The organism is Streptomyces sp. NPDC015032, from assembly GCF_043080425.1.
Taxonomy (GTDB): domain Bacteria; phylum Actinomycetota; class Actinomycetes; order Streptomycetales; family Streptomycetaceae; genus Streptomyces.
Window position 1 is genome coordinate 115,343 of sequence record NZ_JBIBVN010000016.1, and the last position, 47,017, is coordinate 162,359.

At 71.0% G+C, this 47,017-nt stretch carries 38 protein-coding genes and 5 pseudogenes (1 of these 43 only partly in view); 9 read left to right on the plus strand and 34 right to left on the minus strand.

Translation table 11 applies throughout. The features are described from left to right. The 8 genes from ACF08M_RS22905 to ACF08M_RS22940 form a co-directional block, all read right to left on the minus strand. On the minus strand, window positions 1-1,036 hold the 5' portion of the coding sequence (locus tag ACF08M_RS22905) for a cytochrome bc complex cytochrome b subunit (RefSeq protein WP_392187112.1). It extends 626 nt beyond the left edge of the window; the window shows 1,036 of its 1,662 coding nt (coding positions 1-1,036); it begins with the start codon at window positions 1,034-1,036; its stop codon lies beyond the left edge, outside the window. Between the two features lie 231 nt (window positions 1,037-1,267). Continuing rightward, complete coding sequence (locus ACF08M_RS22910) at window positions 1,268-2,110, minus strand: hypothetical protein (protein WP_392187113.1); 843 nt, start codon at window positions 2,108-2,110, stop codon at window positions 1,268-1,270. A gap of 105 nt (window positions 2,111-2,215) precedes the next feature. After that, complete coding sequence (gene mnhG / locus ACF08M_RS22915) at window positions 2,216-2,569, minus strand: monovalent cation/H(+) antiporter subunit G (RefSeq protein WP_392187114.1); 354 nt, start codon at window positions 2,567-2,569, stop codon at window positions 2,216-2,218. Next, on the minus strand, window positions 2,566-2,928 hold the full coding sequence (locus tag ACF08M_RS22920) for a monovalent cation/H+ antiporter complex subunit F (RefSeq protein WP_392187115.1): 363 nt from the start codon (window positions 2,926-2,928) through the stop codon (window positions 2,566-2,568). Before ACF08M_RS22920 ends, mnhG begins: the two co-directional genes overlap by 4 nt. Continuing rightward, a complete protein-coding gene (locus ACF08M_RS22925; protein WP_392187116.1) occupies window positions 2,925-3,548 on the minus strand; it encodes a Na+/H+ antiporter subunit E in 624 nt (207 codons plus the stop codon). The genes ACF08M_RS22920 and ACF08M_RS22925 overlap by 4 nt, the downstream gene beginning before the upstream one ends. Beyond that, window positions 3,545-5,200, minus strand: a complete 1,656-nt coding sequence (locus tag ACF08M_RS22930) for a Na+/H+ antiporter subunit D (RefSeq protein ID WP_392187117.1) — start codon at window positions 5,198-5,200, stop codon at window positions 3,545-3,547. The genes ACF08M_RS22925 and ACF08M_RS22930 overlap by 4 nt, the downstream gene beginning before the upstream one ends. Next, window positions 5,197-5,883, minus strand: coding sequence for a Na(+)/H(+) antiporter subunit C (locus ACF08M_RS22935; protein WP_392187118.1), 687 nt, complete (start codon window positions 5,881-5,883; stop codon window positions 5,197-5,199). The genes ACF08M_RS22930 and ACF08M_RS22935 overlap by 4 nt, the downstream gene beginning before the upstream one ends. Next, the gene (locus ACF08M_RS22940; protein ID WP_392187119.1) at window positions 5,880-8,807 is read right to left on the minus strand and encodes a Na+/H+ antiporter subunit A; all 2,928 of its coding nucleotides are present in this window, start codon (window positions 8,805-8,807) and stop codon (window positions 5,880-5,882) included. Before ACF08M_RS22940 ends, ACF08M_RS22935 begins: the two co-directional genes overlap by 4 nt. 483 nt (window positions 8,808-9,290) lie before the next feature. Between ACF08M_RS22940 and ACF08M_RS22945 the strand changes: the two genes are divergently transcribed. Genes ACF08M_RS22945 through ACF08M_RS22960 form a run of 4 tightly spaced genes read left to right on the plus strand, consistent with a single transcriptional unit; the run spans window position 9,291 to window position 13,578 of the window. Beyond that, entirely contained in the window at window positions 9,291-12,167 is a 2,877-nt protein-coding gene (locus ACF08M_RS22945; RefSeq protein WP_392187120.1) for a nitrate- and nitrite sensing domain-containing protein, read from the plus strand. Further along, window positions 12,164-12,601: a roadblock/LC7 domain-containing protein gene (locus ACF08M_RS22950; protein WP_392187121.1), complete on the plus strand. Its 438-nt coding sequence runs from the start codon at window positions 12,164-12,166 to the stop codon at window positions 12,599-12,601. The genes ACF08M_RS22945 and ACF08M_RS22950 overlap by 4 nt, the downstream gene beginning before the upstream one ends. Further along, window positions 12,598-13,002 (plus strand): DUF742 domain-containing protein, encoded by a 405-nt coding sequence (locus ACF08M_RS22955; RefSeq protein WP_392187122.1) that lies wholly within the window; start codon window positions 12,598-12,600, stop codon window positions 13,000-13,002. The genes ACF08M_RS22950 and ACF08M_RS22955 overlap by 4 nt, the downstream gene beginning before the upstream one ends. Before the next feature lie 6 nt (window positions 13,003-13,008). Beyond that, complete coding sequence (locus tag ACF08M_RS22960; protein ID WP_392187123.1) at window positions 13,009-13,578, plus strand: ATP/GTP-binding protein; 570 nt, start codon at window positions 13,009-13,011, stop codon at window positions 13,576-13,578. A 251-nt stretch (window positions 13,579-13,829) separates the two neighbouring features. Here the strand turns inward: ACF08M_RS22960 and ACF08M_RS22965 are convergent, their stop codons facing one another. Together ACF08M_RS22965 and ACF08M_RS22970 are read right to left on the minus strand one after the other, a co-directional pair. After that, on the minus strand, window positions 13,830-14,231 hold the full coding sequence (locus tag ACF08M_RS22965) for a RidA family protein (protein ID WP_392187124.1): 402 nt from the start codon (window positions 14,229-14,231) through the stop codon (window positions 13,830-13,832). Continuing rightward, window positions 14,228-15,355: an acyl-CoA dehydrogenase family protein gene (locus tag ACF08M_RS22970; RefSeq protein ID WP_392187125.1), complete on the minus strand. Its 1,128-nt coding sequence runs from the start codon at window positions 15,353-15,355 to the stop codon at window positions 14,228-14,230. The genes ACF08M_RS22965 and ACF08M_RS22970 overlap by 4 nt, the downstream gene beginning before the upstream one ends. A gap of 96 nt (window positions 15,356-15,451) precedes the next feature. Here ACF08M_RS22970 and ACF08M_RS22975 point away from each other — a divergent pair, with 96 nt between their 5' ends. Together ACF08M_RS22975 and ACF08M_RS22980 are read left to right on the plus strand one after the other, a co-directional pair. Further along, a complete protein-coding gene (locus tag ACF08M_RS22975; RefSeq protein WP_392187126.1) occupies window positions 15,452-17,053 on the plus strand; it encodes an AMP-binding protein in 1,602 nt (533 codons plus the stop codon). A 78-nt stretch (window positions 17,054-17,131) separates the two neighbouring features. Further along, entirely contained in the window at window positions 17,132-17,962 is an 831-nt protein-coding gene (locus tag ACF08M_RS22980) for a GNAT family N-acetyltransferase (RefSeq protein WP_392187127.1), read from the plus strand. A 190-nt stretch (window positions 17,963-18,152) separates the two neighbouring features. On the opposite strand, the gene ACF08M_RS22985 is transcribed toward ACF08M_RS22980, so the two are convergent. Both ACF08M_RS22985 and ACF08M_RS22990 read right to left on the minus strand, forming a co-directional pair. Beyond that, on the minus strand, window positions 18,153-20,546 hold the full coding sequence (locus ACF08M_RS22985; protein WP_392187128.1) for a bifunctional salicylyl-CoA 5-hydroxylase/oxidoreductase: 2,394 nt from the start codon (window positions 20,544-20,546) through the stop codon (window positions 18,153-18,155). A 4-nt stretch (window positions 20,547-20,550) separates the two neighbouring features. Further along, on the minus strand, window positions 20,551-21,378 hold the full coding sequence (locus ACF08M_RS22990; RefSeq protein WP_392187129.1) for an enoyl-CoA hydratase family protein: 828 nt from the start codon (window positions 21,376-21,378) through the stop codon (window positions 20,551-20,553). A gap of 97 nt (window positions 21,379-21,475) precedes the next feature. On the opposite strand from ACF08M_RS22990, the pseudogene ACF08M_RS22995 reads away from it, so the two are divergent. Continuing rightward, a pseudogene (locus ACF08M_RS22995) lies at window positions 21,476-21,784 on the plus strand (ATP-binding protein); the annotation flags it as partial. Between the two features lie 33 nt (window positions 21,785-21,817). Here the strand turns inward: ACF08M_RS22995 and ACF08M_RS23000 are convergent. The 16 genes and pseudogenes from ACF08M_RS23000 to ACF08M_RS23075 all read right to left on the minus strand — a co-directional run bounded on the left by ACF08M_RS23000 (window position 21,818) and on the right by ACF08M_RS23075 (window position 40,481). Further along, window positions 21,818-23,257 (minus strand): amino acid permease, encoded by a 1,440-nt coding sequence (locus ACF08M_RS23000; protein ID WP_392187130.1) that lies wholly within the window; start codon window positions 23,255-23,257, stop codon window positions 21,818-21,820. A gap of 189 nt (window positions 23,258-23,446) precedes the next feature. Next, entirely contained in the window at window positions 23,447-24,481 is a 1,035-nt protein-coding gene (argF, locus tag ACF08M_RS23005; protein WP_392187131.1) for an ornithine carbamoyltransferase, read from the minus strand. A 159-nt stretch (window positions 24,482-24,640) separates the two neighbouring features. After that, window positions 24,641-25,879 (minus strand): arginine deiminase, encoded by a 1,239-nt coding sequence (locus tag ACF08M_RS23010; protein ID WP_392187132.1) that lies wholly within the window; start codon window positions 25,877-25,879, stop codon window positions 24,641-24,643. Between the two features lie 105 nt (window positions 25,880-25,984). Further along, window positions 25,985-28,558: a polynucleotide kinase-phosphatase gene (locus ACF08M_RS23015; RefSeq protein ID WP_392187133.1), complete on the minus strand. Its 2,574-nt coding sequence runs from the start codon at window positions 28,556-28,558 to the stop codon at window positions 25,985-25,987. Then, window positions 28,555-30,084 (minus strand): 3' terminal RNA ribose 2'-O-methyltransferase Hen1, encoded by a 1,530-nt coding sequence (locus ACF08M_RS23020; RefSeq protein ID WP_392187134.1) that lies wholly within the window; start codon window positions 30,082-30,084, stop codon window positions 28,555-28,557. Before ACF08M_RS23020 ends, ACF08M_RS23015 begins: the two co-directional genes overlap by 4 nt. A gap of 80 nt (window positions 30,085-30,164) precedes the next feature. Then, window positions 30,165-31,172, minus strand: a complete 1,008-nt coding sequence (mmuM, locus tag ACF08M_RS23025; RefSeq protein WP_392187135.1) for a homocysteine S-methyltransferase — start codon at window positions 31,170-31,172, stop codon at window positions 30,165-30,167. Between the two features lie 123 nt (window positions 31,173-31,295). Further along, window positions 31,296-32,219: pseudogene (locus tag ACF08M_RS23030) on the minus strand (LLM class F420-dependent oxidoreductase). 94 nt (window positions 32,220-32,313) lie between these two features. Further along, window positions 32,314-32,850 carry a DUF6099 family protein gene (locus ACF08M_RS23035; protein ID WP_392187154.1) on the minus strand — a complete coding sequence of 179 codons (537 nt, stop codon included), beginning with the start codon at window positions 32,848-32,850 and terminating at the stop codon, window positions 32,314-32,316. Between the two features lie 124 nt (window positions 32,851-32,974). Further along, window positions 32,975-33,343: a nucleotide pyrophosphohydrolase gene (locus ACF08M_RS23040; RefSeq protein WP_392187136.1), complete on the minus strand. Its 369-nt coding sequence runs from the start codon at window positions 33,341-33,343 to the stop codon at window positions 32,975-32,977. Continuing rightward, window positions 33,340-34,593, minus strand: coding sequence for an AAA family ATPase (locus ACF08M_RS23045; RefSeq protein ID WP_392187137.1), 1,254 nt, complete (start codon window positions 34,591-34,593; stop codon window positions 33,340-33,342). Before ACF08M_RS23045 ends, ACF08M_RS23040 begins: the two co-directional genes overlap by 4 nt. Window positions 34,594-34,755: 162 nt before the next feature. Next, on the minus strand, window positions 34,756-35,154 hold the full coding sequence (locus tag ACF08M_RS23050) for a cell division protein SepF (RefSeq protein WP_392187138.1): 399 nt from the start codon (window positions 35,152-35,154) through the stop codon (window positions 34,756-34,758). Between the two features lie 104 nt (window positions 35,155-35,258). Beyond that, a pseudogene (locus ACF08M_RS23055) lies at window positions 35,259-36,440 on the minus strand (cytochrome P450); the annotation flags it as partial. 23 nt (window positions 36,441-36,463) lie between these two features. After that, window positions 36,464-37,465, minus strand: a complete 1,002-nt coding sequence (locus tag ACF08M_RS23060; protein WP_392187139.1) for an MBL fold metallo-hydrolase — start codon at window positions 37,463-37,465, stop codon at window positions 36,464-36,466. Window positions 37,466-37,889: 424 nt separating this feature from the next. Beyond that, the gene (locus tag ACF08M_RS23065) at window positions 37,890-39,062 is read right to left on the minus strand and encodes a Gfo/Idh/MocA family protein (RefSeq protein ID WP_392187140.1); all 1,173 of its coding nucleotides are present in this window, start codon (window positions 39,060-39,062) and stop codon (window positions 37,890-37,892) included. Window positions 39,063-39,124: 62 nt separating this feature from the next. Next, complete coding sequence (locus ACF08M_RS23070; RefSeq protein WP_392187141.1) at window positions 39,125-39,391, minus strand: hypothetical protein; 267 nt, start codon at window positions 39,389-39,391, stop codon at window positions 39,125-39,127. 289 nt (window positions 39,392-39,680) lie between these two features. Then, window positions 39,681-40,481 carry a DeoR/GlpR family DNA-binding transcription regulator gene (locus ACF08M_RS23075; protein WP_392187142.1) on the minus strand — a complete coding sequence of 267 codons (801 nt, stop codon included), beginning with the start codon at window positions 40,479-40,481 and terminating at the stop codon, window positions 39,681-39,683. Between the two features lie 185 nt (window positions 40,482-40,666). Between ACF08M_RS23075 and ACF08M_RS23080 the strand changes: the two genes are divergently transcribed. Continuing rightward, window positions 40,667-41,551, plus strand: coding sequence for an SIS domain-containing protein (locus tag ACF08M_RS23080; RefSeq protein WP_392187143.1), 885 nt, complete (start codon window positions 40,667-40,669; stop codon window positions 41,549-41,551). Further along, a complete protein-coding gene (locus ACF08M_RS23085; protein WP_392187144.1) occupies window positions 41,538-42,464 on the plus strand; it encodes an acyl-CoA thioester hydrolase/BAAT C-terminal domain-containing protein in 927 nt (308 codons plus the stop codon). Before ACF08M_RS23080 ends, ACF08M_RS23085 begins: the two co-directional genes overlap by 14 nt. Window positions 42,465-42,596: 132 nt before the next feature. Here the strand turns inward: ACF08M_RS23085 and ACF08M_RS23090 are convergent, their stop codons facing one another. The 6 genes and pseudogenes from ACF08M_RS23090 to ACF08M_RS23115 form a co-directional block, all read right to left on the minus strand. Further along, entirely contained in the window at window positions 42,597-43,181 is a 585-nt protein-coding gene (locus ACF08M_RS23090; protein WP_392187145.1) for a hypothetical protein, read from the minus strand. A gap of 88 nt (window positions 43,182-43,269) precedes the next feature. Next, complete coding sequence (locus ACF08M_RS23095) at window positions 43,270-44,391, minus strand: P1 family peptidase (RefSeq protein ID WP_392187155.1); 1,122 nt, start codon at window positions 44,389-44,391, stop codon at window positions 43,270-43,272. Between the two features lie 93 nt (window positions 44,392-44,484). Beyond that, window positions 44,485-45,174 (minus strand): 4'-phosphopantetheinyl transferase, encoded by a 690-nt coding sequence (locus ACF08M_RS23100; protein WP_392187146.1) that lies wholly within the window; start codon window positions 45,172-45,174, stop codon window positions 44,485-44,487. A gap of 168 nt (window positions 45,175-45,342) precedes the next feature. After that, window positions 45,343-45,795: pseudogene (locus tag ACF08M_RS23105) on the minus strand (MFS transporter); the annotation flags it as partial. Continuing rightward, the gene (locus ACF08M_RS23110; protein WP_392187147.1) at window positions 45,756-46,655 is read right to left on the minus strand and encodes a transposase domain-containing protein; all 900 of its coding nucleotides are present in this window, start codon (window positions 46,653-46,655) and stop codon (window positions 45,756-45,758) included. The gene ACF08M_RS23110 and the pseudogene ACF08M_RS23105, both read right to left, overlap by 40 nt. Window positions 46,656-46,787: 132 nt before the next feature. Then, window positions 46,788-47,017 (minus strand): annotated as a pseudogene (locus ACF08M_RS23115) (group II intron reverse transcriptase/maturase); the annotation flags it as partial.

A 47,017-nucleotide genomic window follows, 5' to 3' on the forward strand; every position in this document is an offset into this window, starting at 1 on the left:
GCACCACTGCGGGCAGGAGGACATTCCACATGACGGTGTGCCCGGCCGCTGTGGTCTCCCAGGGCGGCATCACCCGCAGCGCGCCCTCGAGGAAGCCCACGTACCAGTCCGGCTGCGAGCCGGTGGAGACCTGGTCGGTCCGGTAGGGGCCGTAGTTCCAGACGGGGTTGATCTGAACGGTGGCCCCCAGCCAGGAAATGACACCGGCGACCATCAGGCTCAGGCCCGCTGACTTCGCGGTGAAATGCGGGAACATCGGCTGCCCGACGGCATTCCGATTGGTCTTTCCCCGGGACGACCACTGTGTGTGCTTGAGGTAGACGACCAGCAGCAGATGGACGACCACCAGGGCGATCAGAACGCCGGGCACGAACAACACGTGAACGATGTAGAGCCGCGGGATGATGACATCGCCTGGAAAACTTCCGCCCCACAGAAAGAAACCCAGGTAGGTCCCGACCACGGGAATCGCGGTCACAATCGTGTAGGCGGTGCGCAGCCCGGTACCCGACAAGAGGTCGTCCGGCAGGGAATATCCGGCGAATCCCTCCACCAGAGCAAGCATGAACAGTGTGACGCCGACCATCCAGTTGATCTCGCGAGGCCTGCGGAACGCGCCGGTGAAGAAGACCCGGAGCAGGTGCACACCCAGCGCGGCGACGAAGATGAGGGCCGCCCAGTGATGCATCTGCCGGATCAGCAGCCCGCCCCGCACGTCGAAGCTGATGTCCAGCGTCGTCGCGTACGCCTGTGAGACCAGAACCCCTTGCAGAGGGCCGTGCGAGCCTTCGTAGGGTTCCTGCTCCATGCCCGGGTCGAAGAAGAGGGTGAGGTAGCTGCCCGTCAGCACGAGAGCAATGAGGCTGTACAGGGCGAGCTCACCCAGCAGAAAAGACCAGTGGTCGGGAAATGCCTTGCGCAGGAGCGCTCCGCCCACCTCGGAAACCGGCGCCCGGCGGTCCACCGCAGCGTATCCGGCAACGGCTGCCCGACGGACCTTCCGTTCGATCCTCTGCCTTCGTCTACGGAACAGCATTTCCGTCAGCTCCTTTCCTCCTGCGAGCCGTGTGGGGCAGCGGCAGCGCCCGGGGCACGGACGGATATCGGCACTATGCGCGGTCGGAAGAGCGCCGTTCCCGCATTACGCAGAACATGGGCACGGCCTTCCTGCCGTATCGGCACGGGCCGCGCGCCCCGAATTTCTCCCGGGGCCGCCCGGCCGGTGGGCCGGTGGGCCGGTGGGCCGGAGCCACCGGGTGCGTCTGTTTCAGCGGGGTGCCGGACGTTCCGGCCGGCGCTGGTGGCCCACATCGCGGACCAGGTCCAGGCCGAGGACCCGGTCGAGGTGGGCGAAGGTCTCGAACTTGGCACCGGACGGCACATCGGAGCGTCCCGCCACATCGGCGAGCAGATCCAGTACGGCGGCGACATCGAGATCGTCGGCGAGCGCGGCGTGCGAGTCCCGCAGCAGATCGGCGGGGATCGGCCGGGACGGCTCCTGCGCCCAGTCGGCGACCTGCTGACGCCATTGCCGCAGCGTCCGCCGGGCCTCGGCCAGCGCCGCACCGGTGACCGTGACCGGCGTGGCGTAGGGGTGGTGGAGCAGCAGGAGGCGCACAGCCAGTGGATCGGCGGTCTCGGGCACGAGTACGTCCGGCCGGTCCGGGGAGAGGAGATGACCGGGGTCGGGGACCCCCTCCTCCAGCAGGACCGTGCTGACCGGGCCCACCTCGATCCGGCCCCCGCCCGTGACGTCGCCGGTATCGGCGCCCTGGGCGATCACGTGCACGTCGGCGGGGCCGCCGAGTGCCGCGTCCGGGTGGTGGGTTCCGACGACGACGGGGGGATGGATGCCGAGCACCGCCATGACCCGGTCGAGCGCCCTGGTCCGGTCGGGGGTCAGGTCCGCAGTGGTGAGGACCGTGACGACCTGCAGGCCGTTCAGCTCCGCGGTGCGTGCCAGTACGTCACCGACCAGCGGCACACGCAGGTGCACCGGTCCGATCCCGGTATCGATGACCGGCAAATGGATACAACTGCGCAGCAGGCGGCGGGGCGCGGCGGGGACTTCGACGAGATGACCGGTGCGGGTGTCGGCGATACGCAGCATGATCGGAGGCTAAGGGCTGTCCCGTACTCCCTGGTGGATCAGCGCGCGGCGTCGGATGCGGTGCATCGCCGGGCGCGGCGCGGCGCGGCGCGCCCGGCGGCGGTCTCAGCGCTCCTCGGTCAGTTGCTCGTCCAGTTCGTCGAGGAGCAGCTCGCTGTGGTCGATCTGGCCGGTCCGGTAGGCGGATCGGGCCACCAGGTGCGCGGCGACCGGACCGGTCATCAGCTGGAAGAAGCCGATCAGCGCGAGGGTGGCGAGATCCATGCCGCTGCGCAGCCGCAGGGCCACTCCGGCGAGGACCAGGAGCATGCCGAGGGTCTGCGGCTTGGTGGCGGCATGGCTGCGGGACAGCACGTCCGGCAGCCGCAGCATTCCGATCACACCGAGCAGGCAGATCGCCGCGCCGATGAACACCAACGCCGCACCGGCCGTGTCGAGGATCCGGAGCCAGAGGGTCATCGTGCGTCCTCCTCGGTCCCGTCCGTACCGTCGCGTCCGTCGCCGGGTTCGGTTCCGGCCGTGTCCCGCCGCAGCGCCGGCCGGTCGCGCACGGCGATGAAGCGTGCGATGCCGACCGATCCCGTGAAGCCGAGGAAGGCCAGCACCAGCATGACCGGGAAGTAGAACGGGTCGCGCGCGAAGGCGGACTTGGCGCCCAGCCCCGCGATGATGAGGGCGGCGCACACGTCCAGCGAGATGGCCCGGTCCAGCATGGAAGGGCCTCGCCAGATCCGGGTGAGGAGACCCGCGCCGGCGATGACGATCACGACGACGGCCGCCGTGAGCAGCACCCGGTCGACGGACTCCGGCGCACTCACCCGGCATCCCCCCTGCCGGGTCCGGCCGGTGGAGGCGGTTCGGCTACGCGGGCGATCTCGTCGGCCGTGCCGAAGGCCCGTACGGTCAGCTCCTCGATCCGCCATACGGAGCGACGCGCCGCGTCGAGTACTGCGGGCCTGTCCGCGTCGAGGACGTGCAGGAAGACGGTGGCGGTGGCGCGGCGTACCTCGACGATCGATCCGCCGGGCACATTCGACACCGCGACGGCGGTGGCCGCGAGCATCAGGTCCGAGCGGCACCTCAGCGGTACGGCGATGACGGCGGCCCGGTGCGGGTGGTCGACGAAGATCTGCCGGGTGACCCGTACACCGGAGGTGTACATGTCGTAGAGCAGGTAGCCGGCGAGCCGGATGATGCCCCACGGGTGCAGGCGGAGCCCGAGATCGACCCGGGGCAGCGGGAACGCCAGGCAGACGGCGACCGCGACGACCGCACCGATCAGCACGTTGGCCCAGTTCAGACCGGACCAGAGCAGCACCCAGATGAGGGTGAGCCAGGCGATCAGCGGGAGGTCCAGAACGCGTCCCCGACTGCCGAACTCACAGCTGAGGGGCGGCAGGTTCTTGTTCCGGAAGGACAGCTTGATGAGGCGTTTCACGGGCCGAGCACCGCCTCCACGTAAGGGGTGCGTGCGATGAGTTCGGCGGCCGCGCGGTCGGTGTAGGAGGTCAGCGGTCCGGCGAACACGGTGAACGCGAGTCCGAGGGCGACGGCTGCCGCGGTGGCCGCGGTCATCGGACGCGGCAGTTTCGTCGTGGTGGTGACGGCGTGTCCGTGCAGGGTGGCCGCGACCGCGAGCCCGGCGGGCTGGTGGCGGTGGCGGACCGGCTCGTCGCCGCTGCCGCGGATGTGGTCGGGGCCCGCGTCGGCGTCGTTGTCCTCCTCGTCGGAGTCGGACTCCAGAACGGTGCCGGCCACGGCCTGTCCCGGGGGCGCCGCCCGCCAGAAGGCCAGGTTCCAGACCTTGGCCATCACGTACAGCGTGAGGAGGCTGGTCACCGCCGACCCGATGACGAGGAGCCACGCCCAGGCGCTGCCGTCGGCGACTCCGGCCCGCATCAGCCCGAGCTTGCCGATGAACCCGGACAGCGGTGGCATACCGGCCAGGTTCATGGCGGGTACGAAGAAGAGGACGGCGAGCAGCGGGGAGGCCTTGGCCAGTCCGCCGATCCGGGTGAGTTCGTTGGTGCCGCCCTGGCGTTCGATGAGCCCGGCCACCAGGAAGAGTGTGGTCTGGACGGTGATGTGGTGGGCGACGTAGACGATCGCACCGCCGTACCCGTCCCGGGTGGCGAGGCCGATGCCGAAGACCATGTAGCCGATGTGGCTGATGAGGGTGAAGGAGAGCAGCCGCTTCAGATCGGTCTGGGCGACGGCTCCGAGGATGCCGACGACCATCGAGGCGAGTGCGGCCGCCATCAGCAGGTCGCCGAGCCGGTTGCCGGGGAAGAGCAGGGTTTCGGTGCGCAGCATGCTGTACACACCGACCTTGGTGAGCAGACCGGCGAAGACCGCGGTGACGGGGGCGGGTGCGGTCGGATAGGAGTCGGGGAGCCAGGCGGCGAGCGGGAAGACGGCGGCCTTGATGGCGAAGACGGTGAGCAGCATCGCCTGGATCAGGGTCTGCACCCCGAGCGGGAGTGCGGCGAGCCGGCCGGCCAGTTGCGCGAAGTTGGCGGTGCCGGTAGCCGCGTAGGTCATGGCGATGGCGGTGAGGAACAGCATCGACGAGAACAGCGAGATGATCACGTAGGTGGAGCCCGCGCGGATGCGGGATCCGGTGCCGCCGAGGGTGAGCAGGACGAAGCTGGCGACCAGCATGATCTCGAAGCCGACGTAGAGGTTGACGAGGTCACCGGCGAGGAAGGTGCAGGAGACCCCGGCGACCAGGATCAGATACGCGGGGTGGAAGACCGCCACCGGTGTTTCCTCGTCCCGGTCGGCCATGCCCTGGCCCAGGGAGTAGACCAGCACGCAGAGCGTGATGGCGGAGGAGACGGTGAGCATCAGCCCGGACAGCCGGTCGGCGACCAGGCTGATGCCGAGCGGCGGCGCGAAGTCCCCGAGGTGGACGGAGAGCGGGCCTTGGGTGTCGGCGGCGATCATCAGCGTGAGGGAGAGCCCGAGCACGGCGGTGAGCACGGCGACGCTGACGAGGCGTTGGATCTTCTTGAGCCGGGTGCCGACGGCGAGGCTCAGGCCGGTGGCACAGAGCGGCAGCAGCACCGGCAGGGGGACGAGTGCGTTCATCCGGTGTCTCCCGGGTCGGCGTCGGGGCGGGACGGTTTCTGTGCAGGGCCCTCGGCGCCGGAGCGGGACCGGTCCTGCGCATGGCTCTCGGGGGCCGCGCCGGGGCGGGACCGGTCCCGGTTCTGTGCGTAGTCCTCGGGGTCCGCGCCCAGTACGTCGTGCCAGAGGTCGCCGGTGGCGTACCGGCCGCGGGCCTGGAGTGCGCGGTCGGCGCGCAGCCTGGCCCGCAGACGGCGGCGCTCCTCGTGGTAACGGGCGCGTTCCTCGGCCGTGACGTCGGGGGCGGACCGGTACCGCTCGCGCAGTTCGTCCCGCTCCCCCAGCACCTCGGCCCGCAGGACGATGCGCCGGTCCTCCAGATCGTCGTGGACCTCGTCCGTGCCGGTCAGCTGGTGGCTGCGGTAGGCCATGGCGAGGAGGAACGCCGTGGTGGCGAGGGTGATGACGATCGCGGTGAGCGCGATGGCCTGCGGCAGGGGGTCGGTGACCTTCCACAGCGGGACTCCGTAGAGGAGCGGTTCCCGGCCCGCCGATCCGGTCGCGGCGAGGATGAGCAGATTGATGCCGTTGCCCGCGATCACCGCACCGAGCAGGATGCGGGTGAGGGGCCGGGTGAGCATGAGGATGCCGCCGACCGCGCACAGCACCGCGGCGGTGGCCAGGAGCGAGAAGCTCACCGTCATCCGGTGGTGCCTCCCGTCCCGGGTGCGGGTCCCGGTGGGGTACCGGTCCTCGCGGCGGCTGCCTTCTCGAACGCCGCTCGCTCGATCTGCCGGTCGATCTTGGCGCCCAGCGCGCGCACGATGTCCAGCACCACGCCCAGGACCAGCAGGTAGACCCCGAAGTCGAAGAGGACCGGGGTGCCCAGGTGGTAGGCGCCGATCAGGGGCAGTCGGCCGTGGTGCGTCCAGGCGTGCAGGACCGTTCCTTCGACGAGGCCGAGCAGGGCGACGCCGGTGGAGATGAACAGCCCGAGGCCGGTGAAGAGTCCGGGCTGCAGCGGCGCGGCCTCGGCGAGTTCGAAGCGGCCGCCCGCCAGGTAGCGGGTGATCAGGGCGAGTCCGGCGACGAGTCCGCCGACGAAGCCGCCGCCCGGCATGTTCTCGGCGCAGAACAGCAGGTACAACGAGAGCACCAGGACCGGGTGGAACAGCAGCCGGGTCACGACCTCGAAGACGATCGAGCGGTGTTCGGGGGCGAGCGTGGCGCCGGCCGCGAGCCAGCCGCGCTCCGGTGCCCCTTCGTCGCCGTGCGGAAGGCCCGTCATCTCGGGTGCGGTCAGCGACCAGGCGGTACGTCCCCGCATCTCCTCCCGCGGTGACGGTCCCTCGGCGCGGCGGTGCAGATAGATCAGGCTCGTCACCCCGATCGCCGCCGCGGCGAGCACGGCGGACTCCCCCATCGTGTCCCAGGCGCGCAGGTCGACCAGGATGGTGGCCACGACGTCCTTGAGGCCGTGGTGGGCGGTCTCCTCCACCATGGCCGCGCCCGCCGGCCGTGCCGTGCGGGCGGCCGCCGCGACCCAGACCACCACGCCGAGCGTCGCCGCCGCGGCCAGCGCCACCGGAATGCGTGCGGTGCGCCGCCAGGTGCTGACCGATTCCTGGAAGTGCACCGGCATCCGCCGCAGCACCAGCACGAACACGATCATCGACACGGTCTCGACGCAGAACTGGGTGAGCGCAAGGTCCGGAGCGCCCTGCACGACGAACAGCAGCGCCGCGCCGTATCCGGTCAGCCCGGCCAGGACCACGGCCTTCATCCGCCGGCTCACGGTGAGGCAGAGGAGAGCGGCCGCGCAGGTCAGCACGGCGAAGGCGCCCTGCAGCGGGACGTCCCAGGCCCTCGGAAGGACCGCGCCGTGCCAGGGCCGGTCCACGCCGAGGACGGTGAGCTGGCCGGCCAGCATCACGAGCAGGGTGGTGGCGAGGTACACGGAGAGCGAGCCGCGCTGGACGAAGCCGGTGAGCTGGAGGGAGAGCCGCTCCAGGCCGAGCAGCAGATGCCCGAAGACGCTGTCGGCGGTCGGCCAGGCGATCCGCCGGGAGAGCCTGGTCACGGTGGTTCGGGCCATGAAGAGCACCACGCCACCCGCCATGGCGACGGCCGAGAGCAGCAGGGACGTGCCGAATCCGTGCCAGAGCGAGAGATGGTAGGGGTGCGCGGTCGGGGGGAACGTGTCCGCGTACGCGCCGAGCAGCCGGCCGGTCCATCCGACACCCGGCCCGAGCACCAGCCCGGCGGCCGCGAGCAGGGCGGGCGGTGCGAGGAACATCCCGCCGACCCGGTGCACCGGGGTGTCCGCGACCCCGGGTTTACGGGCGAAGGCACCCCAGATGAACCGCACGGTGTACGCGACGGTCAGCGCCGAGCCGGCGACCGTCGCGCCCAGCGCCCATCGGTCGGCGGTGTCTCCGTGCAGCAGCGCGTCGAACGCGGCCTCCTTCGCGGCGAAGCCGAGCAGCGGGGGCAGGGCGGCCATGGACGCGGCGGCGAGTACCGCGACCGTGCAGACGTGCGGCAGCGCCCGGCCGACGCCGGAGAGCTTGCGCAGATCGCGGGTGCCGGCCGCGTGGTCGACGATGCCGGTGACGAGGAACAGCGGGGCCTTGAACAGGGCATGACCCAGGATCATGACGGCGGCGGCCAGGGCCGTGTCCCGGTTGCCGGCCCCGGCGAGCAGGGTGAGGAAGCCGAGCTGGCTGACGGTGCCGTAGGCGAGCACGAGCTTGAGGTCGTTCAGGCGCAGTGCCCGCCAGCCGCCGAGCAGCATGGTCGCGGCGCCGAGGACGATCACGACGGGCCGCCAGACCGGCACGTCGGCGAAGCCGGGGGCGAGCCGGGCGACCAGATAGACACCGGCCTTCACCATCGCGGCGGCGTGCAGATAGGCGCTGACGGGGGTGGGCGCGGCCATGGCGTTCGGCAGCCACAGGCTGAACGGCCAGATCGCCGACTTCGACAGGGCACCGCACAGGATCAGCGCGATCGCGACCGAGACGGCGAGGCTCGCGCCGGGCGGGTCGGCGAGGATGGCGGAGATCCGGTAGGTGCCCGCCGACTGACCGATGATCAGAAAGCCGACGAACATCGCGAGGCCGCCGAGCGTGGTCACGGTGAGTGCCTGGAGCGCGGAGCGGCGGCTGTGCTTCTGCTCGCTGTCGTACCCGATCAGCAGGTACGAGAAGACCGTGGTCAGTTCCCAGAACACATAGAGCGAGATCAGGTCGTCGGCGAGGACCAGGGCGAGCATGGCGCCCGCGAACGCGAGGAGGTTCCCGGCGAAGCCGGCCAGTTGCGGGCTTCCGTCGGTGAAGTACGAGGCGCAGTAGAGCAGGACGAGCGTGCCGATTCCGGCCGCGAGCAGCACCATGAGCTCGGCGAGCGCGTCGAGCCGCAGGTCGACGGTGACGTTGTACGCCGGCATCCACCGCCACGACCAGGTGACCGAGCCGCCGGACGCGGCGGTGCTCCACTGCGTGGCCGCCCACACGGTGGCGGCGGCCGGTGGCAGCGCGAGCACGACGAAGGCACGCCTCCCCAGCAGTCGCACCAGCGGGCGCGCACAGCCGGCGAGGACGAAGTGACAGACGATGAGCGCGGTCATACGGCCCCGGAAGGCGCCCCGCACCCGCGCTCGCCGGAGATCCGGAAACCGAACGATGCATCAAGGACAAAAGCCACTCAATACAGATATATCTCCGACCGCATCTCACCCCTACGGCGCGCCGCGCCCGTCCCGGCGCACCGCGTCCGTCGCCGACGCCCGGACCTCTCGCCCGGCTCCCCATCCGGACCCTTGGCGCGCCCCGTCGTGATGCGGCGGCATGACGCGCGGGCGCCTCGCGCGTCCGCATGGACGGCACGGTCCCCCTACTCGAACCGACACGGAACGGGCGCTTCCGGGCGTTGTGGCGGCACTGGGCGTGATCAGTGATGCGTTCGTGGCCGCTTTCTTTTCTTTTTTGGCGATGTTGCGACTATCTTCCTGTCGAAGTTCTCAACGGATTTGGCCAGTCCTGAAACTGGCACCATCGTCTAGGAGCACGTCCTGCGCACGCGCGTCTCACGGCGGACCAAATCGACCACCATGTCGCTGCGGACAGCCCTTCTTGTACTGGCCATCGTTCCGGGAGTCGCGCTGACCGTCCTCTGGGCCGTCACCAGTGGTCAGACCCTGACGGACCTCCAGCGGCAGGTGGCCCAGGGCCAGTCGGCCGAGAAAGCCGGTCAGCCGTCCACCGTCGTGTACTACAACGTCCAGGAGGAGCGTCGGCTCAGCGCCGACGTACTGGGCGGGCACAAGGGCGCCGAGGACGCGTTGCGACGGCAGCGTGTGCTGACCGACGACGCCATCAAGAGCTTCCAGGCACTCTCCGACGTGGTGGCCGACGACGACCGGTCCGAGGTCCGGGACGCCGTTCGTACGGCACACACCGCGATCGACCAGCTCCCCGCCCAGCGCACCCTGGTCGACAAGGGCGGGGCCGAGCAGCAGCAGGCCGTGTACACCTACTACTCGGACCTGATCGCGGCGGACCTCGAGCTCTTCGGGGCGCTCAGCCACGTCGACGACGGCCGGGTCAGCAAGCTCTCCCAGCCGCTCGTCGACCTCTTCTGGGTCAAGGAGATGGTCTCCCGCTCGGACGCCCTGCTGGCGCGCGGCTGGTCCGACGGGAAGCTCGACGTCAAGGAGTTCGCCGACGTCGAGGAAGCCGTCGTGGGCCAGCCGCTCCTTTACACCACCCAGGTCGTCCCCTATCTGTCGGCGGACGAGAGGGCCACGTGGGAGAAGCTCGTCCACAGCCCGGCCTGGAAGACCAAGACGCGGCTGGAGAACCGGATGCTGCGTCCCACACACGTCGACGGCTCCGGCGCCGTCGCCCTCGACGCCGATGAGAAGACCTGGCGCGGCGCGATGGACGGAGTGAACGCCCAGCTCAAGGACCTGCTGGAGCAGCGCATCGCCTCCGTGGTCGAGGAGGGCGACAACAGTGTGCGGTCCCTGCTGCTCACGGTGGCGCTGACCACGGCGGTCGGGCTGCTCGCCGTGATCGCGGTCATCTGGACCACCTGGCGTCTGACCCGCAACCTCCGTCTCCGTATCGGCGGCCTCCAGGAACGGGCCGAGGAACTGGAGAAGGCACTGCCCGACGTGGTCGAGCGGCTGGCCCTGGGCGAGCGCATCGACGTCGAGGCCGAGGCCCACGCCATCGAGCACGACGCCGGGAACAGCGACGGCGACGAGCTGACCCGGCTCGGCGACGCGCTCAACCTGGCGCGCACCAGTGCGCTGACCGCGGCCGTCAAGCAGGCCGACCAGCACCGCGGGTTCGAGCGGCTCCTGCAGCGGATCGCCCGCCGCACCCAGCAGTTGATCGGCCAGCAGCTGAGGAAGCTGGACGACCTGGAGCGCAAGTACGAGGACCCCGAGATCCTGGAGGGTCTCTTCGACCTCGACCACCTCACCGCGCGTCTGCGCCGGTACGAGGAGAATCTCGTGATCCTCGCGGGCGGCACCCCGCACCGGCGCTGGCGCAAGCCGGTTCCGCTGCTGGACGTGATGCGCTCCGCACAGGGCGAGGTGCAGGACTACCGGCGTGTGGCGCTCGACCTGAACGACAGCCCCTGGCTGTCGGAACGGGCCGTCGGCCCGGTCACGCACGTGCTGGCCGAGCTCATCGAGAACGCGCTCAGCTTCTCCCGGCCGCCGAACCCGGTCGAGGTCCGTGCGGCCAAGGTGAGCCGCGGTCTGGCCATCGAGGTCGAGGACCGGGGCCTGGGGATGGACGAGAAGCAGCTGGCCGCGGCCAACGAGCTGATGGCCCGGCCGCCCCGGATGGACGTGCTGGCCCACTCCGAGGACATCCGGCTCGGCCTGTACGTGATCGCACGGCTCGCGAACCAGCACGGGCTGCGGGTGGAGTTCCGCTCCTCGGCGTACGGCGGCACCCGCGTGGTCCTGCTCGTCCCCGACGAACTCACCGTCCCCGGACCGAACTCCGGCCCGGTGGTTGTGGCGTCCCCGGCCGCCGCGCCCACACCCGCGCCGGCGCCCGCATCCGCGCCGGCCCCGTCTCCGGCACCGGAGACGGTCGACAGCCAGCCGCTGCCCACCCGCGTCCAGGGCCGCGCCCTGGCCGACGTCACCGCGATCAACACGGCGAGCGCCCCCTACGCCCAGCAGCCGCACCAGACCGCCGAAGAGCCCCAGCAGCCGCACCAGACCGCCGAACAGTCCCAGCAGCCGTTCCAGACCGCCGAACAGTCCCAGCAGCCGTTCCAGACCGACGAGCAGCCCCAGCAGCCGTCCGGGACCACGTACCCCGCCGCTCAGGAGCACCCCTACGCGGCGACGGAGAACGAACAGCCCTATATGACGGCCGCCGGGCAGTACCCGGTGGACCCGCCGCCGTCCTACACCGCCCCCGCGGGGGCGTACCAGGGGCCGGAACAGCCCTGCCCCGCCCCGTACTCCGCCGGTGCCGAGTCCGGTCACCCGTCTCTCGCCGGGCCCGCAGATCTCATGGGCCCCGTGGACACCGTCGGTCTCCCGGTACCCGGCTCCCACCGGTCCGGACCGGATGACAACCGCCCGGCGCGGCTGCCGGTGTCCGAGCCGGACCACCCGGCACCGCCGGACCCGGAAGCCGTCCGCGCGGAGAACGGCTCCGGCCGGCCCGCGCCGGGCACCCTGCCCGCGCCCGGTGCGGAACCACCGCTGCCGCGCCGCGTCCGGCAGGCCAGCCTGGTGGACGAGCTGCGGGTCACCCGGGCCGCCTGGAACACCGTGCCCCAACCGCCGGGCCCGGAAGAGAACCCGCAGGCGCGACCGGCCCCGCACCGGGCCGGCGCGGCGATCGGCGCCTTCCAGCGCCGGTCGCGCGCGGCCCGCGCGACCTCGGAGACGACACCGCGGCCCGCGCCGCCCGCCACCCCGCATCACACGAGAGAAGAACGGTCATGACACGCACAACCGCCACACACCAGGACCTCGACTGGCTGCTCGACGGCCTGGTGGATTCGGTGGCCGAAACCCGGAACGCCGTCCTGCTCTCCGACGACGGTCTCGTGGTGAGCCACTCACGCAGCATCGAGCGCGCCGACGCCGAGCGGCTGGCCGCCATCTGCACCGGTCAGCAGAGCCTGGCCCGCGGCGTCGGCCAGCTCTTCGACGGCGGCGTCGTCCACCAGGTGATCGTGGAACTCGCGGACCTGTGGCTGTTCATCACCTCGGCCGGACAGGGCACCCACCTGGCCGTGATCGCCTCCCAGGAGGTGGACGCCGAGATCATGTCCCTCGCCATGCACAACCTCGTCCAGCAGGTTGGCCAGAAGCTCTCCACCCCGGCCCGCGGCGAGTTCGACGCTTTCGGTGCCGGGGACGGGCAGCGCGCGTGACCCGGTACTGGGATGAGGACGCCGGGGAGGACGGGGCGGGCACGATGGTGCGCCCGTACACGATCACCCGGGGCCGGACCGCTCCCGAGCGCGACGACTTCAGCCTCATCACCGTGCTGACGACCACGCAGGACCCCAGGGACGAGCACGGTGCGCCGATCCTGCCGGGGCGGCTCCAGCCGGAACACCGGCTGATCCTGGAGCGCTGCCGTCGGCCGTCCGCGGTCGCCGAGGTCTCGTCCGACCTCGGCCTCCCGGTGTCGGTGACCAAGATCCTGCTGGCCGACCTCGTCGGCCAGGGCCTGCTGACGGCCCGCGCGCCGCTCTCGGTGGCGCGGGCGGCCGGCGGCGCCGACATGGGCCTGCTGGCCGCCGTTCGTGACGGACTCCGGAGACTCTGAACCAACATGACAAGCAGTCAGGCGGCCCCCGCCGCCGTCAAAATCCTCATCGCCGGAGGCTTCGGCGTCGGCAAGACCACCATGGTCGGTGCCGTCAGCGAGGTCACCCCGCTGAGCACGGAGGAGTATCTGACCCAGGCCAGCGTCGGTGTCGACGACCTGGCCGGCGTCGACCAGAAGGACACCACCACCGTGGCCCTGGACTTCGGCCGGATCACGGTCAGTGACGAGCTGGTGGTCTACCTCTTCGGCACCCCCGGCCAGGAACGCTTCTGGTTCATGTGGAACGACCTGGTCAATGGGGCGCTGGGTGGTGTGGTGATCGCCGACACCCGCAGGCTGGAGACGAGTTTCGCCTCGATCGACTTCTACGAGAGCCGGAACATCCCGTTCGTCGTGGCGATCAACTGCTTCCACGGCCACAACACCCGTACACCGGACGAGATCAGGGCCGCGTTGGACCTCGATCCGCAGGTGCCGCTGATGATCGGCGATGTCCGCGAGCGGCCGTTCTCCCGGGACGTGCTGCTGGCGCTGGTGGACCATCTGATGAGTCTGCCCGCTGCGGTCGGCTGACGCCCCGCACGGCCGCACTCCCTCCGAGTTCCGGCCCACCTGTCCCCCCTTCTCCCCTTCTCCCCTTCTCCCCCTTCTCTCCTTTCCCCCCTCCTCCTTTCCCCGTCCCTGACTCCTCCGTGTTCCGCGCTTCCCCGTTCCGGAAAGATCTGAGAAGGCATCACCCCTGCGCGTCCTGATGCACGGCGGCGGCATCGGCCGGCGCGGCACCGGAGGGGCCGGGCCCGGTGGGTCCGGCCCCTCCGGCCCGTTCACGGCAGCACCGCCACCCCGTCGATCTCGACCAGTGCCTGTTCGTCCCAGAGCCTCGCCACACCGATGACCGCCATCGCCGGATAGTCACGGCCCGCCAACCGCCGCCAGATCCGGCCCAGTTCCCCGGCGTGGGCGCGGTAGTCGGCCACATCGGTGGCATACACGGTGACCCGGGCCAGGTCCGCCGGGGCGCCGCCCGCAGCGCGCAGTGCGGTGAGCAGATTGGTGAGCGCCGTCGCGAACTGCTCGGGCAGGCCCGCGCCGACGACCTTGCCGTCCTGGTCGAGGGCGGTCTGCCCGGCCAGGAAGACCAGTTGGCCGCCGGTGACCGTGACGGCGTGCGAGAAGCCCGCGGGCGGCGACAGCTCGGCGGGGTTGATCCGGTGGACCGGACTCATGCGGACGCCTCCCGGTTCGCGTACAGCTCCTTGGCGATGATCGTGCGCTGGACCTCGCTGGCGCCCTCGTAGATCCGTGGGGCGCGGACCTCCCGGTAGAGGTGTTCGAGGAGGTGACCGCGGCGCAGGGCGCGGGCTCCGTGCAGTTGGACGGCGGTGTCGACGACGTACTGCGCGGTCTCGGTGGCGTACAGCTTCGCCATGGCCGCGCGACGCGGTACGCCTGCCTCGCCCGCGTCGTACGCCGCGGCGGCCGCGTACACCAGGAGCCGGGCGGCTTCGGTACGGGTGGCCATCTCGGCCACCTGGTGGGAGACGGCCTGAAGGTCCTTCAGCGGGCCGCCGAAGGCCGTGCGCCGGGCGGTGTGCGTCACCGTGGCGTCGAGGGCGGCGCGGGACATGCCGACGGCGAACGCTCCGACGCTGGGGCGGAACAGGTTGAGGGTGTCCATGGCGACCCGGAAGCCGCGGTCCGGTTCGCCCAGTACATCGTCGGGGGTGACCGGGACGCCGTCGAAGACCAGCGCCCCGATGGGGTGCGGGGAGAGCATGTCGAGGGCCGTACCGGTCAGTCCGGGCCGGTCGGCGGGGACCAGGAACGCGGTGACGCCACGGGATCCGGCGCCCTGGGCCGTACGGGCGAAGACGGTGTAGAAGTCGGCCTCGGGCGCATTGGAGATCCAGCACTTCTCACCGGTCAGCCGCCAGCCGCCGGGGGCCTGTTCGGCGTTCAGGGCGAGGGCCGCCGCGTCGGAGCCCGCGCCCGGCTCGCTCAGCGCGAAGGCGGCGACGGCGCGGCCCGCGCGTACTTCGGGCAGCCAGCGCTCGCGGTGCGCCGGGGTTCCCGCCCGGACCACGGGGTGGGTGCCGAGGCCCTGGAGGGCCAGTGCGGTCTCGGCCTCCGTGCAGCCGCGGGCCAGGGACTCGCGGAGCAGGCAGAGGTCGAGGGCGCCGGAGCTCAGCAGCCGGTCGAGGAGGCCCGACTCACCGAGCGCGGCGATCAGGGGGCGGTTGACATGGCCGGGGTCGCCCTTTTCGGCGAGGGGGCGCAATTGCTGTTCGGCAAGGACTCTCAGCTCCTCACACCAGGCGGTTTGTGCCGGATCGAGCGAGAATGCCGTCATACCGGCGCCTCTCTTGTCGCTTCTCGTCTTATCGCGGACCGTTGACTACCGTCACCCAAACGATACGCTCCAGGGGCGACAAGGGGGCGATCCGTCATGGACCCGAAGACCTCAGCGCACCTCGACACGTTCGCCAGGGAGCATCTGCCACCCCCCGGCCAGTGGCCGGAGCTGCTCTTCGACCTTCCCGAACTGCGGTATCCGGCCCGCCTCAACTGCGCGGCGGAACTGCTGGACCGCACGGCCGACCGCTTCGGCCCCGACCGCCCCGCCTTCCGTACCCCGGACGGCGGAGTCTGGAGCTATGGGGAGTTGCGGGACCGGGTGGACCGGATCGCCCATGTCCTCACGTCCGGTCTGGGGGTCGTCCCCGGCAACCGCGTCCTGCTGCGCGGCCCCACCACGCCCCATCTGGCCGCCTGCTGGCTCGCGGTGCTGAAGGCGGGCGCGATCGCCGTCACGGTGCTGGCCCAGCAGCGGTCCGCCGAACTCGCCACCATCTGCTCGATCGCCCGGGTGCGCCACGCACTGTGCGACATCCGGTCGCTCGACGACCTGGTGAAGGCTCAGGTGCCGGGACTGCGGATCACAGCGTACGGAGGGGACGCCCCGGACGATCTGCTCCGGCTGGCCGAGACCGCGCCGGGGCCGTACCGGCCGGTGGACACGGCAGCGGACGATGTCGCGCTGATCGCGTTCACCTCGGGCACCACCGGACGTCCCAAGGGCTGCATGCACTTCCACCGGGACGTGCTCGCCGTCGCCGACACGTTCTCGCGCCATGTGCTGCGTCCCACGTCCGACGATGTGTTCGCGGGCAGTCCGCCGCTCGGCTTCACCTTCGGGCTCGGCGGTCTGGTGGTCTTCCCGCTGCGGGCCGGTGCCAGTGCCCTGCTGCTCGAACGGTCCGGCCCGGAGCAGTTGCTGCCCGCGCTCGCCGCCCACCGTGCCTCGGTGCTGTTCACCGCGCCGACCGCGTACCGCGTGATGCTCGACCACCTCGACGAGCACGATCTGAGCGCGCTGCGCCGCTGCGTCTCGGCCGGCGAGAACCTCCCGGTCGCCACCTGGCGGTCCTGGTACGAGCGGACGGGCCTGCGCATCATCAACGGCATCGGCGCCACCGAACTGCTGCACATCTTCATCTCCGCCGCCGACGACGCGATCCGCCCCGGTTCCACCGGCATTCCCGTGCCCGGGTGGCAGGCCCGGGTGCTGGACCACGAGGGCGGACAGGTGCCGGACGGCGAGCCCGGACTCCTCGCCGTACGCGGTCCGGTCGGCTGCCGCTATCTCGCCGACGAGCGCCAGCGGGACTACGTGGCACACGGCTGGAATCTCACCGGCGACACCTATGTGCGCGACGCGGACGGCTACTTCCGCTACGTCGCCCGCGCCGACGACATGATCATCTCCTCCGGCTACAACATCGCGGGCCCCGAGGTCGAGGACGCGCTGCTGCGCCACCCCGCGGTGACCGAGGCCGCGGTGGTGGGCCGGGCCGACGAGCTGCGCGGCCGGATCGTGGTGGCGTACGTGGTGCTGCGCGAGGGCATGGAGCTGTCGGCCGACGAGCTGCGTACGTACATGAAGAGCGAGCTGGCCCCGCACAAGTGCCCGCGCGTCATCGAGTTCCTGCCCGAACTCCCGCGGACCGCCACCGGGAAGCTCCAGCGCTTCCGGCTGCGGGACACGTGACCCGGTCCGAGGGCCCGAAGAATCGGCCGGCCCGGAAATACGGGTGCTGCGCCCCGCGCTCGCCCGCCAGAATGAGTCATGAACTCCACCTGGACCTTCACCGATGACGTCGATGCGTTTCTCGACGCGGCCGGGGCATCGCTGGCCGCCCGGCCCGCCGAGAACACCCTGGTTCTCACCGTCACCGCAAGCCTGCGCCACAACGGCCCGCACGCCTACGGTGACGCCGCCCCGCTGCTGGGCTGGTGGCGCGGGGCGGACGGCGAGGTCGCGGGGACGCTGGTGCACACCCCGCCGTATCCACCGCTGCTGGGAGCCGTAGCCCCGGAGGCGGTCGCCCCGCTCGCCGCCGCGCTCCCCCTGACCAGGATCAACGCGGACCGGACCACCGCCGAGGCGCTGGCCGCCACTTGGCCCGGCCACCGTGTCGACCAGGAGCAGCGGCTCTACCGGCTGGAGACGCTGGTCCCGCCCTCCCCCACGCCGTCGGGCCGGCCCAGAACCGCCACCGCCGCCGACCGGGAGCTGCTGACCCGCTGGCATCTCGCCTTCGCCGATCAGGTCGGTCAGCCCGGCATGCACGCCGAGCGGACGGTCGACGAGCGGACGGCGTCCGGCAGGCTGACGCTCTGGGAGGACGACGGCGTCCCGGTGTCGATGGCGGGGGCCGCACCGCAGATCGCGGGCACCGTACGGATCTCGGCGGTGTACACACCTCCCGAGTACCGCGGCCGGGGGTACGCGGCCGCGGTGACGGCGCGGATCAGCCGGGTGGCGCGGGAGGCCGGCGCGCAGGAGGTACTGCTCTTCACCGATCTCGCGAACCCGACCAGCAACGGCGTGTACCAGCGCATCGGCTACCGGGCGGTCTCGGACCGGCTGCTGATCAGCGTGGCGGAAGCACGGTGAACGGACCGCCACACCTTCCCCGGCTCAGAGCCTGTGCATGTCCCGGCCGTGCTGAAACGGCGTGCCGGCCGGGGAGTCTTCATGAGGGAGGCGGCCGAGAAGCCTGGTGCCCTGCCGCGGCAAATCGCGGGAGGAACGGCACGCCCCTCACGGGCCCGGCACCCCTGTCCCTGCCATGCGTGTCTGCCCGTCACCCCAGAGTGAGCCGGGGCTTCGGTGCGTCCGTGCGGCCGGTCGGCGGAGTGCGGCTGCCCGCCTGGTACGGAAGCGGCCAGGACGCGCCCGGTCCGCTGTAGCCCTGCTCGGCCGCCGCGTGCAGCGTCCAGTGCGGGTCGTAGAGATGCGGGCGGGCCAGGGCGCAGAGGTCGGCCCGGCCCGCGAGCAGCAGTGAGTTGACGTCGTCCCAGGAGGAGATCGCGCCGACCGCGATGACGGGCACGCACAGTGTGCTGCGGATCCGGTCGGCGTACGGGGTCTGGTAGGAGCGGCCGAACTCCGGGCGCTCGTCGGGGACCACCTGGCCGGTGGAGACGTCGATGGCATCGGCTCCGTGGGCGACGAAGGCACGGGCGATCTCGACGGCGTCCTCGGCCGTCGTGCCCCCCTCGGCCCAGTCCGTGGCGGAGATGCGGACGGTCATGGGCCGGTCGTCGGGCCAGAGGGCGCGGACCGCGTCGAAGACTTCGAGAGGGAAGCGGAGCCGGCCCCGCAGCGATCCGCCGTACTGGTCGGTGCGGTGGTTGGTGAGCGGCGAGAGGAAGCCGGAGAGAAGATAGCCGTGGGCGCAGTGGAGTTCCAGCAGGTCGAAGCCGCAGAGGTCGGCGCGCCGGGCCGCCGCTGCGAACTGTTCGCGTACGGCGTCGAGTCCGGCCCGGTCCAGGGTGTGCGGGACCTGGTTGACGCCGTCCGCGTACGGGATCGGGGAAGCGGCGACCAGCGGCCAGTTGCCGTCGTCGAGCGGCTGGTCGATGCCCTCCCACATGAGTTTGGTGGAACCCTTGCGTCCGGAATGGCCGAGCTGCACGCCGATGGCCGTCCCGGGCGCACTCGCATGGACGAAGTCGGTGATCCGGGTCCAGGCCGCGGCCTGTTCGGGGGTGTAGAGGCCGGTGCAGCCGGGGGTGATGCGGCCCTCGGCGCTGACGCACACCATCTCCGTCATGACGAGACCGGCGCCGCCGAGCGCCCGTGCACCCAGGTGGACGAGGTGGAAGTCGCCCGGGACGCCGTCGACGGCCGAGTACATGTCCATGGGCGAGACGACGACACGGTTGCGGAGGTGGAGGCCGCGCAGTCTCAGCGGGGTGAACATCGGCGGGGTGCCCGGTGCGCAGCCGAACTCCTCCTCGACGGCGGCGGTGAAGGCGGCGTCGCGCAGCCGAAGGTTGTCGTGGGTGACCCGGCGGCTGCGGGTGAGGAGGTTGAAGGCGAACTGGCGGGGCTGCTGGGCGACATGGGTGCCGAGCTCCTCGAACCAGCGCAGGCTGGCCGCGGCGGCCCGCTGGGTCGATTCCACGACCGGGCGCCGCTCGGCCTCGTACGCGGACAGCGCGCCGGTCAGGTCGGGCTGTTCCTCGATGCAGGCGGCGAGCGCGAGGGCATCCTCGACGGCGAGTTTGGTGCCGGATCCGATGGAGAAGTGCGCGGTGTGGGCGGCGTCGCCGATGAGGACCGTGTTGCCGTGCGACCAGCGGCTGTTGACGACGGTGCGGAAGGTGAGCCAGGACGAATGGTTGGAGCGCAGCGGCCGGCCGCGGAGCGCCTCGGTGAAGATCTTGGCGCAGCGTACGGTCGAGTGCTCGACGCCGCAGGTGTCGAACCCGGCGGCCCGCCAGACCTCTTCGCGCATCTCGACGATGACGGTGGAGGAGTCGGCCGAGAAGGGGTAGGCATGGAGCTGCATCACCCCGTACGCGGTCTCGGCGATCTCGAAACGGAAGGCGTCGAGGGCGAAGTCGGCGGCGAGCCAGATGTAACGGCAGCGGTGGTCGGTGAGGCGGGGGCCGAAGGTCTCTGCGTGGGCGGCGCGGGTGAGGCTGTGGACCCCGTCGGCGGCGATCACCAGGTCATGGGTCGCGGCCAGTTCGGCGGCCGGCGGGGCCTCGGTGCGGAAACGGAGGCGTATGCCGAGGGAGTCGCAGCGTTCGTGCAGGATCTCCAGGAGCCTGCGCCGGCCCAGCGCCGCGAAGCCGTGGCCCCCGGAGGTCTGGGTCACGCCGCGGTGGACGATGTCGATGTCGTCCCACCGTACGAACTCGTCCTGGAGGGCCCGGTGGACGACGGGGTCGGCGTGCTCGATACCGCCGAGGGTCTCGTCGGAGAGGACGACGCCGAAGCCGAAGGTGTCGTCCGGGGCGTTGCGCTCCCAGACGGTGACGTCGCGTTCCGGATCGAGCCGCTTGAGGAGGGCCGCGGCGTAGAGTCCGCCGGGCCCTCCGCCGATGACCGCGATCCGCTTCACGCCGGGCGGCTTCGCCGCGGACGGATCTGCGCCGGGTGCCGGTACCACCGTGCCGGAGGGAATCGCGCCGGGCGCCGTCGTGGCGGACGGAACCGGGCCGGTCGCACTCGTGTCGGGGGGCATCGCGCTACCGGCCCTGCCACTTCGGTGGCCGCTTCTCGGTGAAGGCGGCATGGAATTCGGCGTAGTCGTCGCCGTGCATCAGCAGGGCCTGGGTCGCGGCGTCCATCTCGACCGCGGCGGCGAGCGGCATGTCGAGTTCGGCGGTGAGCAGCGCCTTGGTCTGGGCGAGGGCGAGGGCAGGTCCGTCGGCGAGGCGGCGGGCGAGCGCCGCCGCGCGTACATCCGCCCCGCCTTCCTCGACCAGCTCGCTGATCAGCCCGATCCGTTCCGCCTCGGGAGCCCGGACCGGCTCGCCGAGCATCAGCAGACGGGTGGCGTGGCCGAGGCCGACGACGCGCGGCAGCAGGTAGGCGGCGCCCATGTCGCCGCCGGAGAGGCCGACCTTCGTGAAGAGGAAGGCGAAGCGGGCGGACGGGTCCGCGATCCGGAAGTCGGCGGCCAGCGCGAGTACCGCACCGGCACCTGCGGCCACGCCGTGTACGGCGGCGATGACGGGGAAGGGGGTTTCACGAAGGGCCCGCACCACCTGCCCGGTCATGCGGTTGAAGTCGAGGAGCTGGGCGGTGTCCATGGCGAGTGTGGCGCCGATGATGTCGTCGACATCCCCGCCCGAGCAGAAACCGCGGCCCTCTCCCGCGAGCACCAGGGCGCGCACGGTGCGTTCTCGGGACAGCTCGGCGAGCAGGTCACGCAGGTCGGCGTAGGCGCCGAAGGTCAGCGCGTTGAGTTTCTCGGGACGGGCGAGGGTGACGGTGGCAACTCCGTCGTCCGTCGTCAGCCGCAGATGACGCCAGTCATCAGTGCGGGGGGCGGAGCTGGGAAACGGACTCATGGAGGGGGCTCCCCTTCAGCCGTCGGGCCGCTGCCTGCAACTACCTGCACCCGAATTTATCACCCGCACGTGACTCCCGTCACGGAAACGCGATAAGTCCGGCACCGCCGAGCTCCTCACCGCCGAACTGGTCACCAACGCGTTGGAGCACACCCGCAGTGGGGAGCCGATCGAGCTCGTGGTGGAGCTGCTGCCGACCGGCTGTCAGGTGGAGGTGCACGACCGCGACCCCGCTCCGCCGGGCGATCTCTCCCATCCGCGGCCCGGCGGCGAACCGGACCCCTGGCAGGAGCACGGCCGGGGTCTGCTGCTGATCCGCACGCTCAGCTCGTCGTGCGGTCACCGCACGACGGAGCACGGCAAGGCCGTGTGGTTCACCCTGCCGTCCCCCGCGCCTCGGAGCTGACCGGCCGCCCACGCGTCACCCCGGCCCGCCCGGTCACCCCGCGTCGGCGGCAGCCAGCCGGGAGCGGTCACGGCCGTAGAAGGCGTACACCGCCGATCCGACAGCCAGGAAGACGGCGAACTGCACCCAGGTCGCCCAGCCCGTCCCGTACATCAGGTAGAGGCAGAAGCCGACGCCCAGGAGCGGGCTCAGCGGATAGAGCGGCACCCGGAACGAGCCGGTCACCTCCGGATTGCGGCGGCGCAGCACGATCACCGCGATGTTCACCGCGACCATGGTGGCGAGGGTGCCGATGGTCGTCAGGTTCACCACCACGTCGAGCGAGGAGAAGGCCGCCGGGACCGCGAAGACGACGGCCACGATCCAGGTGTTGGCGACCGGCGTCGCGGTCCGCGGCGAGACCCGCTCGAAGATCCGCGGGATCAGGCCGTCGCGGGACATCGACATCAGGATGCGGGTCTGTCCGTACATCACGGCGAGCACGACGGACGCGATGGCGACGACCGCACCGAAGGCGATGACCCCGCCGCCGATGTTCGAGTCGGTGACCTGGTCGACGACGATGGAGAGCGCGGCCGGCCGGTGCGCGACGGCCTCCGGGCCGAGCGCTCCGATGGCGGCGAGCGCGACGGCGCAGTAGAGCAGGGTGACCAGACCGATGCAGATCATGATCGCGATCGGGATGTTCCGCCGCGGGTTCTTGACCTCCTCGCCCGCGGTGGTGATGGCGTCGAAGCCGATGTACGAGAAGAACGCGAGCGACGCGCCGGCGGTGACCCCGCCCGCCCCGTGGGCGATGAACGGCGTGAGATTCCCGTGTTCGAAGGCCGTGAACGCGATGACGCAGAAGGCGATCAGAATGGTGATCTTGAGGACCGCCATCGCCGTGGTGGCCCCCGCACTCTCCCGGACACCGCGCACCAGCAGGGTGGCGGCCATCACGACCACCAGGACGGCGGGCAGATTGATCACTCCGCCGTCGCCCGGTCCCGCCGACAGGGCCGCGGGCAGCTGCCGGCCGAACAGGCTGTCCAGCAGCTCATTGACGTACTGGCTCCAGCCGACGGCGACCGCGGAGACCGAGACCCCGTACTCCAGCAGCAGACACCAGCCGACGAGGAACGCGACGCGCTCGCCGAGCGTCGCGTAGGCGAAGGAGTACGAGCTGCCGGAGACCGGGATCGCGCTGCCCAGCTCGGCGAAGGAGAACGCGGTGAAGATGCAGGTGATCGCCGCGAGCACGAAGGACAGCACGACGGCGGGGCCCGCCTCGGCGACGCTGTCGGAGAGGCCGACGAAGATGCCGGTGCCGACGACGGCGCCGACACCGAAGCACACCAGCTGGAAGAGACCCATGGTGCGCTTGAGGCCGTGCCCCTCCAGGTCGGCGCCGGACTCGGCGATCAGCTGGTGAGGGTTCTTGATGCGCGGCCCGGACGGGCGCGGAGGGCTCGGTGGGCGCAGCGGGCTCACGGGGATGATCTCTTCTCTGGTGGAGCATGTGGGGGGAGGTGCGCCCCGGCGCCTGTGGGGGGCTCCGGACACTGTGGGCGGCACGCACGAAAGTGGGGTTCGAGCGTGCGAGCCCGAACCCCACCGAGAGGCACCATATTAGTCACCTTCGTGCATGTTCACCCAATCGGGCGCATGATCATGCAGTTATCAGTTCGTGGCCGCCGAGGTCGCGTCGCCCGGCACGCCCGCCAGGGTCGCCACCAGGACGGCCTTGATCGTGTGCATCCGGTTCTCGGCCTCGTCGAAGACGACCGAGTGCGCGGACTCGAAGACCTCGTCGGTGACCTCCAGCTCCGTCAGCCCGTGGGTGGCCTCGATCTCCCGCCCGACCGCGGTGCCGAGGTCGTGGAAGGCGGGGAGGCAGTGCAGGAACTTCACGTCGGCGTTGCCGGTGGCGCGCAGGACGTCCATGGTCACGGCGTACGGCGCGAGGGCCTCGATGCGCTCGCCCCAGACCTCCTTGGGCTCACCCATGGAGACCCAGACGTCCGTGGCGACGAAGTCCGCCCCCTCGACACCTTCGGCGACGTCCTCGGTGAGAGTGATGGTCGCACCACTCTCCCCGGCCACCCTGCGGGCCTCGGTGACGATCTCCTCGGCCGGCCAGTACGACTTCGGCGCGACGATCCGCACGTCCATGCCCAGCAGCGCGCCGGTGACCAGGTAGGAGTTGCCCATGTTGAAGCGGGCGTCGCCGAGGTAGGCGAAGGCGATCCGCCCCAGCGGCTTCTCGCTGTGCTCGGTCATGGTGAGGACGTCGGCAAGCATCTGGGTCGGGTGCCAGTCGTCGGTGAGCCCGTTGAAGACCGGAACGCCGCCGTGGGCGGCCAGCTCCTCGACGGCCGCCTGGCTGTCACCCCGGTACTCGATGCCGTCGAACATCCGGCCGAGGACACGGGCCGTGTCCTTCACCGACTCCTTGTGCCCCATCTGCGACCCGGAGGGGTCGAGATACGTCGTGGACGCGCCCTGGTCCGCGGCGGCCACTTCGAAGGCACAGCGGGTACGGGTCGAGGTCTTCTCGAAGATGAGCGCGATGTTCTTGCCGCGCAGCCGCTGCGCTTCGGTCCCCGACTTCTTGGCGGCCTTGAGCTCGGCCGCGAGGTCGATCAGGCCGCGGAACTCCTCGGCCGTGAAGTCCAGCTCCTTGAGGAAGTGGCGGCCTGCGAGGTCTATGGCCATGGGACTGCTCCTGGGTAGGGCGAGGATCACGCATACAGTAACCCTGGAAGTCTATACGACACCATGCATCGCTATACGGAAGGTTCCTCGCGCCGCTCCGTTGCGGCGGATGACCTCACCGGCGCACTCGACGCCCTCGCCCGCCCCGTACCGCGCACCTCAGGACTGCACCGGGTCGCGCACCACGGGGCAGCTCATGCAGCGGGGGCCGCCCCGTCCCCGTCCGAGCTCGCTCCCGCGGATCTCGATGACCTCGATACCCTCCTTGCGCAAATAGGTGTTGGTGGTCGCGTTGCGCTCGTACGCGACCACGACGCCCGGCTCGACGGCCAGCACATTGCAGCCGTCGTCCCACTGCTCGCGCTCGGCGGCGTGCACGTCCTGAGTGGCCGTGAGGACCCGGATCGAATCCAGGCCCAGGGCGTGCGCTATCGCGTCGTGCATGTGCTCGGGCGGATGATCGGTGACCTTCAGGTCCCTCGGTCCGTCACCGGGCTCGATGGTGTACGAGCGGAGCATGCCCAGACCCGCGTACTTGGTGAAGGTATCGCCGTCGATCATCGTCATGACCGTGTCGAGGTGCATGAACGCCCGGCGCTTGGGCATGTCGAGCGCCACGATCGTGTGCGCCGAACCGGCGTCGAACAGTCCTCGGGCAAGCATCTCCACGGCCTGCGGGGTGGTGCGCTCGCTCATCCCGATGAGTACGGCGCCGTGGCCGATGACCAGGACGTCGCCGCCCTCGATGGTGGACGGGTAGTCGTCCTGCCCCTCCGACCAGTGATGGAAGACCCCTGCTTCGGGGCCGGTGAAGAGCGGGTGGTGGCGGTAGATCGCCTCGAAGTGGACGGTCTCGCGCTGCCGGGCCGGCCAGCGCATCGCGTTGATGGACACGCCGTCGTATATCCAGGCCGAGGTGTCCCGGGTGAAGAGGTGGTTGGGCAGCGGGCCGAGCAGGAAGTCGTCCAGGTCCATGACGTGGAAGCGGACGGAGGTCGGCTCACTGTGCAGTTCCAGGAACTCCCGTTTGGTCATCCCGCCCACCAGCGCCCCGGCCAGTTCGGTGCTGGGCAACTCCTCGAAGGCGGCCCGCAGATGCTCGGTGGCGAGCGGGCCGTACTCCTTCTCCTCGAAGACCCGGTCCAGGACGAGCCGCCTGGCCACCGGGATGTCCAGCGATTCACGGAGCAGGTCGCCGAAGAGGTGCACCTCCACCCCGCGGTCGCGCAGCACGTCCGCGAAACCGTCGTGCTCCTGCCGGGCGCGGCGCACCCAGAGCACGTCGTCGAACAGGAGCGCGTCCTTGTTGCTGGGGGTGAGCCTCTTCAGTTCCAGATCGGGGCGGTGCAGGATGACGCGGCGCAGCCGCCCGGCCTCGGAGTCGACGTGGAATCCCATGCCTCCATCCTCGCCGCGTGGAGCGCCGTTCACCCGGTGAATCGCCAGCGGGTTTTCCGTTGATCTCACAGTCGGCCCCACCGGAGAACCCGCTGACGTCCCCCTCTACAGCCGGGGGTCGACCGGCTCCGACTCCAGGGCCAGCACCGCGAACACCGCCTCGTGCACCCGCCACAGCGGCTCCCCGTCGGCCAGCCGGTCCAGCGCTTCGAGCCCCAGCGCGTACTCCCGGAGCGCCAGCGAACGCTTGTGGCCGAGGAACCGGCCGCGCAGCCGCTCCAGGTTCTCCGGGCGGGTGTACTCGGGGCCGTAGATGATCCTGAGATACTCCCGGCCGCGCACCTTGATGCCCGGCTGGACCAGCCTGCCCCTGCCGTCCCGTACGAACGCGGCGAGCGGCTTGACGACCATGCCCTCGCCGCCGCGTCCGGTCATCTCCAGCCACCAGTCGACGCCCGCGCGTACCGACGCCTCGTCACCGGTGTCCACGACGAGCCGGCGGGTGACCTGGAGCAGCCCGGTCGGATCGTGCTCCACCAGCCGGTCGAGCCAGGCCAGCTGTTCGTCGTGCGGTACGGAGGCCAGCGAGCGGCCCTGCACGGCGAGGATCTGGAACGGCGCGAGCCGCACCCCGTCCAGGCCCTGGGTACTCCAGCAGTAGCGGCGGTACGCCTCGGTGAACGCGGCGGCGTCCTCGGCACGCCCCCGCTGACGGTCCGCGAGAGCGCCGACGTCCACACCACGGGCCGCTGCCGCCGCGAGGGCCGCGTTGGCCTCCGGCAGGGCGGCGCCGGAGGCGGCACCGACCGCGGCGTACTGCGTGCGCAGCAGCCCGGCCGCCTTGAGGGACCACGGCATCAGCTCGGCGTCGAGCAGCACCCAGTCGGTGTTCCACTCCTCCCAGAGTCCGGCCGCGGTGACGGCGGTGCGCAACCTGTCGAGGATCACCTCGGTGAGTGCGACGTCGTCCAGGAACGGCCGTCCGGTGCGGGTGTACAGCGCTCCGGTCGGGCCTCCCCCGCTACCCGGGGTGTGGGAGGTCTCCGCCACGCCGAACCGCTCGCGGGCGGCGTTCACGTCCCGGCAGACGAGTGCCACCGCACGCGAGCCCATGTGCTTCTCCTCGCACACGACCCGGGCGACGCCGTCCGCCCGGTACTGGGCGAAGGCCTCGGCCGGGTGCTCCAGATAGCCGTCCTCGTGCGAGGTGGCGGTGGGCGCCATGGTCGGCGGGAGGTAGCCGAGCAGCCGCGGGTCGACCGCGAACCGGCTCATGACTTCGAGCGCCGCCGCGGCGTTCTCCTCGCGGACCGCGATGCGGCCCATGTGCCGGGTCTCCACGATCCGGCGCCCGTGCACATCGGCGAGGTCCAGCGGCCGGCCCTCCCGGCCCCCGGGGGCCTCGGCGGTCAGCGGCTTGACCGGCTCGTACCAGACCTTCTCGGCGGGTACGTCGACGATTTCGCGCTCCGGCCAGCGCAGCGCGGTCATCTTCCCGCCGAAGACCGCGCCGGTGTCCAGGCAGATGGTGTTGTTGACCCAGGAGGTGCGGGGCACCGGGGTGTGGCCGTAGACCACCGTGGCACGGCCGCGGTACTCCTCCGCCCACGGGTAGCGCACGGGCAGACCGAACTCGTCGGTCTCGCCCGTGGTGTCCCCGTACAGCGCGTGCGAGCGGACCCGTCCGGAAGTGCGCCCGTGGTACTTCTCGGGCAGCCCGGCGTGGCAGACGACGAGCTCGCCCCCGTCGAGCACGTAGTGGCTGACGAGCCCGTCGATGAACTCCCGCACCCGCTCCCGGAAGGCCGGGTCCTTCTCGTCCTCCCGGTCCAGCTGCTCGATGGTCTCGGCGAGACCGTGGGTGTGCTGGACCTGGCGGCCCTTGAGGTAGCGGCCGAGCTTGTTCTCGTGGTTTCCGGGCACGCACAGGGCGTTGCCCTCCGACACCATGGACATGACGCGGCGCAGTACCCCCGGACTGTCGGGGCCACGGTCCACGAGGTCGCCGACGAAGACCGCCGTGCGCCCCTCGGGATGCGCGCCGTCGACGTAGCCGAGCTTGCCGAGCAGGGACTCCAGCTCGGAACTGCAGCCGTGGATGTCGCCGATGATGTCGAAGGGGCCGGTGAGGTGGCGCAGGTCGTTGTAGCGCCGCTCCAGCACCACTTCGGCGTGGGCCGCCTCCTCCTCGGTACGCAGGATGTGCACCTTGCGGAAGCCCTCGCGCTCCAGGCCGCGCAACGAGCGGCGCAGTTCGCGGCGGTGGCGCTGGATGACGTGGCGCGGCATGTCGGCACGGTCGGGGCGGGCCGCGTTGCGCGCTACGCAGACCTCTTCGGGCAGGTCGAGGACGATCGCGATGGGCAGCACGTCGTGGCTCCTGGCCAGTTGGATCAGCTGTCTGCGGCTCTCGGACTGGACGCTGGTGGCGTCCACGACGGTCAGTCGCCCGGCGGCGAGCCGCTTGCCCACGATGTAGTGCAGGATGTCGAAGGCGTCACGGCTGGCGCTCTGGTCGTTCTCGTCATCGGCGACCAGGCCGCGGCAGAAGTCCGAGGAGATGATCTCCGTCGGCTTGAAGTGCTGACGGGCGAAGGTGGACTTGCCGGAACCGCTGGCTCCGATGAGGACCACGAGGGAGAGGTCGGTCACCGGCAGTGTGCGCGAGGTACTGGTCATGCGGCTTTCGCCCCCTTCTCGGTCCTCTCGGTCTTCTCGGTCCGGATCCCGCTCTGGTCTCCGGTCCGGTTTCCGGTCTCATCGGCTGCGGTCATCGTGAACACGGCCATCTGCGTGGGCGGCCCCACCTCGGGGTCGTCGGGTCCCACGGGGAGGAATTCGACCCCGTATCCGTGCCGCTGTGCCACCTCCCGGGCCCAGGCGCGGAACTCGGCCCTCGTCCACTCGAACCGGTGGTCGCCATGGCGTACGTGCCCGGCCGGAAGGGTCTCCCAGCGGACGTTGTACTCGACGTTCGGCGTCGTCACGAGCACGGTCCGCGGCCGGGCCGAACCGAACACGGCGTACTCCAGCGCGGGCAGCCTCGTCAGGTCGAGATGCTCGATGACCTCGCTGAGCACGGCCGCGTCGTACCCCTTGAGGCGCTTGTCGGTGTAGGTGAGCGAGCCCTGCTGGAGCGTGACGCGTGCCGCCTGCCGCTCGCCCATCCGGTCCAGCTTCAGCCGGCGCGAGGCGATGGTGAGGGCACGCATGGAGACGTCGACACCGACGATCTCCGTGAAGGCCACGTCCTTGAACAGCGCCTGCACCAACTGGCCCTGCCCGCACCCCAGGTCGAGGACCCGGCTCGCGCCGGCGGCACGCAGCGCGTCGAGGATCGCGGTCCGCCGCTGCTCGGCGAGCGGCACCGGCTTCTCCTCGGTGTCGGTCGTCTCGTCCACCGCGTTGTCGACGCTCTCGACATCGAGGTCGTCCGACTCGGCGAGCCGCACCAGTTCGAGCTGCTGCATCGCCTGCCGGGTCAGCCCCCAACGCCGGGACAGATAGCGGCTGGTGATCAGCTTCTGCTCGGGGTGGCCGGCCAGCCAGCCCTCACCGGCCCGCAACAGCTTGTCCACCTCGTCCGGCGCGACCCAGTAGTGCTTGGCGTCGTCGAGCACCGGCAGCAGGACATACAGCTGCCGCAACGCGTCCGCCAGCCGCAACTCGCCCTCCAGCACCAACCGTACGTACCGCGAGTCCCCCCACTCCGGGAACTGCTCGTCCAGAGGCACGACCACCACGTCCACGTTCGTCCAGCCGAGCGGCCCGAAGAGCTTGCGCACCAGTTCCGCGCCACCGCGCGCCGGCAGCGCGGGTACCTCGATGCGCAGCGGAAGAGGCGCCCCTGCCCGGTCGGGCAGCGCGCGGCACACACCGTTCAGAGCGGACTTGAACACGGCGCTCATCGCTACGGCGAGCAGCGAGGACGCCGCGTACGGACGGTCGTTGACATACTGTGCCAGCGCCGCGTCGGGGGCGCCGCCGCGGCCCTTGCCCTTGCCGCGCCGCACCAGCGCCACGGGATCCACCTCCAGCAGGAGCGCCGCTGTGCAGAGCTCGGCGGATGCCTCGGGGTAGAAGACATGCGCGGTGCCGTGGGAGGTGGAGAACGCCTGCGCCTTCTCGGGGTGCTTGTGCAGCAGGAAACCGAGGTCGGTAGCGGGACGTTCCGGGTTGCCGGTCGTACTGATCGTCAGGAACACACATCCGAGTATGGTCCGGTTCGCTCGCGTCCCACCAGCGCATTTTCATGTGCCCGCACACCGTCGTCGCCCCCTTCCCTTCAGCTCCCGCGGCTCGCTTCATCCCCCTCTCCGCCTCGCCCTCCGCCTCGTCCCCCGCCTCGCCTCCCTTCTTCCGCCGTCGTTCCGGCGAGCAGCCCCGCCAGCTCCGCGACGGTGTCCGGGCCGACCCGGCAGCAACCGCCCACCAGCCGGGCGCCGTCATCCTGCCAGGCCCCTGCCCTCCCCGGATCGAACGTCGAGTCGCCGCCCCACCCCCGGCCCCCGGCATCCCACCGCTCACCGCTGTTCGGATAGACGACCACCGGTTTCCCGGCCGCCTCGGCCGCCACCCGCACCGCCTGGTCCGCATCCGCCGGATCACAGCAGTTCACCCCCACGGCCAGTACACGGTCGTTCCCCGAGGCGAGAGCAAAGGCCGTCTCCAGCGGCTGCCCCGCCCGGGTCCGGTCCCCCGCCACGCTGTAGGAGAGCCAGACGGGCAGCCCGCATCCCTCGACCGCCCGCAGCAGCGCCTCCGCCTCGTCGATGTCCGGCACCGTCTCCAGCGCCAGCGCGTCGGGTCCGGCGGCGGCCAGCGCCTCGATCCGGGGCCGGTGGAACCGCTCCAGTTCCCGGACGGAGAGCCCGTAGCGGCCCACGTACTCACTGCCGTCCGCCAGCATCGCCCCGTACGGGCCGACCGACGCGGCGACCCAGACCTCCCGCTCCACCCCTGCGGCGGCCCGCCGTGCCAGCCACACGCTGCGGGCGAACAGTTCCGCTGCCCGGGCCCGTCCGATCCCCCGCCGCTCGAATCCCTCGAACGTCGCCTGGTAGCCGGCCGTGATGAGCACCTGCGCACCGGCCCGCAGATAGGCCTCGTGTGCCGCCTCGATCTGGGCCGGCTCATCGACCAGCAGCCGGGCCGACCACAGGGCGTCGGACAGATCGCAGCCCTGCGCCTCCAACTGGTTGGAGAGGCCGCCGTCGAGCAGAAGCGTCCCCTCTGCGAGGGCCTGACCGAGGGCACGGGCGGGCGGGTCATGGGCTGACCGGGCGGTTTGCACGGGTGGCTCCTTCCTGTGCCGGGCCTCAACACAACGGGCGAACCGGGAACGGACTCCGGCTCAGGTGAGCCGGGACCGGTATCCGCCCCGGGTGAGCCGGAATCGCTCCCGGCTCAGAGCCTCTCAGGTGAGCTGGGACTGAACCTGGGAGGAAATCAGCTCCAGGTGCTCCAGGTCGTCCAGATCCAGGACCTGGAGGTAGATCCGGGACGACCCGATCGCGCCGTACCGGCCGATCTTGTCGACCACCTCGGCGGGCGAGCCCGCGAGGCCGTTGGCCTTCAGCTCCGCAACCTCACGGCCGATGGCGGAGGCACGGCGTGCCACCTCGGCATCGCTCCTGCCGACGCAGACCACCAGGGCGTTGGAGTACACCAGATCGTCCGGTCCCCGGCCGGCTGTCCTCGCCGCCTCCCTGACCCGGCCGAACTGCTTCTCGCTGTCCTCCAGCGAAGCGAACGGGACATTGAACTCGTCCGCGTACCGGGCGGCCAGCCGCGGTGTGCGCGTCGCCCCGAGACCGCCGATCAGGACCGGCACCCTGGCCTGCGCGGGCTTGGGCAGCGCCGGCGAATCCGTCAGCTGGTAGTACGTGCCGTCGAAGCTGAACGTCTTGCCGACCTCCGTCGCCCACAGCCCGGTGACGATGGCCAGCTACTCCTCCAGCCGGCCGAACTTCTCCTTGGGAAACGGGATGCCATAGGCCTTGTGCTCCTCCTCGAACCAGCCCGCACCGAGGCCGAGCTCGACCCGTCCGCCGGACATCTGGTCGACCTGCGCTACCTGGATGGCGAGCACGCCGGGGAGCCGGAAGGTCCCCGCGGTCATGAGCGTGCCGAGACGGATCCGCTTGGTCTCACGCGCCAGCCCGGCCAGGGTGATCCACGCGTCGGTCGGGCCGGGCAGCCCGTCGCCCGGCCCCATGCGGAGGTAGTGGTCGGAGCGGTAGAAGGCGTCGAAGCCGAGATCCTCGGCCGCCTTGGCGACGGTGAGCAAGGTGTCGTAGTCGGCCCCTTGCTGGGGCTCGGTGAAGATTCGAAGGTCCATGCGTCCATCCTGCACCTCCGAACGCCGGCCGCTTCTCCCCTCAGCCCTCCGCTGCCCCGCCACCGCCACTCGTCACCGCCGCAGTGCTGTACGGTCACGGCGGGCCCGCCGCCGAGCCCGCCGGTCCGCGGACCACACCGTACGGACCGTCCCGCTCCCGGCCGCGCTCCAGATCCTGCTGCCGTTCCCGCTCCTGCTCGTCGAGGCGCCGGAGCATTCCGTGCACCCGGTCCATGGACTCGTCGGCCGCGTCGATCGCCTCCATGCACTGCCAGTAGAGCCCCTGCTCGTCGGTCTCACAGGCCACCCCGACCAGGGCCATCCCCACCTCCCCGAGCAGTGTGCCCAACCCCGTCAGCGTCGCCCGCTGATCGGCGAGCCCGGAGAGCTGCGCGGCCCGCGCCACTCCGGCCCGCGCCGCCGGGTGGTCCAGCGCCCCGCTGCTCCTCCCCCCGATTTCACTGAGCCCGCGCGCCTCGCCCCGTAACTCCTTGGGTCCGTCCACCGCAAGTCGGCTGCCGATCGCCTGAGCGAGCGCCTGGGCCTGCCATGCCTCGGCGATGATGTCCGGCGTGCCCCGGCTCTGCGCCAGCGCACGTCGACTGACTCCTACAAGCCGCTCCGCTTCCATGTGGTACCCCCGTCCGTACGAAAAGCCGCTCAACTCATCCATTACCCACAGTGAGGGCGCCGGTACCGAAAAGCCAGGGGAATTCGGAAATCTGTGGACACGAAGTCGACTGTGAATAAATCGATCACTCCGAAGAGTGACGATCTGGGGGTTCGGAGGTGTCCAGACGCTCCGGCACCGGGAATCGGGCCTCGTTCCGCTCGATCTTCTCCGACAGCGCCGCCAGCGCATCGATCCCCAATACCTCGCAGAACTGCAGCAGATACGCCAGCACATCCGCGACCTCGTCGGCCACCCTGTGCGCCGTCTCGGGCCTCTCCATCACCCGCGCCGACTGCTCCGGCGTCAGCCACTGGAAGATCTCGACGAGTTCGGACGCCTCGACACTCAGCGCCGCCGCCAGGTTCTTCGGGGTGTGGTACTGCTCCCAGTCCCGTTCGGCCGCGAAGGCGGCGAGCCGTCGCTGCAGGGCCCGTACATCAAGTTCTGTCACGGCTCCAGGTCTACCACCGTCACCCCGGGCGTCTCCCGGGCCCGCACCGCACCCGGCTCCGTCACCGCCCCCACCAGTCCGAGGTGGCCGGCCGCCGCGACCGACACCGCCAGGTCCAGCAGTCCGCGCAACTGCCGTCCGTCGAGGTCCCGGTCGAATCCGTCGGCCAGCACGGTGAGCGTCTGCATGGCCGACGGCACCTCGCCCGCGGCGTCCACCGCGAGCCCCCCGGGGCCGGTGAGCAGCACCAGGGCGAGCGCGAGATACCTCAGCTCACCGTCGCCGAGCCGGCCGACCGGCGTCAGGCGTCCCCCGCCGCGCCCGACCACCGCGCGCAGCAGCCCGTCCGGGAGCCGCTCCACGTCGACCCCGGTCACCGGCCCCGCACATCCGGCGTGGGCGGCCGCGACCAGCCGGGCGTGCCGTTGGGCATGCTGCGTGGGCGTACGCCCCAGCACGGCCGCGAGGTTGTCGCAGTCCCGGCGCAGCCGGCCGTCGCCCGTCGGTACCGGGGCACGCATACGCGACGGCTGCGGATCGCAGGCGAAGACCGACCGCAGGGCCACGACCATCTGTTCGGCGGCGGCCAGGACCCGTAACTGCCCCTCGGTCCTGCCCGCCACCCGCAGCGGCAGCAGGGACGTTCCGAGGCGGTCGTCCGGCAGCGGCGCGCGCGTCACCGGCACCGCGCCGGCGGTGTGCCAGGCCGCCTGGACGGTGGAGCGCCCCGGGTCGCGCAACGCGGTGGTGAGCAGGATCTCGCCACCACCGGTGAGCCGTTCGCCGACGATGCGGAGGGTGGGCTCCGCCTGGACGGCGACATCGAGCCGTACCGGGCCCGCCGGGCCGTCCGTCGTACAGCCGATCCGGAATCCGCGGCGCCCCTGGGCATCGGCAGCGGCCGTTTCCGGCACACAGCCCACCGGGTCCGGGAACACCTCGTCGAGCGGGTCCCCACTGCCCAGCCGCGCCAGCGCCTCGTACGCCCGCAGGGCACTCGACTTGCCGCTGCCGCCGGGTCCGGCGAAGAGGGTGACGGGGCCGACGGGGAAGGTGGCGCCCCGGTGCGAGGCGAAGGCGGACAGCCGCAGTTCGGTGACGACGGGCCCGGCGGAACGGACGGAACGGACGGAACGGCAGGTACTCGACACGGATTCCGGCCGGGCCGGCGTACCGGAAGGGTCAGCGGCAGGCATGGGCGTACCGGCGGGTGAAGGAGGAGTGATGGTTTCCGGGCGGAGTGCAGTCATGGGCGGACCGTAAGCAGGTCCCTCACCGAAGAACCGTTCCGCCTGAACTACCTTCCTACGATCGGGCTACCCTCACGACGGCTGTCGCGCCGGGACTGCGTTCCCACGAACGGGACGGAGCCGCCGCCGGGCCCTCCCGGCCGCCGCCCGCCCGCGTTCCTCCTAGGAACCGGGTACGCCCGCCGCCGTGACCCCCTCGACCTCCATGCCGACCGGTGACAGCAGGAAGACATTCCGGTCGACCCGGTGCATTCCACTGCTGAGCCCGAAGACGACCCCGCTGGTGAAGTCCAGGATGCGCTTGGCCACATCCGACTCCGCACTGGTCAGATCGAGCAGCACCGGGATCTGTGCGACCAGGTACTCCGCCACCTCCCGTGCGTCCGCGAAGACCTGGACCCGCAGCACGACGAGGCGACGCTGTTCGGCTTGCGCGCCTTCGTCGGGGACCGTGCGGTGATCGACCCGGGACGGCCACTCGTTGCGGCTGCGCAGAGGCACGACCTGGGCAAGCCCCTCCCACTGCTCGTCCGTGACGTCGTACCTGTCGTACCTGCTCACCGGACCACCCCGTCTGTGCTTCGGTCGGCGTTGCGCCGGCTGCGCTCGCTGTTCATCGGGCAATTCTCTCGTCCCTCACCCGTTCGGCGTACCACCGACACGGTTCACGGGCTGATCGACACCGCCGACGGCCCGTCCGACGCACTCCCGGCGGCTTCGCCCCGGCCCGTCTGCGCGGTCATGTCGACAGGGGTGAAACGTACCGGAAGCCGGACCAGCGCGCGGTGGAACGGTCCCTGTCGCCACTCCAGTGCGCCGACCGGTACGTCCAGTTCTGCGTCGCACAGCTGACTGGTCAGCTGCTCGATCGCGGTCATGGCGATGAGCAGTGCCGGCTGCTTCGCGGGGCACCGGTGCGGACCGGCCGACCAGGCCAGATGGACACTGGCCTCGGAATGGATGCCGGAGTCCGAACGTCCGGGCGCCGACTGGGAGTTGGCTGCCGCATTGGCGACCAGGACCAGCTGTCCGGCGCGCAGCCGGACGCCGTGGAACTCCGTGTCGTGGCGTGGGTAGTGGGCCGCGAGATTGGCCAGCGGCGGGTCGTGCCAGAGGACCTCGTCGATCGCCTCGTGTGCCGTCATCGCGCCGCCGCGCAGCGAGCCCGCGCAGCGCGCGTCGGTGAGCATGTGCAGCAGTGCGTTGCCGATCAGGCTGGTCGTCGGATCGTGCCCCGCGCTCGTGATCAAAGTGATCTGACGCACAGTCTCATCGTTGTCTAGATCGGCGGGATGGGCGAGCAGGTGCGAGGTGAGGTCACGACGCGGCCTGGCACGCCGGTCGGCGACCAGCCCGGTGACGACCTCGACGAGATCGGCGTACGCGGTGGCGGCGTCCGCGGCGGAGTCGAACATGCCGGCGATGCCGTTGACGATGCGTTCGCTGTCGCCCGGCGGGACACCGAACCAGGTGACCAAGACATGCACCGGGAGCCGGCGGGCGTACTGGGCGATCAGATCGCCGCTGCCGGTCGCGGCGAATTCCCCGATGAGCCGCTGGGCGACCCGGGCGACCTCGGCCCGCAGGACGTGCGGCTCGATCAGGGCGAGGCTGTCGTTGATGGCGTCGCGATAGCGGGCGTGTACGTCGCCGTCGCTGAAGAGCGCGGTGGGCCGGTAGCCGAACATGGGCAGGACCGGTGAGTCGTCGGGGACGGTGGCCTGCCAGGCGCGCGGGTCCTTGGTGAAGGTGTGGGGGTCGCGCAGCAGGTCGACGGCGGCCTGGTAGTCGGTGACCAGGAGGGCGTCGATGCCGGGGGCGAGCCGGACCGGGGCGAGGGGGCCGTGTGTGCCTATCGTGGGCGCGGTCGTTACATCTGCGCAGGACCCGCCGGCTCGCGGGACTGCTCCACTTCTTGAGCGACCACGGCGACATCGGTCATCACCTGGAGCACTCCGGGCAGTTCGGAGCCGTCCAGGTGCCGGTACTCGCTGCCGATGGTCACCACCAGCCGCTCGGGGAGGCCGAGTTCCGGATAGCGCCCTTCGCCGATGACCCGGCGGGCCGCCTCCAGGGCCGGGACCCCGGCGGCGTGGAAGGCGTGGGCGCGCTCGCGCACGTACTCCAGATACACGATGTGATCGCGTACCCCGGCCCGGTCGAGGACCGGTCCGTGTCCCGGGACGACGGTCTCGGCGCCGGTGGCCAGCACCCGTTCGCAGGCTGCGATCACGTTGCTCAGCGGACCCGCCCAGTGCACCGGGTGGTCGCCGGGCCGGGCGGGGGTGGAGGAGAAGATGATGTCCCCGCTGAACACCGCGCCCTGTACGGGCAGGTGGACCATCAGGTCGCCGGTGGTGTGCGCGGGCGGCAGGGCGGAGATCTGGACCGGGTACTCCCCCAGGGTCAGTTCGAGCTCCCCGGTGAAGTACGTGGTCGGCTGCACCGGCTCGGTGTGGGACCAGTCGAAGGGGCCGAAGTGACGTCCGAGGTAGGCGCCGAGCGGGGTGGCCGGATCGCCGGTGGTGACGAGCGCGTGCTGCTGCTTCGGCGTGGGCTCGTAGTGGATGTGTTCCCGGGCCTCGCGGGTCGCGATGATCTCCGCGTCCGGGAGCACGCCCGCGCCCCAGAAGTGGTCCCCGTTCGCGTGGGTGACGATCACCCGGTCGATGGAGACACCATCGGGCAGCCGCTTCGTGGATTCGGCCAGGAACTGGCCGGCCAGCACGGCGTCGTACGGGGTGTCGATCCAGAGCGCGCCGCGCGGCGCGACGAGAAGACCGCAGTTGGCCAGCCCCCAGCCGCGCTTCGGCGGAAGCCATGTGTACAGGCCCCGTCCCAGGTCAACGACATCCCCACCCGTGATCGACATGGACGCGATTATGCCGACCACGATCCGGCCATGCGTTCGAACTCGGCCATCCTGACGTTCCATTGGCGCAAAACCGCCGCGCACACCCTTCGGTCGCGGCGGCTCGGTGACCCTGCGAGACCAGCACCGCCCATCCCCATACGGCACAATCCGGGCAACCAACCTCAGATCACCCGGTGATGTCATCCGTCGTGGCGGACACCCACCGAGTGGGCATCACACCGGAATGCGCCGATTACCCACCGAGCATGGCTGAAAACAGCCGTACTGAGACCTCCGGTGCCAACGCCGGACGGCGCGGTCACCGGAGGTCGTCAACACATCTCGTGCCGCCTTCCCGGGGCCACTCGTCGGGCCTCTCGTCGGGCCTCTCGTTCGGATCTCGCCGGGCTCGCGGGGTCCGGCCCGATCCGGACGAAAGTTCCTAGCGGACCTGACCGCGCTCGAAGTACGCGACGAGCTCGGGATCGAGGGCCGGTACGTCGAACGGCGCACCGCCCTCGCGCAGGGAACGGGTCGCGAGCACACCGGCGGCGACGCTCATCCGGGCGGCGACCGGCGAGGTGTCGGTGACGCCCCCGTCGCGCGCGAACCGGCAGAACTCCGCCATGATCCGGGTGTCGCCGCCGCCGTGCGAGCCGTCGGCGTCCGGCACCCGGTAGGTGATGTCGGCGTCGCCGCGGTATCCGCTGGGGCCGCTGTTCCAGACCTTGACCTCGTCACCGGGACCGTCACCGAAGTTCTCCAGACGCCCCTCGGTGCCGATGACGGTGTAGTTCCGCCAGTAGTCCGGGGTGAAGTGGCACTGCTGGTAGGCGGCCACGACGCCGTTGTCCAGCTGCATGTTCATCACCGAGACGTCCTCGACGTCCACGATGTGGTGCAGGTCCTTGCGGGCCGTCGGCGGCCAGTCGAACTCGCGCAGCCAGTTCGCCGGGCGCGGGGTGTCCGGCTCCCGGCGCGGCAGGTCGCCGTAGACGAGGAGGTCGCCGAGCGCGTTGACCCGGCGGGTGTAGCCGCCGGCCAGCCAGTGCAGGACGTCGATGTCGTGGGCGGCCTTCTGGAGCAGCAGACCGGTGGTGCGGGTCCGGTCGGCGTGCCAGTCCTTGAAGTAGTAGTCGCCGCCGTAGCCCACGAAGTGCCGCACCCACACGGCCTTGGGCTCACCGATGTCGCCGCGGGCGATGATGTCGCGCATCAGCCGTACGAGGCCCATGTGGCGCATGTTGTGTCCGACGTACAGCCGGGTCCCGGTCTCGTACGCGGCACGCAGGACGTTGTCGCAGCTCTCGACGGTGATGCCGAGCGGCTTCTCGACGAAGACGGCCTTGCCGGCCCGGAGCGCGTCGATGGCGATGGCCTCGTGGGTGTCGTCCGGGGTGGCGACGATGACCGCGTCGAGGTCGTCGCGGCCGAGGAGCAGCTTGTAGTCCTCGACGGCGACATCGGTGCCGAAGCGCTCGGCCTCACGCTGCCGTACCTCGGGATCGAGGTCGCAGACGGCGGTGATCGCCGAACCCTGTCCGGGGTGGTGGGCGGAGATCGCGATGGAGCGGCGCAGGCCGAGCCCGATGACGCCGAGTCGCAGGTCTGACACGGTGGTCCTTTCTGTCTGTACTGATGGTGCGGACGGGTCCGTACGGCTGGTGCGGGCAGCGTCTACTTGCCGGCGAGCGAGACCTCGTACTCGGCCCGCATCTTGTCGCCGCCGCCGGAACGCCACGTGCGCAGCTCCTTTTCGCAGTCTTCGCAGTCATGGGGCTGCGGCACAGGCGGCCGCACGGCCGAGACCGGCGCATCTGCCATCGTCACCGGCACCTCCAGAGCGGATGGAGCAAGGGAGTGTCCCGCATCCATGGAGGCGGCCCGCACCATCCAGGGGGTGTGCGGCCGGCGCTCCTTCGCGGCGACAGGCACATAGTTCACGACAGTGCACCCGAATGGCAAGACTTGTTCATTTCACGGCTGTAACAAACATCTGTTGTCATAAGGAAGTTTCCCGGCGGACCCAGGAGATGCGCCGAGCGACTGCACAAGGCTCGAAATAGGGCACAGAAGCGGCATGGAAGCGGCAGCACACAGCCCATCAGAAGCCCTGGTTGACCCTCGGCGCGGGTACACCCCCTCCCGCCACCCCGCCCGGCTTCGGCCACACGCGTACCAGAACGGCGGGCCGCCACCTCATCGGTGACGGCCCGCCGTTCGGACGAGCGCTTCAGACGGCGATGACGGTGACGCCGGCCTCGGTGAAGCGGGCGGTCGCCTCGGGCGTGACGCCCTTGTCGGTCACCAGGACGTCAACCTGTCCGAGATCGCAGACCCTGGCGAAGGCCCGCTTGCCGATCTTCGAGGAATCGGCCGCCACGACCACCCGCTGCGCCTGCTGGGCGAGCAGCCGGTTGATGCTGGCCTCGCCCTCGTGATGGACGTACGCACCGCGTTCGGTGTCGATCGCATTGACGCCCAGCACGGCGACATCCAGCGTGATCTCACCCAGCACGCCGCTGGCCAACGGGCCCGTCAGCTCGTACGACTGCGGCCTGGCCACCCCGCCGGTCACCACGATCTTGATCTGCGGCCGGATCACCAGCTCGTTGGCGATGTTGAGGGCGTTGGTGACAACGGTCAGAGCCGGCTGCCCGCCCATCCCCGCCGAGGCGTCCCCGACGACGTCGGAGCGCACCGCCAGCGAACGGGCCACCTCGGTCAGTGTCGTACCGCCGGTCAGCCCCACCACTTCACCCACCGCCACCAGTTCGGAGACGGCTCGGCCGATGGCCTGCTTCTCGGGGGCGTGCCGTCCGGTCTTGTAGCGCAGGGCCAGTTCATAGCTGACGCCGTGCGCGACCGCGCCACCGCGGGTGCGGGTGAGCAACTGCTGCTCGGCGAGCTGGTCCAGGTCACGGCGGATGGTCGCGGCCGAGACGTCCAGCGTGACCGCGGCGCCCTCGACCTCCACCCGGCCGTTCTTACCCACAAGTTCCAGCAGCGCGTTCCACCGGGCATCCCTGGACAAGAGAACTCTCCTTACGATCCCGGGCTTCGGGCACCCATCCCCTTGGGTACGGTCACCGGACACGCGCAAGCGTCGCACAAGGCTCCGCCCAGTCAAGTCTCCTGCATGCAGAATGCTTGATCATGCTCGCAGGTCGCCTATAGCGTGCACAAATGAGCATCTCACTACGAGTATGGAGTGCAAAAGTGTCATTTGTCGAGATCGAGACGGCCAGCCAGCCGGAGTGCTGGCGCCGCGCCGCCGAGCTGGCCCGGGCCCAGGCCGCCGCTCTGCCCGCTGCCGGTGAGCGCATCGCGGTCGTCGGCTGCGGCACCTCGTTCTACATGGCCCAGGCCTACGCCGCCCTCCGTGAGGAGTCCGGGCAGGGCGAGTCCGATGCCTTCGCCGCCTCGGAGTTCCCCTTCGGCCGCCGCTACGACCGGGTCGTCGCCCTCACCCGCTCGGGCACCACGACCGAGGTGCTGGCCCTGCTCGACCGGCTCCGTGGTGTCACCCGCACCGTGGCCATCACCGCCGACCCCGGCACCCCGGTCATGACGTCCGCCGACGAGGTCGTCGTGCTCGACTTCGCCGACGAGCAGTCCGTCGTGCAGACCCGCTTCGCGACCACCCTGCTCACCCTGCTCCGCGCCCACCTCGGTCTGCACACCGACGACGTGGTCCGCGACGCGGAGACCGCACTGGCCGAACCGTTGCCCGAAGGCCTGCTGGACTGCACCCAGTTCACCTTCCTGGGACGCGGCTGGACGGCGGGGCTCGCCAACGAGGCCGCGCTGAAGATGAAGGAGGCGTCGCTGTCCTGGACGGAGGCGTACCCGGCGATGGAGTACCGTCACGGCCCCATCAGCATCGCCACCGCCGGCACCGCGACCTGGATGTTCGGCACCGCCCCCGAGGGGCTCGCCGAGCAGGTGCTCGCGACCGGTGCCCGCTGGGTGGAGAGCGACCTCGACCCACTGGCCGAGCTGGTCCGTGTCCAGCGCCTGGCCATCGCCCGTGCCGCCGCCCGCGGCCTGGATCCGGACAGTCCGCGCCACCTGACGCGCTCGGTGGTCCTTGCGGACGCCTGACCGGCCGGTGGACATCGTCGAGCGCACGTTCAGCGGTGCGGACGGGGACGCCCGCGTTCAGGAGGGCTTCCTGGCCATGCCCGCGGGTGGCCCCGTGCGCGGCGGCGGTGCCGGAGTGCTCGTGCTCTCCGGGTCCAGTGGGCGCATCGAGGACGAGCGGTGCCGGATCCTGGCCCGGGCAGGCATGACCGCGTTGTCGATCCGCTGGTTCGGCGGCCTCGGACAGCCGCCCGGGATCTGCGAAGTCCCGCTGGAGACGTTCGGGGCCGCGATCGAGGTACTCCGCGCGGGCGGTGCCCGGCGGATCGGTGTCCTGGGCGTGTCCAAGGGAGCGGAGGCCGCCCTGCACCTGGCCGTGCTGCTGCCCGGTGTCGACGCGGTGGTGGCGGTCTCTCCCACCTCGGTGACCTGGGCGAACATCGGCCCCGGCCGGGACGGCCGGAACCGGCCCTGCCGGTCTTCCTGGTCCTGGCGGGGCGAGCCGCTGCCGTTCGTCCCGTACGACGACTCCTGGGCACCGATACCCACGCCGCCGACGGGCGCCCCTGTCGCCGTCCGTGGCTGGTACGAGCGCAGCCGGCGGACGTTCGCCGACCACGTCGACGCGGCGGCCATCGCGGTGGAGAAGTCCGCCGCCGCACTCGTGCTCGTCGCCGGCGGGGACGACGCGATGTGGCCCTCGCTGCCCCACGCCGAGGAGCTGGCCGCCCGTCGCAGGGCGGCCGGGCAGCCTGTACAGGTGATCAGCAGCCCCGACGCGGGCCACCGGCCACGGTTCCCGGGCGAGGGCCCGGCTCCGGCCTCCGCGCACTTCCTGCACGGAGGCACGCCGGGGGCGGACGCCGCACTCGGGGCGGCGGCCTGGCCCCAGGTACTCGATGCGCTCCGCGGAGCGCATCGGGACGGCATCTGACCACACCCCGATCCCGGCTCCCGCCGCGGCCGTGGCCAAAAAGGCCGGGCGGCCGGGACAGGGCCCGCGGCCGGGACGGGACCGACGGCCGTCACGACCGCCGACCCGCCCTCCCGCCCGGGACCGCCCCGGTCAGGACTCCTCGAAGTGGACGTCCAGGACCGCGTCGAGTTCCTCCGCCCACTTCTTGAGGTCGCTCCTGGCCGGCGCCTCGACCTCGGCGTTGAACCATCGACGGGTCGACATGTGGACCGTGACGGTGAACCGGCGGCCGAACCGGGGGGTCTTCACCTCGACCGCACCGATCTCATCCCAGCGGAAGTCGGCCTCCTGATCGTCCAGCCGGAACCGGACGCCCTCACGGTCCGCGGCGATCGAGCCCCGACGGTCGCTCACCTCGAACACGGGACCGTCCGCTGCCCCCTTGTCGTCCGCCGCGGCTGCCTCGGGCACCGCCTCCACGACGGCGTCGTCAAGAGCGGCCGCGTCGGGCACCCGCTCGTCCGCCTGCTCCTGGCCACTCTGCTTCTGGCCACTCTGTTCCCGGTCTGTCTGTTCCTCGCCTGTCCGCTCCTCGTCCTTCTGCTCCTGGACTCTCTGCTCCCGGCTCGTATCCGGCTTCCCGGCAGGGGCAGGGGCCGTGAGACCAGGGATGTACGCCGGGTCTGTCCCTGCGGCGTACCCGGGCTGGGTGTTCGGATCTATGCGCTGCTCCACGGCGGGCAGTATGGCCGACGAACCTGTACGAGACCAGTAACCGTCGTGCCGGGCGCCCGTCTCCCCCCGACCGGCCCTCCGTGCCACGTCACCGTTCCCGCGCCGCCAGCAGTTCCGTCACCCGGTCCAGCGGGAGCGCCGGGACGTGGTGGCCCGCCCGGCCGGTCATCGCGTGCGCGCCGGTGAGCACGTTGAGCACCGCTTCCTCCACCGACTCGACCACCGCGCCGTAGAAGGGGTCCATCCGGCCCCACGGCACGAAGCGCATCGACTCGTACGGTGCACTGCCGTCGTCCTCGGGAAACGTGCTGGTCAGCGCGGACGGGTTGGCTGTGGAGAAGGCCAGGAAGAGGTCCCCGGAGAAATGACTGCCGGTGGTGCCGGTGCGGGCCAGGCCCAGCGTGACCCGGCGGGCCAGCGCCTTGCACTGCCCCGGCAACAGGGGTGCGTCGGTCGCCACGACCACGATCACCGAGCCGGCGCCGGGCGGCACCGGGCGCTCCGCGGCGGGTGCCGGTCCGGGCGCCGTCTCTCCGACCGGCTCGGACAGCTCGCGCCCCACCGGCACACCGGCCACCACCAGTTCGCGCCGCGCGCCGAAGTTGGCCTGCACGAAGGCGCCCACGGTGTAGTGGTCCTCGCCGTACTCCACCACCCGCGACGCGGTCCCCGAGCCGCCCTTGAAGCCGTAGCAGCGCATGCCGGTTCCGCCGCCGACGCATCCCTCCTCGACCGGGCCGGATCCGGCCGCCTCGATCGCCGCCGCCGCGTGCCGGGGCTCCACGGCCGTGCCGTGGATGTCGTTGAGGTGGCCGTCCCAGGTCTCCGTGACCACCGGCAGCAGCCACTCCGGCGCCATGTCGCGGCGGTTGGCGCGTACCCACTCGACCACGCCCCGGTGCACCGGTCCCACCGCGTACGTGTTGGTGATGACCACCGGGACGGCGAGCGATCCGCTCTCCTCGATCCAGGCCGTTCCGGTCATCTCTCCGTTGCCGTTGAACGAGTGCCAGCCGGCCGCGCAGGGCGTGCCGACTCCGTCCCGGCCGCGTGGCAGGAGGGCCGTCACCCCGGCACGCACGTCGTCGCCCTCGACGAGGGTGACGTACCCGACCTCGACACCGGGTACGTCCGTGATCGCGTTCCAGGGACCCGGCTCACCCATCAGCGGAATGCCCAACTCACGTGCACGCGTGCGGTCTTCGCTCATGTGATCCTCGCTCATGCGGTCGGAGGGTACGGGCGGAACCGCATCCTGGACGAGGAGCGGGCGGCGGCGTCCGTCGTATCCGCCTTCCCCGCGCTACCCGGTGGGCATATCCGGCTCGTTCTCCACGGCGATCGCGGTCGCCACGAGACCGTCCGCGACCAGCCAGCGGCCGTGGAATCCCGTCGGGGTCGCCGTCGCCCCGGGGGTTCGGTCCGGCTCCGTGGCGGAGATCAGCAGTTCGGCCGTGAACGTGCCGTTCGAGCGGAGCACGATGTCGGCCTGTTCGAAACCGAGCCATCGATGGGTGAGCGGAAACCATGCCTTGTAGACGCTCTCCTTCGCGCTGAACAGCAGCCGGTCCCAGTGGATCTCGGGGGAGACGTCGCGCAACTCGCGCTCGCGCCGCTGCTCCGTCGCGAGGGCTATGGCCTCGTGCACCCCGTCGGGCAGCGGCTCGTGCGGTTCGGCGTCCACGCCGACGGACAGCACGTCCTCCCTGCGGGCGACCACGGCGGCCCGGTAGCCGGTGCAGTGGGTCATGCTTCCGACCACTCCGCCCGGCCATATCGGCGCGCCGCGTTCGCCTCTCAGGATGGGCACGGGTGCGAGACCCAGTGCGCCCAGCGCGCGGCGGGCGCACCAGCGCGCGGTGGTGAACTCCTTGCGCCGGGACTCCACGGCGTTGCGGATCAGTTCTTCCTCGCCGGGGAAGAGGGGCGCGTCGGACGGGTCGGAGAGCGCCTCGGCCACCGCCACCCGCGACGGCAGAATCTTCTCGATCATGTTCTCCCTCGTACCGGCCGGTCGATCCGCTGCATCGTCTCCGAAGCCTGCCCAAAGTGTGCGGGGTTCCGCCAGTGCCCCCTGTACTTTCCGGCGGCGTTCTCATGACGAGGAACGGTGCATACCGGCCCAGTCGCCGTGAACCGGACCGGTATGGCAACGCTCAGGTCAGGACCGAGGGATCAGGTTCCGTCTCGGCGAGACGCGGCGCCGGCGGATCTGCGTGGCACACAGGGATACGAGGACGGCCGAGGTCGCAACGGCGCCCATGCCCCACACCAGGCTGCCGGCGCTCGCTATGAAGCCGATCAACGCGGGGCCGGCCAGCAGGCCCGTCGTCCCCATGGCGGCGACCAGGGCCGGCGCGTCCGTACCCTGTCCCGCGGCGGCAACGTAGACGCACGGTGTCACGGCCGCGACGCCCAGGCCGACACAGGCGAACCCGATCAGCGTCGGCGCCACTCCACCGGCCAGCAGGGCCAGTGCCAGGCCCGCACCGGCCACCGCGCTGCCGACCCGGACGATGCGTCCGTCGCCCCAGCGGCTGCGCCGGCCGTCGGCGAAGAGGCGAGCCGGCACCATCATGACCGAGACGACCGCGATGCCCATGGGCGCCAGTTCACCATGTTCATACCGGACGCGAGAAGCGCGGCGACAAGGAACCTGCGCTGAACGTCGCGTGCAGCCCCCCGGCCCAGCAGGATCGCCAGACGGTCCGCGCGCTGCGGCCGGTCCGCACCGTCCCGCTGCGGTTCCGCGCGCAGGAGGCCCGCTCCCCGTGCCGCGAAGCAGACCACCGTCCGCCCCTCGGCCACGGACCACCAGTGGGTGCCGTCCGCGAGCAGCATCGGAACAACCGTCAGGCGTTCCACGCCATCCGTTCGTTCGAGGGGCAGAGCGAGTTCGTGGAGCAGTGCCGCTCCCCCGCTCATCGCCAGGGTGCGCGAGCGGAAGAGGATCTCCTCCTCCAGGGAACGCGTCAGCCCGGCCCCTCGGGGCTCGATCGCGGCCCGCCAGAAATTGGCGAACTCCACGGCCAGATAGCTGAGTTGCGCCTCAGGATCACGGATCAGCGCGGCGATCAATGGATCGGCGAACGCCTGCGGGTACTCCTGGGCCAGTTCGTCCCGGACGAGTCCGGGCGACGTGCGCGCGATGCCGTCGAGCTCACCGGCGATGCTCGCCCTGCCCGAAGTGACGCCCGCGGTCAGGAACGAAGGGATGCGCCCCTGGGGCCGGGCCGGCGTGACAACAGCCCTCAGACGCGGCGTACCCGCACCCCGCAACTCCGGGACGGCCACCGGCCGGCACACCCGGGCGAACAACACCTTCAGCACCTCCGGCCCCAGCCGCAGCCGCGCCCGCCCGATCACTCCGCTCGCAGACACCCTCCACGCCTTGGTCCAGCGGCGCTCGGACTCCAAACCCTGCGTGAGAAAACGCCCGACCTCCTCATATCCCTGCCCTGAGAACAGACACATCGTGAGGTCGGTCCGGGGCGCCCTGCCAGCATTGCTGCTGGTGGGTTTTCCCGGACCGCCTCCCGAACCCGGCGTGCCTGTTGGCCAGGCACCGGGCTCTCCACAAGTCCCGTCATTGACACGGGAGATCGCTCATGCCGTGGTCGGCCAGAGAGTTGGAATCGCTGTTCCCCGATAGCGGTAGCGCGTAGGCGTTAGCTTGGCGGGATTGAACAGGGTCCCTTCTTCCGTGGTCGGCCACCATCCACCGGCGCAGTAGCGTCGGCAGATCTCTTTCGAGGTGATCCGGCGGTGTTTGCGACGTATCCATCTCATGACCCGTTGCCAGGTGTACTGGCTGAGGTAGTGGAAGGCGACGGCGG

Excerpts from the sequence above, each read along its gene's own strand:
- ACF08M_RS22910 (WP_392187113.1), bottom strand. The coding sequence starts at position 2,110 with ATGCTGCGTATCGCCGACACCCGCACCGGTCATCTCGTCGAAGTCCCC.
- mnhG (WP_392187114.1), bottom strand. The coding sequence starts at position 2,569 with ATGACCCTCTGGCTCCGGATCCTCGACACGGCCGGTGCGGCGTTGGTG.
- ACF08M_RS22930 (WP_392187117.1), bottom strand. The coding sequence starts at position 5,200 with ATGAACGCACTCGTCCCCCTGCCGGTGCTGCTGCCGCTCTGTGCCACC.
- ACF08M_RS22935 (WP_392187118.1), bottom strand. The coding sequence starts at position 5,883 with ATGACGGTGAGCTTCTCGCTCCTGGCCACCGCCGCGGTGCTGTGCGCG.
- ACF08M_RS22940 (WP_392187119.1), bottom strand. The coding sequence starts at position 8,807 with ATGACCGCGCTCATCGTCTGTCACTTCGTCCTCGCCGGCTGTGCGCGC.
- ACF08M_RS22945 (WP_392187120.1), top strand. The coding sequence starts at position 9,291 with ATGTCGCTGCGGACAGCCCTTCTTGTACTGGCCATCGTTCCGGGAGTC.
- ACF08M_RS22950 (WP_392187121.1), top strand. The coding sequence starts at position 12,164 with ATGACACGCACAACCGCCACACACCAGGACCTCGACTGGCTGCTCGAC.
- ACF08M_RS22960 (WP_392187123.1), top strand. The coding sequence starts at position 13,009 with ATGACAAGCAGTCAGGCGGCCCCCGCCGCCGTCAAAATCCTCATCGCC.
- ACF08M_RS22965 (WP_392187124.1), bottom strand. The coding sequence starts at position 14,231 with ATGAGTCCGGTCCACCGGATCAACCCCGCCGAGCTGTCGCCGCCCGCG.
- ACF08M_RS22970 (WP_392187125.1), bottom strand. The coding sequence starts at position 15,355 with ATGACGGCATTCTCGCTCGATCCGGCACAAACCGCCTGGTGTGAGGAG.
- ACF08M_RS22975 (WP_392187126.1), top strand. The coding sequence starts at position 15,452 with ATGGACCCGAAGACCTCAGCGCACCTCGACACGTTCGCCAGGGAGCAT.
- ACF08M_RS22980 (WP_392187127.1), top strand. The coding sequence starts at position 17,132 with ATGAACTCCACCTGGACCTTCACCGATGACGTCGATGCGTTTCTCGAC.
- ACF08M_RS22985 (WP_392187128.1), bottom strand. The coding sequence starts at position 20,546 with ATGCCCCCCGACACGAGTGCGACCGGCCCGGTTCCGTCCGCCACGACG.
- ACF08M_RS22990 (WP_392187129.1), bottom strand. The coding sequence starts at position 21,378 with ATGAGTCCGTTTCCCAGCTCCGCCCCCCGCACTGATGACTGGCGTCAT.
- argF (WP_392187131.1), bottom strand. The coding sequence starts at position 24,481 with ATGGCCATAGACCTCGCAGGCCGCCACTTCCTCAAGGAGCTGGACTTC.
- ACF08M_RS23010 (WP_392187132.1), bottom strand. The coding sequence starts at position 25,879 with ATGGGATTCCACGTCGACTCCGAGGCCGGGCGGCTGCGCCGCGTCATC.
- ACF08M_RS23015 (WP_392187133.1), bottom strand. The coding sequence starts at position 28,558 with ATGACCAGTACCTCGCGCACACTGCCGGTGACCGACCTCTCCCTCGTG.
- ACF08M_RS23035 (WP_392187154.1), bottom strand. The coding sequence starts at position 32,850 with ATGGAAGCGGAGCGGCTTGTAGGAGTCAGTCGACGTGCGCTGGCGCAG.
- ACF08M_RS23045 (WP_392187137.1), bottom strand. The coding sequence starts at position 34,593 with ATGACTGCACTCCGCCCGGAAACCATCACTCCTCCTTCACCCGCCGGT.
- ACF08M_RS23060 (WP_392187139.1), bottom strand. The coding sequence starts at position 37,465 with ATGTCGATCACGGGTGGGGATGTCGTTGACCTGGGACGGGGCCTGTAC.
- ACF08M_RS23095 (WP_392187155.1), bottom strand. The coding sequence starts at position 44,391 with ATGAGCGAAGACCGCACGCGTGCACGTGAGTTGGGCATTCCGCTGATG.
- ACF08M_RS23100 (WP_392187146.1), bottom strand. The coding sequence starts at position 45,174 with ATGATCGAGAAGATTCTGCCGTCGCGGGTGGCGGTGGCCGAGGCGCTC.
- ACF08M_RS23110 (WP_392187147.1), bottom strand. The coding sequence starts at position 46,655 with ATGTGTCTGTTCTCAGGGCAGGGATATGAGGAGGTCGGGCGTTTTCTC.